This is a genomic window from Wolbachia endosymbiont (group A) of Campoletis raptor (assembly GCF_964026755.1).
In the GTDB taxonomy this organism is placed as follows: Bacteria; Pseudomonadota; Alphaproteobacteria; order Rickettsiales; family Anaplasmataceae; genus Wolbachia; species Wolbachia pipientis.
The window spans coordinates 576,427-634,097 of sequence record NZ_OZ034695.1 but is presented as its reverse complement, the minus strand read 5'-3'; the positions used below and the strand labels follow the sequence as shown (position 1 = coordinate 634,097).

44 protein-coding genes, 2 tRNA genes and 10 pseudogenes (1 of these 56 running past the window's edge) are annotated in these 57,671 nt (G+C 35.9%); 26 read left to right on the top strand and 30 right to left on the bottom strand.

The window, feature by feature from the left end; genetic code table 11:
* Positions 1-291, bottom strand: a pseudogene (locus tag AAGD74_RS03215) (IS481 family transposase); its annotated part reaches 654 nt to the left of the window's first position; the annotation flags it as partial.
* Between the two features lie 99 nt (positions 292-390).
* Here AAGD74_RS03215 and AAGD74_RS03210 point away from each other — a divergent pair.
* The 4 genes from AAGD74_RS03210 to AAGD74_RS03195 all read left to right on the top strand — a co-directional run bounded on the left by AAGD74_RS03210 (position 391) and on the right by AAGD74_RS03195 (position 11,967).
* The gene (locus AAGD74_RS03210) at positions 391-1,680 is read left to right on the top strand and encodes a hypothetical protein (protein WP_341810746.1); all 1,290 of its coding nucleotides are present in this window, start codon (positions 391-393) and stop codon (positions 1,678-1,680) included.
* 29 nt (positions 1,681-1,709) lie between these two features.
* Positions 1,710-2,411 carry a hypothetical protein gene (locus tag AAGD74_RS03205; RefSeq protein ID WP_341810745.1) on the top strand — a complete coding sequence of 234 codons (702 nt, stop codon included), beginning with the start codon at positions 1,710-1,712 and terminating at the stop codon, positions 2,409-2,411.
* Between the two features lie 135 nt (positions 2,412-2,546).
* On the top strand, positions 2,547-10,337 hold the full coding sequence (locus tag AAGD74_RS03200) for an ankyrin repeat domain-containing protein (RefSeq protein WP_341810744.1): 7,791 nt from the start codon (positions 2,547-2,549) through the stop codon (positions 10,335-10,337).
* A 247-nt stretch (positions 10,338-10,584) separates the two neighbouring features.
* Complete coding sequence (locus AAGD74_RS03195; protein WP_007548562.1) at positions 10,585-11,967, top strand: IS66-like element ISWen3 family transposase; 1,383 nt, start codon at positions 10,585-10,587, stop codon at positions 11,965-11,967.
* Between the two features lie 197 nt (positions 11,968-12,164).
* Here the strand turns inward: AAGD74_RS03195 and AAGD74_RS03190 are convergent, their stop codons facing one another.
* Positions 12,165-13,070 (bottom strand): Rpn family recombination-promoting nuclease/putative transposase, encoded by a 906-nt coding sequence (locus AAGD74_RS03190; protein ID WP_265023375.1) that lies wholly within the window; start codon positions 13,068-13,070, stop codon positions 12,165-12,167.
* A gap of 424 nt (positions 13,071-13,494) precedes the next feature.
* On the opposite strand from AAGD74_RS03190, the gene AAGD74_RS03185 reads away from it, so the two are divergent.
* The 3 genes and pseudogenes from AAGD74_RS03185 to AAGD74_RS03175 form a co-directional block, all read left to right on the top strand.
* Positions 13,495-14,163 carry a RadC family protein gene (locus AAGD74_RS03185; RefSeq protein ID WP_341810531.1) on the top strand — a complete coding sequence of 223 codons (669 nt, stop codon included), beginning with the start codon at positions 13,495-13,497 and terminating at the stop codon, positions 14,161-14,163.
* A gap of 201 nt (positions 14,164-14,364) precedes the next feature.
* Positions 14,365-15,309, top strand: a pseudogene (locus tag AAGD74_RS03180) (IS481 family transposase); the annotation flags it as partial.
* Positions 15,310-15,729 (top strand): annotated as a pseudogene (locus AAGD74_RS03175) (IS5-like element ISWpi1 family transposase); the annotation flags it as partial.
* Between the two features lie 541 nt (positions 15,730-16,270).
* Here AAGD74_RS03175 and AAGD74_RS03170 read toward each other — a convergent pair.
* The 7 genes from AAGD74_RS03170 to AAGD74_RS03140 all read right to left on the bottom strand — a co-directional run bounded on the left by AAGD74_RS03170 (position 16,271) and on the right by AAGD74_RS03140 (position 22,442).
* On the bottom strand, positions 16,271-16,570 hold the full coding sequence (locus tag AAGD74_RS03170) for a type II toxin-antitoxin system RelE family toxin (protein WP_077188096.1): 300 nt from the start codon (positions 16,568-16,570) through the stop codon (positions 16,271-16,273).
* Positions 16,551-16,775: a hypothetical protein gene (locus AAGD74_RS03165; protein ID WP_010962565.1), complete on the bottom strand. Its 225-nt coding sequence runs from the start codon at positions 16,773-16,775 to the stop codon at positions 16,551-16,553. The genes AAGD74_RS03170 and AAGD74_RS03165 overlap by 20 nt, the downstream gene beginning before the upstream one ends.
* 94 nt (positions 16,776-16,869) lie before the next feature.
* Complete coding sequence (gene argS / locus AAGD74_RS03160; RefSeq protein ID WP_338482344.1) at positions 16,870-18,576, bottom strand: arginine--tRNA ligase; 1,707 nt, start codon at positions 18,574-18,576, stop codon at positions 16,870-16,872.
* Positions 18,577-18,671: 95 nt separating this feature from the next.
* On the bottom strand, positions 18,672-18,890 hold the full coding sequence (locus AAGD74_RS03155) for a hypothetical protein (RefSeq protein ID WP_077188094.1): 219 nt from the start codon (positions 18,888-18,890) through the stop codon (positions 18,672-18,674).
* Positions 18,891-19,085: 195 nt separating this feature from the next.
* A complete protein-coding gene (locus AAGD74_RS03150) occupies positions 19,086-20,801 on the bottom strand; it encodes an ABC transporter ATP-binding protein (RefSeq protein WP_338482343.1) in 1,716 nt (571 codons plus the stop codon).
* 874 nt (positions 20,802-21,675) lie between these two features.
* Positions 21,676-22,056, bottom strand: a complete 381-nt coding sequence (locus tag AAGD74_RS03145; RefSeq protein WP_341810769.1) for a transposase — start codon at positions 22,054-22,056, stop codon at positions 21,676-21,678.
* Between the two features lie 20 nt (positions 22,057-22,076).
* Positions 22,077-22,442, bottom strand: coding sequence for a transposase (locus AAGD74_RS03140; protein ID WP_338482342.1), 366 nt, complete (start codon positions 22,440-22,442; stop codon positions 22,077-22,079).
* A gap of 62 nt (positions 22,443-22,504) precedes the next feature.
* Here AAGD74_RS03140 and AAGD74_RS03135 point away from each other — a divergent pair.
* From AAGD74_RS03135 to AAGD74_RS03120, 4 genes and pseudogenes are all read left to right on the top strand, one after another.
* Positions 22,505-22,687: pseudogene (locus AAGD74_RS03135) on the top strand (PD-(D/E)XK nuclease family transposase); the annotation flags it as partial.
* Between the two features lie 350 nt (positions 22,688-23,037).
* Positions 23,038-23,304 (top strand): hypothetical protein, encoded by a 267-nt coding sequence (locus AAGD74_RS03130; RefSeq protein WP_338482311.1) that lies wholly within the window; start codon positions 23,038-23,040, stop codon positions 23,302-23,304.
* Between the two features lie 8 nt (positions 23,305-23,312).
* Positions 23,313-24,860, top strand: a complete 1,548-nt coding sequence (gene ltrA / locus AAGD74_RS03125; protein WP_341810519.1) for a group II intron reverse transcriptase/maturase — start codon at positions 23,313-23,315, stop codon at positions 24,858-24,860.
* Positions 24,857-25,597 (top strand): Rpn family recombination-promoting nuclease/putative transposase, encoded by a 741-nt coding sequence (locus AAGD74_RS03120; RefSeq protein ID WP_341810743.1) that lies wholly within the window; start codon positions 24,857-24,859, stop codon positions 25,595-25,597. Before ltrA ends, AAGD74_RS03120 begins: the two co-directional genes overlap by 4 nt.
* A 194-nt stretch (positions 25,598-25,791) precedes the next feature.
* Here the strand turns inward: AAGD74_RS03120 and AAGD74_RS03115 are convergent, their stop codons facing one another.
* Genes AAGD74_RS03115 through AAGD74_RS03095 form a run of 5 tightly spaced genes read right to left on the bottom strand, consistent with a single transcriptional unit; the run spans position 25,792 to position 29,223 of the window.
* On the bottom strand, positions 25,792-26,907 hold the full coding sequence (locus tag AAGD74_RS03115) for an FtsW/RodA/SpoVE family cell cycle protein (RefSeq protein WP_338482340.1): 1,116 nt from the start codon (positions 26,905-26,907) through the stop codon (positions 25,792-25,794).
* On the bottom strand, positions 26,904-27,620 hold the full coding sequence (gene ubiE / locus AAGD74_RS03110; RefSeq protein WP_338482339.1) for a bifunctional demethylmenaquinone methyltransferase/2-methoxy-6-polyprenyl-1,4-benzoquinol methylase UbiE: 717 nt from the start codon (positions 27,618-27,620) through the stop codon (positions 26,904-26,906). The genes AAGD74_RS03115 and ubiE overlap by 4 nt, the downstream gene beginning before the upstream one ends.
* Positions 27,621-27,673: 53 nt before the next feature.
* Positions 27,674-28,537 (bottom strand): lipoyl synthase, encoded by an 864-nt coding sequence (gene lipA, locus AAGD74_RS03105; protein ID WP_077188099.1) that lies wholly within the window; start codon positions 28,535-28,537, stop codon positions 27,674-27,676.
* Positions 28,530-28,844, bottom strand: a complete 315-nt coding sequence (rpmB, locus tag AAGD74_RS03100) for a 50S ribosomal protein L28 (protein ID WP_006279619.1) — start codon at positions 28,842-28,844, stop codon at positions 28,530-28,532. The genes lipA and rpmB overlap by 8 nt, the downstream gene beginning before the upstream one ends.
* A gap of 37 nt (positions 28,845-28,881) precedes the next feature.
* A complete protein-coding gene (locus AAGD74_RS03095; RefSeq protein ID WP_064125521.1) occupies positions 28,882-29,223 on the bottom strand; it encodes a DUF721 domain-containing protein in 342 nt (113 codons plus the stop codon).
* A 382-nt stretch (positions 29,224-29,605) separates the two neighbouring features.
* Between AAGD74_RS03095 and AAGD74_RS03090 the strand changes: the two genes are divergently transcribed.
* Positions 29,606-29,758: a hypothetical protein gene (locus AAGD74_RS03090; RefSeq protein ID WP_341810742.1), complete on the top strand. Its 153-nt coding sequence runs from the start codon at positions 29,606-29,608 to the stop codon at positions 29,756-29,758.
* Positions 29,759-30,000: 242 nt separating this feature from the next.
* Here the strand turns inward: AAGD74_RS03090 and iscX are convergent, their stop codons facing one another.
* The 3 genes from iscX to rpsD form a co-directional block, all read right to left on the bottom strand.
* Positions 30,001-30,201: a Fe-S cluster assembly protein IscX gene (iscX, locus tag AAGD74_RS03085; RefSeq protein WP_077188100.1), complete on the bottom strand. Its 201-nt coding sequence runs from the start codon at positions 30,199-30,201 to the stop codon at positions 30,001-30,003.
* A gap of 30 nt (positions 30,202-30,231) precedes the next feature.
* Positions 30,232-30,318 (bottom strand) — tRNA-Leu (locus AAGD74_RS03080).
* Between the two features lie 9 nt (positions 30,319-30,327).
* A complete protein-coding gene (rpsD, locus tag AAGD74_RS03075) occupies positions 30,328-30,942 on the bottom strand; it encodes a 30S ribosomal protein S4 (RefSeq protein ID WP_010962555.1) in 615 nt (204 codons plus the stop codon).
* 113 nt (positions 30,943-31,055) lie between these two features.
* On the opposite strand from rpsD, the gene tkt reads away from it, so the two are divergent.
* Entirely contained in the window at positions 31,056-33,128 is a 2,073-nt protein-coding gene (gene tkt / locus AAGD74_RS03070) for a transketolase (protein ID WP_077188101.1), read from the top strand.
* Positions 33,129-33,143: 15 nt separating this feature from the next.
* On the opposite strand, the gene AAGD74_RS03065 is transcribed toward tkt, so the two are convergent.
* From AAGD74_RS03065 to metG, 3 genes and pseudogenes are all read right to left on the bottom strand, one after another.
* Positions 33,144-34,394, bottom strand: a complete 1,251-nt coding sequence (locus AAGD74_RS03065) for an ankyrin repeat domain-containing protein (protein ID WP_341810741.1) — start codon at positions 34,392-34,394, stop codon at positions 33,144-33,146.
* A 6-nt stretch (positions 34,395-34,400) separates the two neighbouring features.
* Positions 34,401-35,233 (bottom strand): annotated as a pseudogene (locus AAGD74_RS03060) (IS5 family transposase).
* A gap of 82 nt (positions 35,234-35,315) precedes the next feature.
* Positions 35,316-36,941, bottom strand: a complete 1,626-nt coding sequence (gene metG, locus AAGD74_RS03055; RefSeq protein ID WP_338482334.1) for a methionine--tRNA ligase — start codon at positions 36,939-36,941, stop codon at positions 35,316-35,318.
* Positions 36,942-37,360: 419 nt separating this feature from the next.
* Between metG and AAGD74_RS03050 the strand changes: the two genes are divergently transcribed.
* Complete coding sequence (locus AAGD74_RS03050) at positions 37,361-38,707, top strand: IS110 family transposase (RefSeq protein WP_338482333.1); 1,347 nt, start codon at positions 37,361-37,363, stop codon at positions 38,705-38,707.
* A 23-nt stretch (positions 38,708-38,730) separates the two neighbouring features.
* On the opposite strand, the pseudogene AAGD74_RS03045 reads toward AAGD74_RS03050, so the two are convergent.
* The 7 genes and pseudogenes from AAGD74_RS03045 to AAGD74_RS03015 all read right to left on the bottom strand — a co-directional run bounded on the left by AAGD74_RS03045 (position 38,731) and on the right by AAGD74_RS03015 (position 43,853).
* A pseudogene (locus tag AAGD74_RS03045) lies at positions 38,731-39,563 on the bottom strand (IS5 family transposase).
* Positions 39,564-39,634: 71 nt separating this feature from the next.
* Positions 39,635-40,162 (bottom strand): annotated as a pseudogene (locus AAGD74_RS03040) (IS630 family transposase); the annotation flags it as partial.
* The gene (locus AAGD74_RS03035; protein WP_341810740.1) at positions 40,158-41,108 is read right to left on the bottom strand and encodes an IS481 family transposase; all 951 of its coding nucleotides are present in this window, start codon (positions 41,106-41,108) and stop codon (positions 40,158-40,160) included. The gene AAGD74_RS03035 and the pseudogene AAGD74_RS03040, both read right to left, overlap by 5 nt.
* A 75-nt stretch (positions 41,109-41,183) precedes the next feature.
* Positions 41,184-41,651 (bottom strand): annotated as a pseudogene (locus tag AAGD74_RS03030) (helix-turn-helix domain-containing protein); the annotation flags it as partial.
* A 24-nt stretch (positions 41,652-41,675) separates the two neighbouring features.
* Positions 41,676-41,867 carry a hypothetical protein gene (locus tag AAGD74_RS03025; protein ID WP_341810738.1) on the bottom strand — a complete coding sequence of 64 codons (192 nt, stop codon included), beginning with the start codon at positions 41,865-41,867 and terminating at the stop codon, positions 41,676-41,678.
* A 37-nt stretch (positions 41,868-41,904) separates the two neighbouring features.
* The gene (locus tag AAGD74_RS03020; protein ID WP_341810737.1) at positions 41,905-42,315 is read right to left on the bottom strand and encodes a hypothetical protein; all 411 of its coding nucleotides are present in this window, start codon (positions 42,313-42,315) and stop codon (positions 41,905-41,907) included.
* An 86-nt stretch (positions 42,316-42,401) separates the two neighbouring features.
* Complete coding sequence (locus tag AAGD74_RS03015; protein ID WP_006279932.1) at positions 42,402-43,853, bottom strand: replicative DNA helicase; 1,452 nt, start codon at positions 43,851-43,853, stop codon at positions 42,402-42,404.
* 114 nt (positions 43,854-43,967) lie between these two features.
* Here AAGD74_RS03015 and AAGD74_RS03010 point away from each other — a divergent pair.
* The 3 genes from AAGD74_RS03010 (at position 43,968) to radC (ending at position 45,693) form a co-directional block, all read left to right on the top strand.
* A tRNA-Leu gene (locus tag AAGD74_RS03010) sits at positions 43,968-44,050 on the top strand.
* Positions 44,051-44,074: 24 nt separating this feature from the next.
* Complete coding sequence (locus AAGD74_RS03005; RefSeq protein ID WP_015589093.1) at positions 44,075-44,671, top strand: RDD family protein; 597 nt, start codon at positions 44,075-44,077, stop codon at positions 44,669-44,671.
* A 347-nt stretch (positions 44,672-45,018) separates the two neighbouring features.
* The gene (gene radC, locus AAGD74_RS03000; protein ID WP_010962534.1) at positions 45,019-45,693 is read left to right on the top strand and encodes a RadC family protein; all 675 of its coding nucleotides are present in this window, start codon (positions 45,019-45,021) and stop codon (positions 45,691-45,693) included.
* 22 nt (positions 45,694-45,715) lie between these two features.
* Here the strand turns inward: radC and AAGD74_RS02995 are convergent.
* Positions 45,716-46,243 (bottom strand): annotated as a pseudogene (locus tag AAGD74_RS02995) (integrase core domain-containing protein); the annotation flags it as partial.
* Positions 46,244-46,324: 81 nt separating this feature from the next.
* On the opposite strand from AAGD74_RS02995, the gene AAGD74_RS02990 reads away from it, so the two are divergent.
* From AAGD74_RS02990 to AAGD74_RS02980, 3 genes are all read left to right on the top strand, one after another.
* Positions 46,325-47,336, top strand: a protein-coding gene (locus AAGD74_RS02990; RefSeq protein WP_265029767.1) for an IS630 family transposase whose coding sequence is annotated in 2 segments (ribosomal slippage) — positions 46,325-46,786 and positions 46,788-47,336 — 1,011 coding nt in all. Because the reading frame shifts where the segments join, the coding sequence is not laid out codon by codon here.
* Between the two features lie 71 nt (positions 47,337-47,407).
* Positions 47,408-48,240 (top strand): IS5-like element ISWpi1 family transposase gene (locus AAGD74_RS02985; protein WP_236514306.1). Its coding sequence is split into 2 segments (ribosomal slippage): positions 47,408-47,777 and positions 47,777-48,240, totalling 834 coding nucleotides; the frame shifts between segments, so codons are not numbered across the junction.
* 86 nt (positions 48,241-48,326) lie between these two features.
* Positions 48,327-49,159 (top strand): IS5-like element ISWpi1 family transposase gene (locus AAGD74_RS02980; protein WP_236514306.1). Its coding sequence is split into 2 segments (ribosomal slippage): positions 48,327-48,696 and positions 48,696-49,159, totalling 834 coding nucleotides; the frame shifts between segments, so codons are not numbered across the junction.
* A 22-nt stretch (positions 49,160-49,181) separates the two neighbouring features.
* Here AAGD74_RS02980 and AAGD74_RS02975 read toward each other — a convergent pair.
* Positions 49,182-49,610 (bottom strand): annotated as a pseudogene (locus tag AAGD74_RS02975) (IS481 family transposase); the annotation flags it as partial.
* Positions 49,611-50,090: 480 nt separating this feature from the next.
* On the opposite strand from AAGD74_RS02975, the gene AAGD74_RS02970 reads away from it, so the two are divergent.
* A complete protein-coding gene (locus tag AAGD74_RS02970; RefSeq protein WP_236514888.1) occupies positions 50,091-50,246 on the top strand; it encodes a hypothetical protein in 156 nt (51 codons plus the stop codon).
* A gap of 137 nt (positions 50,247-50,383) precedes the next feature.
* Here AAGD74_RS02970 and AAGD74_RS02965 read toward each other — a convergent pair whose 3' ends face one another.
* Entirely contained in the window at positions 50,384-53,935 is a 3,552-nt protein-coding gene (locus tag AAGD74_RS02965) for a UvrD-helicase domain-containing protein (RefSeq protein ID WP_341810736.1), read from the bottom strand.
* Positions 53,936-54,016: 81 nt separating this feature from the next.
* Between AAGD74_RS02965 and AAGD74_RS02960 the strand changes: the two genes are divergently transcribed.
* The 5 genes from AAGD74_RS02960 to holA all read left to right on the top strand — a co-directional run bounded on the left by AAGD74_RS02960 (position 54,017) and on the right by holA (position 57,387).
* Positions 54,017-54,883: a 4-(cytidine 5'-diphospho)-2-C-methyl-D-erythritol kinase gene (locus AAGD74_RS02960; RefSeq protein ID WP_077188591.1), complete on the top strand. Its 867-nt coding sequence runs from the start codon at positions 54,017-54,019 to the stop codon at positions 54,881-54,883.
* A gap of 3 nt (positions 54,884-54,886) precedes the next feature.
* Positions 54,887-55,243, top strand: a complete 357-nt coding sequence (locus AAGD74_RS02955; RefSeq protein WP_006279996.1) for an Mth938-like domain-containing protein — start codon at positions 54,887-54,889, stop codon at positions 55,241-55,243.
* A 1-nt stretch (position 55,244) separates the two neighbouring features.
* Entirely contained in the window at positions 55,245-56,054 is an 810-nt protein-coding gene (locus AAGD74_RS02950) for a metal ABC transporter permease (RefSeq protein ID WP_049973644.1), read from the top strand.
* Positions 56,055-56,185: 131 nt separating this feature from the next.
* A complete protein-coding gene (locus tag AAGD74_RS02945; protein ID WP_007548716.1) occupies positions 56,186-56,365 on the top strand; it encodes a hypothetical protein in 180 nt (59 codons plus the stop codon).
* 5 nt (positions 56,366-56,370) lie between these two features.
* Positions 56,371-57,387 carry a DNA polymerase III subunit delta gene (gene holA, locus AAGD74_RS02940; protein ID WP_006279994.1) on the top strand — a complete coding sequence of 339 codons (1,017 nt, stop codon included), beginning with the start codon at positions 56,371-56,373 and terminating at the stop codon, positions 57,385-57,387.
* Positions 57,388-57,671: the final 284 nt, after the last annotated feature.

The following is a 57,671-nucleotide window of genomic DNA, read 5'->3' as shown; positions in this document are numbered from 1 at the left end:
CAAATGCGGAATTGTAGACTGCAGAGCGTAAAGGCAATCATCTAGTGGCAGTAGTGTATACTTGCGAAATGTAACTATTATAGCTTCCTCTTCTAGCGTTAAAACAGTTGATCTTGGATGCTTTGGACCCATATCAGCATCTTTCGTAAATGAACGTTTTCTCCACTTAATAATAGTTTTTGGATTAAGGTTATAATGCTTGGAGAGTTTTGCTATGCTCTCTTTTCTATTTTGTATTGCTCTACGAATCGTCTGTGTTGTTTTGGCGCACCCATGTAATATCTGTCCCATAATGACTCCTTAAATGATGATGATAGTATACCATCACTCTCTGGGACCATACATCTTAAGGGTCAAAGTATTTTTCCATTCATTGTAAGGGAGGTAATTATGGATCGTGGAGACATTGCAGAAGTTTTGTTTTTATCTATTAAGGAAGATGATCCCTACAGGGCATCTAAGCTTATTCAAATTGAACGTTGGTGCTATGCAAATTGGAAGATACATGCAGGGTATGGTGAAATAAGAAATAATTTTCTTGCACAAGTGTTATCTAGTGAAGATTGCTGGGAGAAAGTTAATAATTTACATGGAGTTAAGCTCAATGGACAAATGGTAGGTAAAAAATTAATTACGCCAAGTTCAGATAATAATCCAAATCCTTTTGGCACTGATAGATACAAAATTGCATGTGAGTGTTGTTTAGAAGAGGATATCGTCAAAATATTTGAGGATTATAGGAAGGAACGTAATGTAGAAAATGATGATTCGTTAAAGAGGTTAGTAAGTAATTTAAGCTATGGGAATCCCCTAAAAACTTTTTGGTCGCACCATATTGGTGGTTATATGTCTGAGTTAGATTTGAAAGGCCGTCATCCATATGAGTATGGGCTTGACTGTGCTATAGATTGGAAACGGGCAGAGGCAGTGGAATTCTTTTGGAATAAGATAAAATCATTGCCTGAAGGTGAATTAAGTGCTCAGAAGAAAGATGAGATCTTGATGAAAAATGCAATATATGCAGCAGGGCCTAACTTTCGCGTTTATCCTGATATATTTGAATTCTTCCTTAGCCAGATAAATCCTGATAGATATTCAGAGCTTTTAAAAAGAGACTTAGGGAAGAATGGTTATTATGGATCTTTAAATAGAATGAAGGATGTATTTAGTTTTGATAAATTTCAGGAATTATTTGATTGTTTAAAATCAAGTGAAATTTCAGAAGATGATTACTCTCTTTGGTTGAAATTCATGATAAAGGACTGTCCAGAGCATTATTTAGGTGCGGGTGTGGAAGTTTTTATGCATATGTGGAAAAAAGAAGGATTTGATAATCATCGTACTTTCACATTGGATGAGGAAATGATGGAAGATTCTTCTTTTCAAGGAAAATTTTCAGTGCATTTGGTTGAAAAAGGTTTTGTGAAGCCAGTGTGGGCAATATTAGATAAGGCTAATTCTAGGCAAATCAAAGAGTTTATGTCCTCTGAGAAAGCAAATTATATACGTTCTATATTAGAACAAAGAGATAATAAATCATTAAATAAGTTTTTAGGCTATGGTAAGTCTGCTGATGAAGAACTTAATCCAAAAAACATACCTAGCCCAAATGGTGATTTAGTTGAGGTAGAGATTAGTAAAGTACATGATCAATCTTATATGGGGTTAGGTGATCATTAAAGAGTATTATACATTATTTAGGGGGTTATATGTTAGGTCAAGAAAAACCACAAGATTTTGAGTTAGTAGAACTATTAATTCGAGAAGCAGGTTCAAATGTAGCAAGTACGTCAACTCAGCAAGGAAGTGATTTTGAATCTTTCAAAGCAAGGTTTCAATCGTATATTGACCAGGTTCCATCGTATTTACATTCAGTAGGTAAAGAAGGATTCTTTCCGCATTTCTTTTTAGGAAGCTTTTCTACTTTGATAGACACAGAAATTGCAATAAAGCTAAGTATTGAGAAAGTATATTTTAGTTTTGATAGTGCAAGGACTCTAAAAGTAGCTGTTATTAAAAAAGGAGAAATCAAAAATCCAGAAGATGCTGCTGATAAAGTAAGGTTCTTTGTTATTGCAGAATCTGGTAGCACAAGAAAAAAGTTTAGTTATGGTGAGCTAGATAAGATATTAGGCAATACTAAAGTTGCCAGGAATAATGTTGTGAGGCTAGCTAGAGATCAAGGTAAGCTAGGTGTAAGATTGGTAGAAATCACTAAAGAAAAAGATGCCAAAGGGAAAATGGCAGGAATATCTGTTAATGTAGAAAATAATAAATTGGACAATGATGCTTCTACAATACACGAGTTTAAGGAAATAAAAAAGGGATCATGGAATAATCCAGAAAGTGATATAGCAAAGCTGACTAATCCTGATGTGGAAAAAGTGAAAAAACCTGTTGAAAATATTTAAAAAAAAGTTAGTAAAATTCACTCTGAATATAAGAATTCACTTACCTATGCTCAAGGAACAAGAGAAGCAGCACATCATGGATTTGTAGCAGGAGCTTTAGTGAATTTCCGCTATAGGCATAATCTGAGGGTTTACTTGGAGCAATTTGCAGGAAGAGGTTATGCTGATATTGTTCTAGTGCCTCGTGGTGAAAAACGAGCATTAGATGCTATTCCTATTATCATAGAGATGAAAGCTGCTACTAAAGAAGAGTTAAAAGAGTTAGAGAAAGGAGGTAAAACAAAAGATGGAAGTCAAACTACGCCAGCTGTCGCTTTAAAGCAAGCTGAGGATTACACAAAAGGTTTTCAACCAAATGTAATGAGAGTTTTAACTACTGCAAATGATATTCTATGCGTTGGCGTAAGTCTTGATTATCCATCTGCTATTTCAGATATCGCTACTAAATCACGTGATCAAAAAATCACTCCTCTCTTTAATAATATACTGGAATCTATTGATAAGCAAAATAATGGTGAGATTACACAAGAACAATTAAAAACACAGATTCAAGAGAATATAGAACGTATCTATCATACATTTCCTGGTACAGGAGAGAAGGGAGATAGTCACTACTTTAGTAGATTTTTGTCAGGGCAGTCAATACTGTTAGATAAAGCTTTGGAGGTTCAATTTAAGAAATATATTTTTATTCCTAATGTTGTTACTTATGCTAAGTTTTGTAATCTGCTTCTTGATGCTTGTGATCAGATATCTAAGCCTGAAATAAGCAAAATAGTAAGAAATCTAGTGAAAGAAGTTGAAAGTGTAGATCTAGGCTTGGTAGATCCAGAGATTGTGGATATTGTAAGAAAAATTAAAGAAGAAAATGGAAAAAACGTAGAAACAATAAAAAATATTATAAAAAAAGATATTGTTGAAAAAGATGGAGTAAAAGAAAAAATAAAAGAAGTATTAAAAAATGAGAATATACCTACAGAAGCTCTTAGACCTAGCAAGCAACCTCCACGTACAGCAGCTCCTAAAAAAGAAATTGATCCAGATCCAAGTTATGCAGTTGTAACAATGGTATTCATTCCAGAAGAGGGCAGTAAAAAGTTAACTTATGTAATGAATATTGTTGAAGCTGATGGAAGAGCTGAGGTGGTAAGTAAAGGAATTCCTCTTGACAAACTTAAGCAAGAAATAGGAAACAGAAAAATAGTTGAACTAAATCTTAATTTTAATATTAAAAAACAAAAGTCAGATTTTAAAGAATATTTTAGTATGGAAGTTGGTGAGCCTATCTCTCTAGAACAGTACAGTAATAAAAAGACTGATAAATTTAAAGGTAATTTTGAGAATGTTCCTTATCCCGATGAGTTAAAAAGAACATTTGATGAAGCTCTAGGCTCTCAACGTTCTTCTACGTCAGATCAGCCTTTATCGATAGATAGGTACAATGAATTATTAAGGGCAGTTGGAAAAGGAGTGTTACCTTTAAAACCTCTGATTGAAAAGGAAGCACACTTTCAGGCAGTGCTACATGGAGCATTTAGCCACTATAGTGATATAAAGTTAGGAGAGTCACAAGAAAACAGAGCATTAGTATTAACAGAGTTTCAAACTGGCAGGGGAAAGCGTATTGATATGGTCGTGCATGGTATTAAGTTTGCAGATCAAGCTAGCAGTGCTACAGAATACGATCCAGTAGGGTTAGAACTTAAAGGACCAAGGGAAGGTAAGACAGCTGATGCGTTAAAAGATGAGGCAAATAAACAAATAGCTGATGAGTATACGAAGGGTGTAACTTATAAAACACTTACAGATGGAAAAGAAGTGGATTTTATAGGCGTTGTGTTTGATAAAAGTGTAAGTAATGCAGATTCTCTTATCTTAATGAGCAAAGATGAGTTTGCTTCTGTTAAAGTAGTGCATAGCTCTATCTTTAGTTTTAGTCAGCAACAACCTAGAAAAAAATTTGATCCAAATACTTGCGTGGGGCAAGGTGGTAGAAGTAGAAGAAGCATTAATAACTGCTTGTTTTCAAAGGGTGATGTAGAAAAATTCAGTAAAGGAAATATAGATGAAAATAATGTAGACAAAATTATAATTGATAGTGAAAAATTTCTAACTTATGTTAAAAGCAGTCAAGATGAAGGGAAAAATGCTCAGCTAATAGAGTTTATTGGAAACAAAAATATTGAGGGTGACTATAAATATTTAGTTGATAAGGTGATTGGAGACCAAGGGTATGAGCGCTATATTCAGAATGGGCGTATCAAGGATTTATATGGTGACGTTTTACAGCAAAACAGTGATTTAACAAAAAACCCGAAATTAAAAAGCGGATTAATGAATGCTGCAGGTGGAATACAATTAATAAGAGGAATTCATGGTGCTATTGTATCTTGCAAGGATGGAACAGCAACAGATTGTGGATTAAATTTAGGCGGAATAGGATGGTCTTTTGTATCTCAACCAATTGAGAATGTGATGGTTAAAACTGCTCCAAAAGTTGTAACATCAGCTGGAAGGGTTGTAGGAAGAATTATACCAGGTACTTTAGGTAGGCAGACAAAATTTGCTGTTCAAGTTGCAGGAGTAAAATTTGGAAGTACAGTAGCAAAAGGTGTGGCAGGGGCTGCAGCTGGTGTATTTGATATTATTGATATAGGCATATCAGCAAATAATCTTATTGATTGTAAAAAAAGGGAGAATAGTGATAATCCATGTGGAGAGAAAGAAATAAGGGATAATATAGCTTCTATAGCCTTTTCTGGTGTGTCATTTGTTTCTGGTGTTACTCTTACAGCAGCTATTCTGCCTGGAGTTGGTATTGGAGTTGGATTTGGACTCATGGTAACTCATGGAGTTTATAGTGGTATTAGCAATATTATAGAGTATGAAAAGAAGTATGATACAACTCATGGTGAGAATTTCGATATCTTTTTGCATACGCTTTTACTTTCATCTATGCCATATGATCTGGAACACCTTGCAGCCAGAAATAATATGGTTAATAGTCAAGCTAAAAGAGCCTGGAAAGCTTTAAGTGATAGCCCTAATGGTGGAGTTGGTTTTGGGGTGGATAGCGACACGCCATCTCTTCATGCAGGGTATGGAAAGATTCTAATGAATAGAACAGATGCTGATACAACAAACCTTTCACGTGTTATACCTGACCCAATTCAAAATGCTACGATGATTTGCTTACCACAAGTCACTAGCGAAATTTATGAAAAAGGTATTAAAAAATCAGTTCCAACAGCTGTGCATCACTGTGAAAATACAATGGTTATTGCTGATAGAAGAAGAATGCAAAATGGTACAATAATTCTTTATAATTTAGAAAGCATAGATGAAGGTACCATTGTTGGAAGTAATACATTAAATAACTACTTCTTGATTTTTAGAGGAAACACAGGAATAACTGGTGGTAATAATACTGTTAACAAATTTATTCTTGTGAAACCTGGAGGTTTTTCGGGTAAAATTATTGGTGGAAGTAATGCTACTAATATACTTGACCTAAGTCAATCAACAGAATACGACTTTGTACAAGCAAAAATTGACTATCGTTTTAGACCTAACGCTCCCGGTCTTTTAAGGTTAACAACAAATCTTCATCGATTGATCAATGATTATGTTGATAGCAATGTCGATGCTTTCAGGTATAGCTATATTGGAAGGCAAAATAAGACAGATAATGTTTTATGTACATATAATTCTAGGCGCCTTACTAGAAACGATAATCGTGACGTCTTTATAAATAGTGGTGGAGGTTTGAGCAAAAATGAGAAGGATACAGTTGATAATTGTAAAAAAGTAGCTATTGCGCCATACACTAAAGTTACAGGTGCAGAAAATGATTATACCTTTTATATAAAAACCACAGATTACGAGGCTAAAGATTTATATTCAGAAATTGATGTAAAAGGAACGGGAACTGTAATCTTTCCGGAAACTAATCTGCTAGATGATTGTGATGAAATATCTTATTTCTCGACTAATAATACTTTATCTTTAAAAATAGGGCTGGGTCAAGGTAATCAATATACCCTTGATATTAAAAATTATATTAAGCAAGGCAGTAATCAACCTAATTTTATGCTGATAGATAAAAATGGTAGTAATATTATTCCTAAAATTGAGAAACTAGAATCATCCATTACAAAAATTAACTCGTTCGAGTTACATACAGAACATTCTCTTGATAGCTTTGATGCTGCAGAAAATCATTACAAGGAAATACTCATTAATAATAAGGACTATAAAGTCTTTGGTGTTGTTAGAGCAAAACTACAAAGCAATAGCGCATTCCAACATATGGTATTTGGTTCTTCAGGAGAAGATATAATAAATTTTGACCAAAGGAGTATGTTTGCTGGAGGTGGAAATGGAAGTGATATGTATGTTATTGATAGCAACACAGAGAAAAGAGAGATTATTATTGATAATAACTCAGATGATAAAAAATTAGATATGTTGGTTATGCCAGAAGTTCCTGAGGAGTTTTCAATTCAACAGTGTAACTTGCATTTAAACTATAGTAATACTCATGTTCAAGTAAGAAATTATCTTAAGGGTAACAGCTATAGGCACCTTATGGTTATGAACAGTAAAGGAGAAACCTTTATTCCTTATGTACAATCAATGTCATGTGCTGGCTCTTCCGTAGAAAGTGGCAAATTATCTCCCTTTTTCCATGCCACACAGACTCAGAATATGTTTTTGTTGCCTAAGGATTTTGAAGGTGATCATGTAGTGATTGATTCTAATCTTGAAGATATCGAGAAATATAAAGATGAAGATGATCTCTTATTAACAAGAGAAGGTGAGATTCCTTTTATTATTAGAGTAGAAGATTTTTATAATGACCAAAGTAAATGGAGAGATGTTAATTTTCTTCTGTGGAACAATGGTAATTTTTTTTCATATTTAGGTTTACAGCAAGAGGTTGATGGAATAATGGACTATCAAGATAAACTTAAGAATGATTATGAAAAAATTATAAAAGAATATGTTATAGATTTCACTAAGTCTATCAGTATCACACATAATCAAGATGGCACTTTAACTTCGGTGGGGCAAGATGAAGAACGCATAGGAGTAGTGATATTAAAAGATATTACTCCAGATCAGATTAGGGTTTCCAGTAGTAATACAGATTTGGTGTTTTCCGACGAAGTATCTAACCATGTAATCAATGTAAAAAATTGGAATAATTCTGAGTCTTATAGGATTTCTACATTGGAATTCGATTTAGGGTTAGAACCAATAATAATCCGGAGATTAGACAGGTTTAGTTTGTCTGATATAGCAGAAATACAAGGTCTGATTAATAAAGCTTCAGAGATTTGCCAAAAGAAGGCTGGGTGCGAAGCTAACATTGAAGCTAAAAATAACGATGGCCAAACACTTTTTCATGTTGCTGCTCAAGAAGGCAAATTGCGTTCTATTAGGTTTCTTATAGGTAAAATTGAAAGTATGAATTTTGAAGATAATTTGTATTCAGAACCTGATGAACTAGTAAAAGCAGTTCGCCAAAGAGAAAGATTAAAGTCTCTCATAAATGAAAAAGATAAGTTCGGTTATACACCGCTGCAATATGCTGCTAAAAATGGCAAGTGGGATATAGTTAATCTTTTCCTTGATAAAACTGCTGAAAGAAATCAAGATGACGTTGCAGATAAAGATAAATTCTCAACAAGCTGGACTACCGTGCACTATGCCGTTTACAATGGTAATATGAGTCTATTTAATGATATATTTCAATTTCTTTCAGATAAAGAAACTATCGTTAATACTAAAGACAGTAGTGATTGGACACCTCTGCACTATGCTGTATATTACAATGCTTTAGATGTGGTAAAATTTCTTGTGAACAAAGGAGCTGATATCAGTGTTAAAGATAAGGATAGTAAAACACCTTTAGACTTAGCTGCTCAAGAGAATAACACAAGTGTAGCAGAGTTTCTAAAGCAAACGGAATTAGATAAAAAATTGTTAGCTGCAGTGCAAGATACAGGTCTTAATGAAGTTAAAGATCTTATTAATCAGAAGGCTAATATTAATGCTAAAGACATGTACGGTTGGACGCCTTTACACTTTGCTGCTTCTCGTAATAAACTTAGTGTAGTTGAGTTTCTCTTCAATAACAATGCTAATATTAATGCTAAAGATGTGTATGGTAATACACCATTACATGTAGCTGCCCAGTACAGTAGTAATCTTGAAATAGTTAAGTTTCTTTTAGACAAGGATATTAGCGGTATTAATAATATAACCAATAATGGTTGGACACCATTGCATGTAGCTATACAAGGAAACAAATTAAATACAGTCGAACTCCTTCTTGGCAGAGGTGCTGACATTGAAGTTAGAGATATTTATAACCAAACATCTTTAGATTTGGCTACTCGAAAAGGTTACCTAGATATAGCAGGAATTTTGAAGCAAGTACAATTAGATAGAAAATTGTTGACTATTGTGGAAAGCGGTGGTTTTAATGAAGCTAAAGGTCTTATTGCTCAGGGTGCTAACATTGATACCAATGACAAGAACGGTAATACACTACTGTATTCAGCTGCTGAAATCGGTGATTTAAACCTAGTTAAACTCCTTCTTGATAACGGTGCTAATATTGAAGCTAAAAACGGAGAATATCAAGCAACTCCATTGCATGGAGCGGTTGAAAACTACAGGATAGATGTAGTCAAATTACTTCTTAATCGTGGTGCAAATGTTAACGCTGAAGACAAAGACAATTGGACACCTTTACATTATGGTGCTGATACCAACAGTCCTGATATAGTAAAAGTTCTTGTCGATGCTCATGCTAATCTTGGTGCTAAAGGTAATTACGGTAAAACACCGCTAGATATTGCGAAAGACAAGGGGCACAATAATATTGTGGAATACTTAGAAAAAAAGCTCAGGGGAGGAAGAGGAGAACGCAAACGCCGTCATCACCATGGAGATCACAATTCTCATAACTTATCACGCAAACCCCTTGCTATAGACCAACCTCAGATAGCAACAAGCAGTGGCGCAAAACCATCTTCATGGATAAATGATTTATTTAGTCGGGTGAAAAGCTCTGTAGGTAGATTATTGAGTTCTAAATCTGAGGGGACTGCAAGTTCATTATCACAAGTTGATGGGCAATTTGCCAAAGCGTCGATAAGTAATAGTAGTTTCACAGGTACCACACTACCATCTGATGGTACAGATAAAAGACAAGAAAATGGAGGTTTCTTTCGAGACAACGTCGATTATGTAAATGCAAATCTAAAACGAATGTGTGAAAGGCAAGCACCTGTTAAATTTAAGCCTAAGGATAGAAATACAATATTAGAAATGGGAGATCACTATCTATCACAGGTTGACTTTAATGGTACAATAACTTTATTTGACTTATTGATTAGAAGGGTTACAGGTCAAAAGTATATTTCTACAATAGATCAGTCTATATCTCCACTAGAGGCACAGGAATATACACTCAATATTACAAAGGGATTTGAGAAAGTAGTAGAGCAAGCTGGATTAAAAAGTGGTGTGTCAATGCATCGATTAAATATTGATTTTGTGGAAATACAGAAAGAAGTTACAGGAAAAATCATGAGTGGTAAATTTGATGAGATTTCGGGGATTTTCAACTCATATGTAGAGAAAGCATGTTCTGGTAAAGAAGCTGGTAAATTAAGTCCGAAGAAATTTGAAAAGTTTATAGCTCAATTTAATAAGGGTCTGCTAAATCAATCAATAGAGCAGATATTACACAACAGAGATGGTAGATTAGAAGTTGATGGTACAAAAAAACAGCAGATAAGTTTAGAGCCTCAAAGTTATTTAAGTAATGCTTCAGTTCACAGCCATTCAGAAGTATCAACTTGTCTTTCTGAGATGGGAGTAACCAATCTTGGAGGTAATATCAATAGGTAGGTTATAATATAAGAGGTGCAGCTATAAAATGCCAAGTAGTGGAAAATTTAAAGTGAAGGTAGCCAAAATAATTAGGGATACCAGACCAAGTTTGATGGTCCTAATACTAAAATGGATGAAGTAGACATTAAATGCTAAGTGGTTAATGTGTTTTCCATATTGAACTTATGTATCCGTTCAGCGGAGTGGCAGAATAAGGTAGACAAGGTGATCTAAAAAGATAATCATAGAGCAAAAGTGAAATAATATGGTAAACCTTTTAGAACTTTGCAAAAATTTACAGCAAAAAATAGAAAGGTTAGAAGCAAAAATAGAAAGATTGGAAAAAGAGAATGAAAGTTTAAAAGCAGAAAATAAGGCTTTAAAGATAGAAAATGCTGAGTTAAGAGAAAGACTCGGTTTAAGCTCAAAAAATTCATCAATACCAAGTTCCAAAGAGTTGTATAAAATAAAAAAGAATAAGCCGAAAAGCGAAAGGAATATTGGCGGTCAGGTTGGTCATAAAGGAAGTTTTCGCGCCAACATGGATGCAGATAAAGTAGTAAAGATAGAGTTGCCTAATACTTGCGAATGCGGAGGAGAAATTGCAATATGTGAAAAACCATATATTCATCAGAAAGTTGATCTTCCAGAAATCAAGCCTTATGTAGTGGAATATCAGTTAGAACATGGCCGTTGTCGGAGATGCGGAAAGAGAAGAAGTAGCAAGTTACCGGAAGGTGTTACGCCAGATACATTTGGTCCAAGGGTTAAGTCAATAATTGCAGCGTTCAGCGGATTCTACAAAAATTCAAAACGCGAAATAGCGAGTGTCGTAAATGATATCTTCAATTTGAACATAAGCGTCGGTAGCATATCAAATAGTGAACATAGAGTTGCTTCAAAATGCAAAAAAATGTATGAGCAGATCGAACAAGAGATAAGTAGGAGTAAAGTTCTACATATTGATGAAACGAGCCATTATAACAAAGGTAAACTCGCTTGGTGTTGGATGTTTGCAAGCAATACGGCAAGTTTTGTAAAATTTACAGAGTCAAGAGGAATGAAAGTTTTACAAAATAGTAAATTCTGCAATCGCAATAGCTTGGTAATAACTGACAGGTATGCAGCATACAATTATTTTGCCGATAAAAACAGGCAAATCTGTTGGGCACATTTATCAAGAGATTTTGAAAGATTAGCACATAGTTGGAATATTGAAGTTAAAGTTCTGGGTTGTTACTTGAGAAACGTGGCCACTGAATTATTTGCACTAAAAAAAGCTTTACTAAAAAGTGAGATAGATGTTTTGAGGTTTGTCAGACGTGCCAGAAAATTAAGAAAACGTACAAAGTATTACTTGAAGGAGATATCTCGTTTACCTGAAGCAATTGGAGCCTCTCGAGTTGCAAAAAATGTTCTGAGATCTGAAAGAATGATGTGGAAATTTTTAGATGACCCAGAAAATATTCCGCTGACAAATAACCACGCTGAACGGCAAATTCGGCATTATGTCGTTTATCGCAAAAACTCATATTTTACACAATCAAAGCGGGGAAATACATTCCTTGAGCGGATAATTTCATTATACTTAACTTGGAAACAAAGGGGTCTCAATCCTTTCCAAAATCTCCTATCTATTGTTTCTTAAACCACTCTCCTGAACGGATACGAACTTATAGCACATAGCTTTGATATAGAAGTTTGGGTAATGTTATGATAGTAATTTATATAATTCTATGTGCAATCTTTATAGCCATTTTAGACAGTTCACTAGATTCTTAATTAGGGGATATGTCTAACTTAGAGAAGGTTTTCATAAATGTTGAAGTGAATAAGTTGTAGTATTTATGTTTTTTCCCTGAGTTGTAAAATTTCAGAATGAGAGAGACCGGTAATTTGAGCTATAACATCTATAGGGACACTGGCCTTGAGTGAGTTTTTGGCTACTTCAATATCCCTTTCTTTGCGACCTTCCACTCTGCCTTTTTCATGGCCGATTTGGATGCCTTCTTGTTTAGCATCATCAAGTTTTTGAGCAAGGACAGCCTGTTCATCAAGAATACGCTTTATTTCTTGTTCATAAGCAATAAATTCTTTTTCTGACCAGTTGAATCTATTTAGCTCTTCATAGGCCTTTTTAATTATTAGATCACTACCTATTATTTTTTCCAGCTCTTCTTCACTAGTCTCATCTGCATATTTGAAGAAGTAAACCCATTTCTCGACTATACTTGAAAGCTGATCCTCTTTGGTTTTTGGAAATTTTGGCAATTCAATAAATATAAAATAAAAATCTTTTAGATCATGCTCATTAGTCTCTTCATCCCGAATAGTATGCTTTGATTTATACTCAGCCTTATCCGGAAACAGTATACAATCTGCTATAGCAATAAAGATAATTTCCTTAAGGTCTTGGTATTGATCACCTTTATCAGCTTGTCTTGAGTAAGCTTTAGCAGCATAGTATTGGGCACGTTTTTCGAAGCCTTTGGTTTTAGCGACCTGCATTTCAACTATCACCTGCAGCCCATTTTCATCTCTACAAAGAACATCAACAATGCTCTGCTTTTTAGAAGCAATATCAGGGTCTTGAATAGTACTTAAGAACTCTATATCCTTTATTGTACTTTTGCCAGTGAAGCCAAGAATATCATTAATGAAGTGAATGAGGATGTCTTTATTCTTTTCAGTACCAAAGATGCGCTTGAACGATATATCATTTTTTGGATCGAGAAACTTAGAAAGAGCCATAATAAGTAAACCTATAGGACGTTAACAGTTATACACAATCCTGAAGAAATATTCAACTCTTTTGTTTTTCTAAGTTCTGAATATGTTGGTAAAAAAACAGCCTTCATAGATAACCATAGAATAGCATTTTGTACTTTAACGTTTTTTTTACCAACTCTTCTATAAAGCACCTTAAAAGCCTAGATGCTATAGAGATACGCTCTCTCGATACAATTCTATTTTTCAAAATAGTAAAAACTTTTTACATAAAAAATCAGTCTGATTAAAATATCTATTAATATCTTTACTTCTTGATGAAAAAACAAGTAAAAAAGATTGAAAAATTGATTTGACTTCACTCGAAAGCTATGGCTTTATGCCAATGCTGATAAAAAACAGCAGTAAATAATTAAAAACAATTTGTTATTAACGAGGAGTATATTTTATGAATAATAGTGAAAAACTTACAGAAGAAATAGAGAGAGTACTACAAAGCGGAGGAGGAAGTGCTCTATTTGATCGCGAAATAGTGGCAGTGCTTCTAGGAGCAGTTCATGACAGAAAGCAAGCACAAAATGTTACTAAAACTTTAATGGATAATTGCCCAGGAATAGGAGAAATTTTAGGGCGAGAAATCGATGACCTGAAAATGATAGACGGAATGACTGAACATGCAGCCGCAGCAATTGAATGTGTTAAAGAAGCCTACAAGAGGGCACTAAGAGAAGGGTTAAAGAGAGGCCCTGTAATGGATAGCCAAGAAAAGCTCATAGAATATGTAAGGGTAAGTATAGGCTTTTCAGCAAAAGAAGCTGTCCAGATAATATATTTGGATACACAGTACCGTTTGATAAGAGACGAAGTGTATTTTGGTACAATAGATGAGGTGCACCTATCTGAAAGGAAAGTGGTAAAAAAGGCATTATCAATGGAGGCAGCATCGATAATATTAGCTCACAACCATCCAGGAGGGAGTTTAGAACCATCAGAAGATGATAAAGTTATGACTAGAGAATTAGTGTCAGCATGTCAAGGGGTGGGAATTGAGCTAGAGGATCACATTATTGTGACGGACAAAGGATATTGCAGCTTTAAGGAAAGAGAGCTGTTATAAAGATGGATGCCAAATTTTTCAGGTTTGGGAAGTTTGGCTACCACTGCTAACCCGAATTCTGGATTAGAGATTAAAAAAAGCAAGAATATCAATAATTTTTAATTTGAGCATTTACGATAAAAAAGTTAATGAGCACCTGGATCTAAGATGTATGGTCCCAGAGAGTGATGGTATACTATCATCATCATTTAAGGAGTCATTATGGGACAGATATTACATGGGTGCGCCAAAACAACACAGACGATTCGTAGAGCAATACAAAATAGAAAAGAGAGCATAGCAAAACTCTCCAAGCATTATAACCTTAATCCAAAAACTATTATTAAGTGGAGAAAACGTTCATTTACGAAAGATGCTGATATGGGTCCAAAGCATCCAAGATCAACTGTTTTAACGCTAGAAGAGGAAGCTATAATAGTTACATTTCGCAAGTATACACTACTGCCACTAGATGATTGCCTTTACGCTCTGCAGTCTACAATTCCGCATTTGACTCGCTCTAGCTTGCATCGTTGTTTACAAAGACACAACATTAGCAGATTACCAACTGTTGATGGAGAAGTTAAGTCAAAAAAGAAATTCAAACAATATCCTATCGGTTACTTTCATATTGATATTGCTGAAGTTAGAACTGAGGAGGGCAAATTACATTTGTTTGTTGCTATTGATAGGACATCCAAATTTACCTATGTTGAGTTGTGTAACAGTGCTACAAAACCCATAGCTGCTGAGTTCTTACGTAATTTGATTAGAATTTTACCGTATAAAATCCATACTATTTTGACAGATAACGGTATACAATTTACAAACCAGAAGCGTCATAAGTATGCTTTCCAACATATATTTGATAGAGTTTGCGAAGAGAATGTTATTGAACATCGTTTGACAAAAGTTAGCCATCCTTGGACGAATGGGCAAGTCGAGCGTATGAATAAAACTTTAAAGGATGCTACAGTTAAGAAGTATTACTATCAATCGCACCAGCAACTTAAAGAACACCTTTATAACTTTGTTATGGCTTATAATTATGCAAAGAGACTCAAAACTCTTAAGGGTCTTACTCCTTATGAATTTATATGTTATCAGTGGACACAGTCTCCAGAATTATTTATACTAAATCCACACCATCACACTCTGGGACCATACAAGGGTTTTATACTAGGTTGTTACGTAGGCGCTGCTAACGAAAATGATAGAGATGGTATTAAAATAGCATTAAACAATATGAGAACAAAATATACTAAAGTTAAAAAAATGTGGGCTGACATGGGATACCAAGGAAGAAATTTAAAGAATCACATAAAGGAAGAATATGACATAGATATTGAAATTGTTACAAGGCCTCCATGTAGATTTTGGGTGCACAAAGATACGCCACCTGAGCTACTACCAACAAGAGAACAAGGGTTTAAAGTACAGCCAAGAAGATGGGTTGTAGAAAGGACTTTTGCTTGGGTTAATAGGAATAGAAGGCTATCGAAGGAGTATGATTTACTCACAACATCCACTGAGAATTTCATATACCTAGCTATGAGTAGGGTTATGTTAAAGAGGGAATATGCTTGAATTTACTTGTTTCCGGACAACCTCTTACAATTTAAGAGCCCGTAAAGGGTGTCATTCCAGTGCCCCTGTGATGTATTCCAGTGCTTGACACTGGAATACAGTTTTCCATATAATCTCATCGAAAATGTTGTAACCACTTTCCATGCTAGTTTGCTTGTGAACAAGCAAACTTTTCTGGATCCCAGTGTCTGGGCACTGGGATGACAAGAGAAGGTACTAGCCTGACACCCTGACAACCGTCATCCCGCTGCTTGTTAGCGGGATCTATGCTAATGCCCTTTTATTCTTTCAATTATGTTATTTCCATTTAAATCTGTCTGTTCCGCAACTTCAGTGAATACAGTTGAATACTCCCTAAAACTGATTGTCATAACTTTACCCTACTTTGAATAATATTTTGATCATTACATATTGTAACAAAAAAAAATCAACTCATTTCTTCTAACGGCTCTATATTAAAGATAGAAAGTCCAGAAGCAATGACGTGTGCTAAGGCTTGGACAAGTTGCAGCGGTAAGGTTTAAGTTGTCTTCTTATATTTTTAATTGTGTAATCTCCTGTGTTTGTAAATGTTTTTTCTATGCCCCACTGCAGTAATAAGTACTCTGCGCTCTGAATGATTTATGCTGTAAATTATACAGTAGTTGCTAACCCTTATCCTATATTGCCCTCTAAAGCTATGACATAAAGGCTTTCCTAGATTAAAAGGATCAACTGTAAGGCGTTTCTTTATGGCCTCCTGAACCATTAATTTAATCTTTGCCGGAAGAGCTGGAATTTCTTTTTCAATAACATTTTTTAAGAATTTTATAGTGTAAGTTTTATTTCCAGATGTTTTCATCATCCTCTACTTCTTCTTCACCTTCAGAGAGGCGATCGTCAGCTATTTTGGATAGCTCTACATCTTCTTCGAACTCTTCTTCCACTAAATCTACTAAAACTTCAGGAATAGTTTTATTTTGAGTCTCTGCCATTTCTGTAAGATACTGAGCCAATTTACTGTCAAAACTTACATTAACATTGAGCTTTTTTTGACTGTGAGCCATATATTAACCAGAAAATACTACTATAAACTATAACATTTTTACTTAATTTTGTCAACTTCTCTATTCGTTGAAAAAACAATCTTGCATAAAAAAATCAACTCATCTCTTCCAAAGGCTCTATATTGAAGATAGAAAGTCCAGAAGCGATGACGTGTGCTAAGGCCTGCACGAGAAACATTCTTGCAGCGGTGAGGTTTAAGTTGTCTTCCAGTATGAAACGCATGTTTAAATCACTCTTGCCATACCCCCATAAAACGTGAAACGCTTCTGCAACTTCAAGTAAGTAGAAAGTAATTCTGTGTGGCTCACAAAGCCTTGCTGCAATTTCTACCACATCTGGCCACTTTGCTAAGGTTTTTATGAGGAAGAGCTCTCCACCTGTCCTTAAAAGTGAAGGATCTGCTGTTGGGAGCTCTTTTGGAGCATTACGCATTAACGAATGAGCACGAGCATGCGCATATTGCACGTAAAAAATAGGGTTGTCTTTTGACTGTTCTTTAACTTTAGCAAAATCAAAGTCCAAGACCATATCATTCTTGCGTGTTAGCATTATAAAACGAGTTATGTCCCTGCCAACTTCTTCCACTACATCTCTTGCTGTTAGGAAGTTTCCTGATCTTTTGGACATCTTAACAGGTTTGCCGTTCTCGAAAAAATTCACAATATTATGCAGTTTTACCTCTATTTTTGCTTGATCATCACTGAGCGCAGAGACGACTGCTTTAAGTCTTTTGACATAACCGCCGTGGTCACTACCAAGCTCTACGATCATATTGTTAAAACCACGTGATATCTTATCAAAATGGTAAGCGATATCCGAGGCAAAATAAGTCCAACTGCCGTCCTCTTTCTTCAATGCACGGTCAACGTCATCACCAAATTTTGTAGAGCGAAATAGCATCTCTTTTCTGGAAGTCCAATTTTCGCTTTCTTTGCCTTTTGGTTTCTCCAGGTACCCTTCATACACTAGACCCTTGTCAGACAATATCTTTATACTCTCTTCGATTTTGCCACTTTTTTGTAGCTCATACTCTGAAGTAAAAACATCATGATTTACTCCAAGTAAGTTCATGTCTTCCTTTATGAGTTCTAAGATAGAACTTAAAGTATAGTCTCTAATTATCTGATTATCTTGCTTTTTTAGAAGCTCCTTGCCATATTTTTTAGCCAACTCCTCCCCTATCGGTTTCAAATATTCACCTGGGTATAAACCTTTTTCGATGCTAACCTTCTCTCCCAGAGCTTCTTTATATCGAAGATACACTGACTTTATTAGTGTATCTATCTGCGCTCCAGCATCGTTAATATAGTATTCCTTAGTAACTTTATAACCAACTTTTTTCAATAAATTTGCCAGAACGTCACCAAATACTGCCCCTCTTGCATGACCAATATGCAGTGGACCAGTTGGATTTGCAGATACAAATTCAACATTAATGGCCTGATTGTTCCCTATATCTAGGGTGCCAAACTCTGTTTTTAGCTCATTTATTTGTTTTAAAATCCCATGCCATACTTTTATTTTTAAGTGTATGTTGATGAAACCAGGGCCCGCTATTTCCACTTTTGCAACTTCATCAAAAAGTTCAAATTCTTTGGCTAAAACCTCTGCAATTTCAATGGGATTCTTCTTTTCATGCTTTGCGAGCACCATAGCAACGTTTGTGTAAATGTCTCCATGTGCTCTGTTACTTGGGGGTTCTACGATAAAGTTTGTTGTATCTGTATTTATAATACCCCTTTGCTTCAACTCGTTTAATTTACTCAAAATTAAGGAAGAAGCCCTTTTGAAAATGTTCATCAACTAGAAAAACTATGAAAACCTCCAACAATATAGCGAATAAGTGGGGCTAGTTGAAGGTTTATCTTAACTATTTTATCTTCCTGGATCAGAGTTTATATTAAGTCGTTGCCGTAACCATGGTAAGAGAAAGCCATACCTTCACTGTAACCATCATTACCAGCATCAGGTTCTTTAACATCATCAGTTACTACCTGATCTTCAGTTGTGATTTTATCCTTGATCGTCTCGTCTACACCCTCATCACTATAAGAAAATTTGTTAGTATATGAATAGCGATTATTGATTTTATCACTATAGTTATGTTTTAACATAGAGACCTCCTATACAGTCAAAATTGGAATTACATTAAGATAGAACAAGCTATGAATATAACGTGAATGAAAGAAACTACAGATCACGAAATTTCCGGATAACTATGGAACCATTATAAAATAATAAAATTAAAAATTTAATAATTTTAATTATAAATCTAGCATATCAACTAACGGTATGATTTAAATTTTCTTTCAATTCCACTGTATCTTCGCCAGTTTTGCATATAGCCCGTCTTTACTTATTAGAGAGTCATGAGTGCCTACTTCTTCTACTTTTCCATGATTAATTACTATAATCTTGTCAGTCTTGAGTGCGGTTGATAGCCTGTGTGTAATTACGATTGTTGTTCTGTTTTGCATTAACTTGCTCAATGCTTTTTGCACGAGGTTCTCACTTTTGTAATCAAGGGCAGAGGTTGCTTCATCCAGTATTAAAACCTGAGGGTTTTTGAGTATGGCTCTTGCTATTACAATACGTTGTTTTTGTCCTTCAGAAAGTTTTAATCCTCTTTTTCCTACAAATGTATCAAATTTATCAGGCAGCTTATCAATAAATTCCATCGCATAAGCGCTGATGGCTGCTTGCTTCACTTCCTCATATTCGGCACCTGGTTTGCCATATAGTATATTTTCCATTATTGAGCAAGAGAATATCATGTGATCTTGTGGCACTAAGCCAAACAACGATCTGAGGTCATTTAGCGCAATTGACTTAATGTTGTGCCCATCGATAGTAATGCTACCTTTGTTTGGATCATGAAAACGGAGCAGAAGCTTTAAAATGGTGCTTTTACCACTGCCAGATGGTCCAACAATTGATACTGCTTGACCTGCCTCTATAGAAAATGATACGTTATTTAACGCTGGCTTATCAGACTGAGATTCATAAAAAAATGTTACACCATTAAACGAAATTCCTTTTTGAACACTACAAATTTTTATAGGATCATCGGGATCTGCTATAGAGCTTTTCATATTTTTAAATTCAAATAAACGCTCTACTATTCCAAGACCTCGTTGTAAATCACTGATATTATCACTCAAATTATTTATAGCTCCTGCTGCGAGCGCTGAATAAAACACAAATGAGGAGAGTTCTCCAATAGTTATATTATTGCTTAAGACTTCTTTAATACCAAAAAAGAGCAAAACAACTAGTGAACCTATCACACACGTGATAACTAGAGTTACTAAAATAGCACGCAAGAGTACTAATTTTACGTATGATTTTGATACTGAGTTTAAATGTTCCTTAAAACGGATTTTTTCGTTTTCCTCGAGTACAAACGATTTGATAGTCACTATAGATCTAAAATTTTCCTCACTAAATGACGCAAGCTCACTTAATTTATCCTGAGCAAAGCGTGCATAGCTACGCACTTTTTTTCCAAGTGAGGTCATGATAATGAGTAGTATAGGTATTATTGCGGCTGCATACGCAGTTAGTTGTATATTTGTATATAATAACATAGCAACACTGCCAATCAGAATCACAAAATTTCGTAATATGGTTAGTAAGCTGCTGTTTATTATTGATTGCAGCACAGAGGTATCAGTAATTAACGCTGAGATAACATCTTGTACGCCTGTGTTCTCAAAGAAACTTGGTTGCAAGTTAGTGATACTGCTATATAAGTCATATCTGATTCTTGCGATAACTTTCTCGCTGCCAATGCCAATGAAATATAACCGAGTAAATGCAGTGAGAGAAATGGCTAAAACTATAAGTATTGCAACTAATAGTTTGGTAGTAAAATCGTGCTCTGTGCCAGAATCAATTATATTGCTTAAGCCTCTGCCAAAGAGGAGGATCGTTAAGGCTGAAAATAAAACTGCAATAAAAGCTATGACAAAATAGGATAGATTAGGCTTTATATAGTAAAATAACTGCCTAATATTAGATCGCATCTTATTTTAAAGTTTCTAAAGTTAAGTATATAGATTTTAGTTTCAGGGGAAAGGTGTAGTATGAAGCAATTTAGGTTCTGCAGCTGTTATAGTCCACCAAGAAAGGGTAGTAGCCCGCAGAAACGAAAAACTTGCTTGACAAACTCCGCCAGTCCTCTTATCATGGTATTGAAGGTATTCAGTTATCTTCATCTGTGCGGATTAAACAGCAAGAAAACAACGTAGTTGGCGTCTTATTTTTAATTTTTTGCACTATGTGCACCTTATGTCTTCACAACATTTCTAGGTTTTTACCTATATAAGCTGAAACGCGCTTATAAGTCGTTTAAGACAGTATAGTACGCCAATTTCCAGGATTAGAGAGTGACAACTAGCTAACACGGGGTTTCTTTTGCCTTTTTTTCTGCTTAGTAAATTTCTTAAACATTTAAACTAAGGTGAGTTGCATTTAAAAGCAGCTAAATCGCTCTTAATCAAGCGTTTTAGAATAAAAAAAACGCCGATATTTTAGTACATAGTAAATAGCCAACCACCATGGGGCTTCTTTTGCCTTTTTTTTCGTTTGGTAAATTTCTTAATGTTTATGGCTAAACGACAACCGTCATCCCGCTACGTGTTAGCGGGATCTCTTGTTAGCGCCGCGGCGGTATGACGGTTTGCGGTGGTATGACGATAACCTCGTCATCCCGCTACGTGTTAGCGCCACGGCGGTATAGCTATACTTAAAAATATGGTTGAATAGTTGTTAATAATAGTGTATAATTATTAATCTTTTCTCAGTATTTTTACTATGGCTCTTTCTAAATTTCTCGATCCAAAATTGGACCTAACATTTAAAAAAATATTTGGTACTGAGAGCCTGTCTTGAAAACATTTAAGTAGCTAATTTATTAAGCATAAGAGTAACCATATCAAAGAGAATATTAATCTTGGAGGTGAGAGGAGAGTGTTCATAATCCTTACTCATACGCCTAAAATTGGAGAGCCAAGCAAACGTCCGTTCAACAATCCATCGCTTAGGAATGACCTGAAACCCTACAGCATCACTAGCTTTTTTGGCAATTGTGAGTAGACATCCCGTTTTCAGAAAACAGTGATTTTGCAGAGCACCCGTATATCCTTGATCAGCAAAAAACTTCTGTAATGTTGGTATTTTCTTTTTCGCTTGAACAAAAAGACCCAAAGCTCCGTCACGATCTTGAACGCTTGCACTATGTACATCAGCGGTAATGATAAGACCCTGTGTATCTACAATAATATGACGTTTACGGCCTTTTATTTTCTTGCCAGCATCGTAACCTCTGGATCCCCTTTTTGAGTCGTTTTTACTGACTGACTGTCTATTATTCCAACCGATGGTGTATTATTTTTACCAACCATTTCTCTTACCTTTTTCACCAAAGTGTCATGTATTTCCTGCAATTTTCCGTTTTTACTCCACCTAAAATAATGATCATAAACTGTTTTCCACGGCGGAAAGTCTTTTGGCAGCATTCTCCATTGACAGCCACCTCTCATTATATACCTTATTGCATTAATAATTGCTCTGATGTTATGCTTCCTTGGCCTCCCTATTGCTCCTTGTGCAACATGTGGCTCCAAAATTTCCCATCCCTTATCACTTATATCGCTTGGATACAATTTTACCTCCTATTTTTTAACTTACCTTATCATACCCTTTTCTTTCTTTCAAGACAGCCTCTGAGAGAAATAAGAATATTCTTATTCATTTTTTGAACGATATTTTAGGATGTACTGAAGTCAACACTATACAAGAAGTAGAATTCTTAAGCACCATTATGGACCCTGAAATTGCTTCTGATAAACAAAGCATTGTTGATGTTCTTTGCAGGGATTCTAGTGGGAACAGGTATATAATTGAGATGGTGCGACCTGAAAGTCTTCGGTCATATTGTTTAAAAGGAGAGGAATTCATTCAGAAAGAAACTGAAAGGATTCTAAAACTTATTAAACCAGATGTTTTGCCGTCTGAGTCTACGCATCAGTGCGAATCGGGCAACCGGTTGGTGCCAAGCGATGCGGACAATGAACCTCCTCTTGAAAAAGAAGATGCTCAATCGTGAGAGGGGCATAAACTGCAAGCATCATGTGGTTGGAGGGCTAGGCTAGTGGTATGGTGAACGTAAGTGAAGCTTTATAAGTACCGATACGATGAAAGAGCTAAAGATGCTGATAAGCTCTGACCAAAAGGTAATGTGACATTTTTCATTTCTAGATGTACGCAAATAATAACTCCACCGGTATAGAGAAGCCACCTAACCCACTATTGTATGACTGGAGAAACAGGGTAAGCCTGTATTTTCGCCTACATGGCAAGCAAACCGCAAGGAATGCTGATGGAAGTGCAGGTAAAGGAGAATGGAGAAAGCGAATGCCATTTTGTAACGAAATGGATAGAATTTGTAACATTAATTCGCGTGAAAACGAGCAGACTTCCGTTTGGTCCCTCGTGACAAGAAACTTTGTTAACCACTTAAGGTAGGAAAGCAGATGATTACAAGTAAACCTGTAAGTGCATCTACCAAAAGCTTTGAAGCATGGAAGCAGTTGCCATGGAAGAAATGCCAGAAAGTTATTGTGAGGCTACAAAGACGTATTGTTAAGGCTGTCCAAGAAGGAAGATGGGGTAAGGTAAAAACTTTACAACATCTTCTCACACGCTCTTTTAGCGGAAAAGCTTTGGCTGTTAAGAGAGTAACTGAAAACCAAGGAAAAAACACAGCGGGTGTAGATCGTCAACTATGGTCAACTTGCAATGCTAAATTTCAAGGAATAAAGCAGTTAAAGCAAAGAGGATATAAACCTTCTCCGCTAAAACGGATTTATATCAGTAAATCTAATGGCAAAAGAAGACCTCTTGGAATACCCACGATAAAAGATAGAGCCATGCAAGCATTATATCTGTTTGCTCTGGAACCGATAGCTGAAACGATCAGTGATCGTCACTCCTATGGCTTTAGACCTAAAAGATCCTGTGCAGATGCTACAGTAGCTTGTCATTTGTTACTGGCAAGTCGTAATCAACTACAATGGATACTTGAAGGTGATATCAAAGGATGCTTTGACAACATTAATCATGAATGGCTTATGAAGCATATTCCTATGGAGAAAAAAATTCTGCATAGTTGGTTCAAAGCTGGCTTCCTAGAATCAAAAACTCTGTATCCCACAACTGCAGGTACCCCGCAAGGTGGTATAATTTCTCCAATACTAGCCAATTTAGCCTTAAACGGACTTGAAAAGTTATTGGAAAGTCGATTTGGTAAACTCGGCAGTAGAAAAAGAAACAAAATCAGAAGTGGAGTGAATGTAATCAGATACGCAGACGACTTTATTATTTCAGGTTTCACACATGAAGTACTGGAAAAGGAAGTTAAGCCTTTAGTATCATCTTTTCTTCATGAGCGAGGTTTAATTCTGTCAGAAGAGAAGACAAAGATTACATCTATCACAACAGGGTTTGACTTTCTTGGTTGTAATGTACGTAGATATAATAAGAAGTTAATTATTAAACCTTCGAAAGAAAGTATTAAAAGACTTCTTAATAAAGCACGTACATTGATAAAAGCAAATATAGCGAACACTCAGGCTATAGTAATTAAGTCACTCGACTCTCTACTGAGAGGATGGGGAAATTACTATCACCATGTGTGTGCTAAAAAAGCGTTTAGAAAGATCGACAATGAAATTTGGCATAGTTTATGGAAATGGGCAAAGAAAAGACATCCTCGTAAAGGATTACGTTGGATAAAGAATCGTTACTTCAAAGTAATGGGTCAACGCCAATGGGTTTTTGCTGCACCCCTATGCAAGAACAAACCAAAAGAGATACGGTATTTAAGACTGCTTAAGCTGATTGATATACCTATCAGACGACATGTTAAAATCAGAGCGGATGCAAATCCCCTTGACTTAAAATGGAAAAAGTATTTTGATGAGAGAGTGAAACGAACAAGAATGTTAGCAAGCTCTTTCTCAAGAGAAGGTTCTCTACTGTTGGTGTCACCATTAAGAATGATGTTTCCTGAGGAATCATGAAGGACAAGCCGGTTCTAGAAAAGAAGAACTTAGATAAGGGGCTCAAGCGTAGTGTTGGGAAACCTGCATGCTGCGTTTCTAAGGGAGGGGGTAGTAGTAATACTGCTTCCTTACCTGACCAGCTCACTCGTGATAAAGGCTTCGAAAAACGCGCACAACTTTATGCTGCTAAGGCTTACTCAAGACAAGCTGATAAATCTGGTAAATACGTTGATTTAAAGAAGATTTTCTTTATCGCGATTTCAAATTGTACCTTATTCCCTGATAAGCTTGACTATATATCTAGCCATACCATAAGAGATGAGAAAACCAATGAACATGACTTAAAAGATTTTCAATTTATCTTCATAGAGCTGCCAAAATTTCCTAAGAGTAGAGCAGAACAACTAGAAAGTGTAGTAGACCGTTGGCTATTTTTTTTCAAATATGCAGATGAAACAACGGACGAAGATCTCAGAAAAATTGCGGAAAAATCACCAATAATAAAGCTAGCATATGATGAATTAGATAAGTTTCACTGGAATGAAAAAGATCTAATAGCTTATGAAGAAAGAATAATGGATCTGCGCAAAGAAGAAGCCATTCTTGAATACAGACTTGATCTTGCTAAAGAGGAAGGTAGAAAAGAGAGGGAAATTGAAGTCGCAAAGAATCTACTTAAAGCAGGTGTTTCTTTTAATATTATAGCTCAAACTACTGGTCTTTCTATGAGTGAGATCAAAGAATTGCAGAATTAAGTGTGAATGGTTACGAAAAATATAAGTTTTTGCGATAAACGACATAGTGATGTATTTGTTGTTCAGCATGTCAGTGGAATATTTTCTGAAAAATTTCCACATAACTCTTTCAGATTTCATAATATCTCTTGCCACTCATCTGAACAGATACCCATTTTGGAGGGATACCAATAATAGTTGTGAGCGGTACAAGTTTAGTCCATATACCTTCCAAGCATAACACGCTCACGAAACTTTAATGCGATAGCTTGGTTTCTACTGAAAGACAGCATTATGCCAAGTGCGATGCTCGAAGATAAAAGAGAAGAACCACCATAGCTAAGTAATGGCAGGGTTATGCCGGTGGTTGGAAAAACACTCAATGTTACCCCTATGTTTATTATGAATTGTGTGATGAATTGAATTGAGATACCGAGAATCACCAACAGATTAAATAATTCATTTTCCCTATATGCAATGTAAAGCAAGCGGGCGGAAATGATGCCAAATAACATCAATGTGGCTAAGCACGTAATCAAACCAAATTCTTCTGCTAAAACAGAAAACACAAAATCTGTATGGCAATCAGGAAGAGAGGCTTTTACGCTACCTTCACCAGGTCCAACTCCAGTTAATTGACCTCTTTTGAATGCTTCTAATGATTTTGTGACTTGAAAGTTATCGCGTTGCGTAAAAAAGACAAAATTGTAAATCCTTTGCTTTATATGTGGGAGGCATAAGTAAGCTATTGTAGTTCCAGTTGTGGCCATTCCTATTATGCATAGAAAGTATAAAAGTGGTATACATGCAATAAACATTTGACCAATAAAAGAATATGTTAAAAGCATAGACATACTGAAATCAGGTTGCAAAAGTAACAACACAAAAACTAACAGAAATATTATGATTGATATGTGTATTTTAAACTTCATTTCGCTGGCCAAGATACTAGCTATAACAACAGAAAAAAATGGCCTTACGAACTCAGATGGTTGAACTGAAATTTTGACAATATGTAACCATCGTTTCGCACCTTTTACCTCTATACCAAGTATTATCGCAGTTGCTACTAGAATAGTAAATAAAGCGAAACCTGCGAATGAGAGGTTAAGTATAGTTCTTGTGTTGAGAAAAGAAAATGTCACCAAGGTAATTAGTGACAGGACTATATAAATTGTATGGCGCCGTATAAAATAATCTTGTGGTAAAGAAAGACGCTGCGCAATTACAGGGCTTGCTGAATAAACAAGAATGAAGCTTATAGTGAGCAAAAAAAACACTGGAAGGATGAAATAATAATCCAGCGTTCTATACCAGAGTTTAATATTCATTTTGTTCCAATGTGTAATGCCACTATTCCATAGCTCATATTATGAAACTCAACATTCTTAAAACCTACCTCTTCAATTTCCATTTTAAAATCAGCCTGAGTTGGAAACTCTCTAATGCTCTTCACTAAATATTCATAAGAACTCTTGTCTTTAGCAACTATGCTGCCAATTTTAGGAATTACTTTAAATGAATATAAGTCATAAAGTTTGGTAAATATCTCATTTTGATAGTGCATAGGGGCAAATTCTAAGCAGATAAATTTCCCATGTGGTTTTAATACCCTGTGCGCCTCATTTAAAGCCTTCTTGCGGTCAGAAACATTTCGAATACCAAAAGCTATTGTGCAATAATCAAATTCGGAGCCTTCAAATGGTAAACTTTCTGCACTTGCACATACCCAATCAAAATTAATTTGGTTTGAATTTATAGCTTTATCACGTCCTCTGTTTAGCATGTTTTGATTTATATCGCATACTGTAACCTTAGCACTTGGCTCTTTTCTTACTACTCTTATTGCTATATCTCCAGTTCCTCCAGCAACATCTAAAACCTGAGAGTTTTTTGTAAAATGCACACTATTTACCATCTTATCTTTCCATAATCTGTGCATTCCGAGGCTCATTATATCATTCATGGTGTCGTAGCGACTTGCCACGGAATCGAATACCTCTTTAACTAATTGTGATTTCTTCTCGATTTTTATAGTAGACATTACGTAAAAACTCCTTTATAATTAGCAAAAATTAATTTGAATTAACACAAATGTCAACGACAGGCCTTGAGCCTGTTAAAATCTTCTTCAGCGTGGTATGATGACCGAGTTAGTGGGCTTGATGCAACCACTAGGAACCCTTTGGAGTAAGCGATATATTTATAATGCTCAAATTCCTCTGGGGTAACATACCTATCAAGTTTTGCATGTTTTGGAGTTGGTTGTAGATATTGACCAATTGTAATAAAATCAACCTCAGCACTGCGCAAATCGTCCATAACCTGCAGTATTTCCTCTTTTGTTTCTCCAAGACCGACCATAAGCCCTGACTTTGTGAAAACTTTGGGATTAATCTGCTTTACCATCTTCAGTAAATATAGTGAATGAAAATAGCGAGCTCGTGGTCTTATTTTTGCATACAATCTCGGCACTGTTTCAATATTGTGGTTATAGACATCAGGTGATGCAACAGCGATTGCTTCAAATGCTCCTTTCTTATTTAAAAAATCAGGAGTTAAAATCTCTATTGTTGTTTCTGAAGTTATCTTTCTAATTTCTTCTATGCACTGTATAAACTGATTTGCGCCACCATCTGGCAAATCATCACGATCAACGGAAGTAATAACAACATGCTTTAAGTTTAACTTTTTTATTGCTTTTGCTAAATTTTCTGGTTCATGAGGATCTAGTTTATCAGGAATGCCAGTTGCAACGTTGCAAAATGCACAAGCACGAGTGCAAACAGAACCGAGAATCATTACAGTAGCATGACGTTTATTCCAACATTCACCAATGTTTGGACATGCAGCCTCTTCGCACACTGTATGCAAGTTATGCAGTTTAACGATGTTTAAGGTCTCATTGAATACTTCACCGGTCGGAGCTTTTGCTCTGAGCCATTGAGGTTTGTTATGCATCTGAAACGGCTAACTCTACCTCTTGCTTTACTAAAACTTTTTTCAACCTTCTTTTTATCTTCTGCGCTTTCTCACTTAGTTTAATCGTTCTTGTGTTGAGCAAAAAAGCATCTAAATCACCTTTGTAATCTATAGTTCTCAAAGTTCTTGTTGCCACACGAAATCTAAACTTTTTATTTAATATATCACTTGTCAACGTAACCTTATGTAAATTTAAAAGAAAGGTACGCTTTGTTTTACGATTCGAATGTGATACCTTATTACCAAAAGATTTTTTTCTATTTGTTAATTCACAAACTCTACTCACTTCAATATACCAAATTATTCTATGTACTTAGATTACCTTATATAGTCAAATAGTCAATACTCTCTTGCTTAATTTTTATACCATATACTGCTTTATAGCCAAAAAATATCGTAATTTTTTCTATTATAAGAGAAATCATATGCTGAATTTCCAATGCTTTGCTGCCATTTGTTACTACCAGATGCAACACACCCGAATTTATATTCTGTGCATATGAGATCTTTTTCGGTTTTGTACACTCTGCTATTTCTTTCCCTACTATATTTCGCCAGTTTAAAATCAGACGTATTTCATTTTTACTAATCTTATTTTTCATGCATTTTAATGCATAGTTTTCAATTATAGACTTTAATTTTTTTGGACCGCTGTGTTTGAGCATTTTTCTGTTTTGTTTCTAGTATAACTAAATAAGTAAGGTTTACCACTACATTGGATTTCTTAAAGCCCTGTCATTCCAGTGCGTACTGCACAAACATTGTAATTTGAGTCCACCAGGGAGGATGTCATCCCAGTGCTCAGACACATAGCTGTACGAACATTCATTTTTGAAGGTAAATTGCACAGCAAATGGTGTCATTCGAGTCTGGAATCCAGAAATTTTGCTTATAACTGAGCTGATGAGCTAAAGGTAGTTGTCTTACGCTAAAATAAACGTTTTTAATTAAGTTGCATAGAACCAGTGTCTGGGCACTGGGATGACACCCCACTGGTGGGAATTGCTCCCAAACTACAACGTTCGTACAGTTGTGTGCTCAGACTACTTGGATCCAGAAAAATTGATTGTGCACTATACAACATTTTCGATCAAAAGCTGGATGCCAGTGTCAAGCACTGGCATGACACCATTTGCTGTGTTTAACAAAAATAAATGTTCGTACAGTTGTGTAGCTGACACTGGGATGACAACCTTCTAACTGCTTTACAAACCTCTAGCCTCACACCATAAAAGCAGTATTTTTATGTAAAATTTATCTCAACGTAGCACTTGTCAAGTAAGTCGTTCCATTCAAAAATTTTTGTTTTGCCTCATAATTAACCTTATAGCTGTTTTAATTGTAATTGGTTAAATTATTATTAATTTGCCAGGCTAGATCCAAAAAATAGCATAATCAATATGCAAATTGTAATAGAAATCACGTTTGCGTATGGTTTATTGCTATGCGGTTAATCTTTCCTCAATCCAAGCTGCTTGAATAGCTTCGAGTATTTTTTCGTTACAGCGTTTTTCATCATCATCAAATTCCTCTAAACTCAAGACCTTTTTTTTAAGCTCAGTGAATCTGATACTAATTATATTCTCATCTGGAAATTTTTCCTCCAGAGCTTCTACAATATCTTCTATATCAAACCATTTCATACTTTTTTGTATTTATCTGCTAAGTTAAATTGGTGCCCATGGGGAGACTTGAACTCCCAAGGTCGCAAAACCCACGGATTTTAAGTCCGCTGCGTCTACCGATTCCGCCACACAGGCTTTTTTTATCTATCTAGAGTAAAACTCTACTACTAAATTGACTTCCATGTCTGCTGAATAAGGAACCTCAGAATATTGAGGTGACCTCAAATACTTCACTGAATGCTCTTTACTATCTGCTTCTAAATAATCCGGAGCCTTGCGCTCTTGTTTTTGTTCAGCCTCTACTACTACAGGGATTTTTGCTGCCCTTTCTCTTATTTTTATTATATCACCTGGCTTCACTCGATAACTCGATATGTTAACCACCTTATCATTAACTGTAACGTGCTTATGAGATATGAGCTGCTTTGCTGAGTAAATTGTTGGAACAAGACCAGAGTGGTATAAAACAGAACTTAATCTCGATTCTAAGATACCGATAAAATTATCAGCCGTATAACCCTTTCTGTTATAAGCATCTAAAAATGTACGTCTAAGCTGCTTACTTGAAATCGCATAGTAAAACTTAAATTTCTTATGCGCAGCAAACTGCTTACCAAAGTCGGATAACTTCTTGAATCCAAGAATACCATGTTGACCTGGAGGGTATTTCCTTTTGTTTACTGGGTCTTTAGCTCTACCCCATAAATTTACACCAAGTCTACGGCTAATCCTATACTTTCTAGTGATAACAGTTGTCATATAAAAACTCCCACGATTTAACTTTAGATTATTAAGGATTTTAGCACTCAGTGTCAACTTGTTTTTGCTGATATAATCTTTTATACTTCATTTTTAAGTTTTTCTATTAACACATGAATCATTCACATTTAAAATCTATGGCAAACGCCATCCGTTTTTTATCAATTGATGCAGTACAAAAAGCAAACTCTGGACACCCAGGTATGCCACTTGGCATGGCAGATGTTGCAACTGTTTTGTTTGCTAAATATCTGAATCATAATCCTGATGATTCTAAATGGTTCAATAGAGATCGCTTTGTTTTATCAAACGGTCATGGGTCAATGTTACTATACTCAATATTATATTTGACAGGTTATATTAGCATAGATGAGCTAAAAAACTTCAGGCAAATGGGATCCAAGACCCCAGGTCATCCAGAGTTCGGCTTGACTTCCGGGGTAGAGGCAACAACAGGCCCGCTCGGTCAGGGGTTTGCCGCTGCTGTTGGCATGGCACTTGCTGAATCAATCCTTAAAAAGCAATTCAGAATCAATCACCACACTTACGTGATGCTAGGGGATGGCTGTCTTATGGAAGGAATAAGCCATGAAGCAGCATCACTTGCTGGGCATCTTAAATTGAATAAGCTCATAGCTCTTTTTGATGATAATGATATCTCTATAGATGGCGCTACTTGCCTTTCCTGCTCTGATGATGTAGAGAAACGCTTCTTAGCGTATGGATGGAATGTTGACAAAATTGATGGCCACGATTTTGATGCCATATCCTTTGCAATAGAGCAAGCAAAAAAGTCTGGTAAACCTACAATGATCTGCTGCAAAACCATTATCGGAAAATTTTCAAGCCGTGCTGGCACATCCTCTGCTCACAGTGGTGCTTTTTCGGAGGAAGACATAAAACAGATGAGAGAGAAATTAAACTGGAATTATGAACCATTCCATGTACCAGAAGATGTGAAAAATGCCTGGAAGAAAACTGTTGAGAGAGCAAAACAAAACTACACGATGTCATTCCAGCGCGTAACGCTGGAATCCAGGAAAGAAGAAAAAGAATGGATCCCAGTGTCAAGCACTGGGATGACAAGAGAGAGTACTGGGATGACAGAAGAGAATGCTGGGATGACAGGGTATCATGCAGAACTTCAAAGACGGTTAGATAAACATCTACCAGATAATATCGCTGGTGTTTTAGCTGACCTGAAGAAACAAATATGTGAGCTAATGCCAAACGAAGCTACTCGATCTTCTTTCGGCAGAGTAATGGAACTTTTAACTGAGTCTATGCCGGAATTAATCGGCGGTTCTGCTGATCTTACTGGGTCAAATTGCACTAAATATAAGCACATGCAGGTAATAAATAGCAATAATTATAGTGGCTCTTATGTCCACTATGGAGTGAGAGAGCACGCTATGGCAGCATGTATGAATGGTATGGCACTTCACGGCGCGATTCTTCCTTATGGCGGCACTTTTTTGGTATTTTCCGACTATTGTCGTCCTGCTATACGTCTTTCAGCTCTGATGAAGCAGCAGGTTATGTATGTCATGACTCACGACTCAATTGGAGTGGGAGAAGATGGCCCAACTCATCAGCCAATAGAGCATTTAGCCTCTTTGCGTGCTATACCAAATCTATATGTTTTTAGGCCAGCCGATGCAGTTGAAACTCTGGAGTGTGTTAGCATTGCACTCGAAAAGAAAGAATCTCCAGCACTGTTTGCGCTCTCAAGGCAAAACGTAAGTTACATGCGCAAGTTCTACTCTGATATCGATCAATCTGCTAATTTATCGAAGTTTGGTGCATATATTTTGTGTGAATGTTCAAAAGAATTAAAAGTGACGATATTTGCTACGGGGTCCGAGGTTGAAATTGCAGTTGAAGCAAGGGAGAAATTGCAGGAAAAGGGTATAGGTACAAGGATTGTTTCTATGCCATGCTGGAGGCTTTTTGACGAGCAAAGCGATGAATATAAAGCGGCAATATTAAATAATGACAGCATTAAAGTTGCAATTGAAGCCGGAAGTGAAATGGGTTGGCATAAATACATAGGTTCAAACGGTATATTTATTGGCATGAAAAGCTTCGGAGAATCAGCACCTTATAAAACACTTTATGAGCATTTTAATATCAGTGCTGATCACGTAGTAAAATGTGTGTGTGAGAAACTGGTTTACATTGAGTAGACTTCTTGCATTACTCTACACATCTGTGTTCATTGCACTATAATGACCACCACTACTATCTTCTTCGTCTAATGAATCGGATCTAAGTAAAGAAACACTAGCATCGGTTTGCGATGTAGATTCATCAGTGTTAGACCCAAATAACCATGAAAAAAAATCACTAAAAAATGATCCTATTAATGAAAAAGGCTTCATAAGTATACTAAACAAACTACCAAAAAAAGAGCTCGGCTGTTCTTCTGTTTGTGCAGGTTCTGTGGAAGCAACAGGACCTACATCGTTGTCTTGTACATCAGCTCCTTTTTCTCCATTGATGTCTTGCTCTCCCTGTGATTGATTTGAATCTTCCTCCTCTTCCTCTTCCTCTTGACCCCCTTCACTATCTGTCGCTGGCTCACCCACTGAACCATCATCAGATTCTTCTGCGGGTTGCAATAGAGTTTTTATTTCTTCGTTAGTAGTTAAATCTAAGGGAGTCTTTCCATCTTCATCTTTTATATTAACATCTGCTCCTGCTTTTATTAGGGCGTCTACTATTTCTTTGTTGTTATTTTGAGCAGCAAAATGTAAGGGAGTCCTGTTATCTTTATCTTGTGCATTAACATCTGCTCCTTTTATTATTAGAACATTAACCACTTCCACATTATCCCTACCGGTAGCCCAATGTAAAGGAGTCCTGTTATCTTTATCTTGTGCATTAACATTGATTCCTTCTGCTCTCAGTAGAGCGTTCAATACATTTATATCTATGTTGTCCTTTTTAAGAACAGAATGTAAAGGAGTATCTTTATTCTTATCTGCTAAATTAACATCGATTCCATGTTTTCCCAATAGGGCTTCTACTACCTCTTCATGGCCCTTTACAGCAGCCCAATGTAAAGGAGTCTTTCCATCTTGATCTGTTGCATTAACATTTGCTCCTTTGTCCAATAGGGCTTGCACCACTTGCTTATGACCTTCTCTAGCAGCCCAATGTAAAGGAGTCTTTCCTGTGTCATTTTGTGCATTAACATTTGCCCCTTTCCCTAATAGATCTTGTACTGCTTCCAAGTTGCCAAGCTTAGCAGCCAGATGTAAAGAATTCTTGCTATGTTCAGTTTCTATTTCTTGGTATCTACTCAACACGTCGCGTTTTCGACTAGGGTCGAAAGTATGCAAATCTGCTCCATTATCTAATAGAACTTCTGCTGTAGTAGAGTGATTATTTTTAACAGCCCAATATAAAGAATTATTTAGATTTGTATCTAAGAGGTTGTCCGGAAACAAGTAAATTCAAGCATATTCCCTCTTTAACATAACCCTACTCATAGCTAGGTATATGAAATTCTCAGTGGATGTTGTGAGTAAATCATACTCCTTCGATAGCCTTCTATTCCTATTAACCCAAGCAAAAGTCCTTTCTACAACCCATCTTCTTGGCTGTACTTTAAACCCTTGTTCTCTTGTTGGTAGTAGCTCAGGTGGCGTATCTTTGTGCACCCAAAATCTACATGGAGGCCTTGTAACAATTTCAATATCTATGTCATATTCTTCCTTTATGTGATTCTTTAAATTTCTTCCTTGGTATCCCATGTCAGCCCACATTTTTTTAACTTTAGTATATTTTGTTCTCATATTGTTTAATGCTATTTTAATACCATCTCTATCATTTTCGTTAGCAGCGCCTACGTAACAACCTAGTATAAAACCCTGAGTGTCTGTAATTATATGCCTTTTTCTACCCTTTACTTTTTTACTTCCATCATAGCCTTTGATCCCCCCTTTTCTGTAGTCTTTACAGATTGACTATCTACTATACAGGCACTCGGCTGCTCATTCCTTCCTATTTTTCTTCTACTATATTTTGTAATTTCATAATTCATTTTCTCAAAAATTCCCTGCTTCTTCCATTGCCTGAACTGCTCATACACAGTCTTCCATAGCGGAAAATCATTTGGTAAATACCGCCATTGACACCCTGTACGCAATACATAGAAAATTGCTTCTAATATTTCTCTTTTGCTATACTTTGGCGGCCTTCCTCCTTTCTTGTATGATACTCTGAAGTGTTTTTCTATTCTTGCCCATTCCCTTTCGCTTAGATCTGTTGGATACTTTTTTCTCATCTTTACCCCGTACTAAAATTTCAGATATTATAGCCTTTTACTTGTTTCCGGACAACCTCTTACTACCTGAATGCTTCCTTGGTTAAACATCAACCCTCAAAAAAACCGGCGTAGGTTTAGGCAGCGTAATGCCTGAACTTACGCACGTGTCGTACAAAGATTTTAAATCTCGTTGTTCTTTCGCAATTTGCAGTTGATTTAGTATCATCTCTGCTGACTTTGGAACAATCGGTTGCAATAAAGTGCCAATTATCCTGATATATTCCAGTAACTTGTAAATTACTAAATTCATGCGTTCTCTATCAGTTTTGCTTAATGTCCAGGGTGCACTTTTGTCTATGTAGGCATTTGCTTCAGAAGAGATGTTGATAATTAGAAGCATAATCTGGTTAAATTCATACTTTGATAAATGGTCCATCACTTGACCTAGTATAGCTTTGCAATTTGGCAGACTTTCTTCACCTCTAAGTAAATCTCGATCAATTGTTGGTACAATTCCAGAGCATTGCTTGTGTAAAAATGAAATTGTTCTTTGTACTAAATTGCCTATGTTGTTTGCCAGTTCTGAATTTATCCGGCTGATCATATTTTTCTTACTAAAGTTACCATCCTGGCCAAAACTTGCTTCTCGAAGGAGAAAATAGCGTAGTTGATCAACACCAAACTCTTGAGCGAGGCCAATTGGATCTATGACATTACCAAGGGACTTGGATATTTTTTCTCCCTCGTTTAGCCACCAACCATGAACTGCAATTTGTTTTGGTAGTGGCAAATCTGCTGCAAGGAGAATTGCCGGCCAATATACGGCGTGAAAGCGCAATATGTCTTTACCAATTACATGAACGTTGAAAGAGCTGTCAGCTAGGTTTGCGGCGCGTAACACTGGAATCTGCGTTTTCCCTTGGTTTGGTGTCATTCCAGCGCGTGACGCTGGAATCTGCGTTTTAGATTCTGCCCAAAACCTCTTATATTCCTCACCTTCAGTACTAGGGAAACCTATTGATGTAAGATAATTGGTTAATGCATCTATCCAGACATAGATTACGTGTTTGTCATTACCTGGTACTTTTATTCCCCAGTTAAAACTAGTGCGAGAGATTGAGAGGTCAATGAGCCCTGATCTTACAAACGATATCACTTCATTTCTTCTGCTCTCAGGAAAGATAAAACTTGGCTGATTTTTATAGAGTTCCAGTAATTTGTCTTGCCAGTTTGACAAGCGAAAAAAGTAGCTCTCTTCTTTTATCCACTGAACTTCTGCGCCTGTTGGTGCTTTGCCATCTATCAGCTCTGATTCCTGATAAAATGCTTCATCACGAACTGAATACCAACCCGAATAGGAATCCAAATATATTTGCCCTCTCTCTTCAAGTCTATTCCATAAAGCTATAACTGCTTTTTTGTGACGTTCCTCCGTAGTGCGAATAAAATCGTCATACTCAAAATTCATGAACTTAGCCAATTCTTTAAATGAAACGCTCACTTCATCTGTAAATTCTTTTGGCTGCATTTCCTTTGCTTTAGCTGCTTTTTCTATTTTTTGTCCATGTTCATCTGTACCGGTGGTAAATTTGACATTTTTCCCAGCTAGTTTCATGAACCTTGCCACCACGTCACACAAGAGAGAAGTGTATGCATGACCAATATGTGGCTTATCGTTTACGTAATATACTGGCGTGGTGATGTAAAAGTTCTCGAATTGTTCCATGGTTTAGCATTTTGATAAAAATCAACTGAGTTAATTATAGTATTAAAAAGGCAGTAATAAATAAATATTGATTAGGTTAAGCATAATTTTTGAAAAAAGCGATTTACTGAAATTTTATAAAAATAAGAAACAATCAGGCATGATTATTGAAAGCCCAGAACAGATAAAATCTGTAAAACCAAAAAGAAACTCCCTCTTTACTTTATGTTCTTTGGGTATAGTGTTATGAAGAAGCGCTTCTGCAGCTATAACCGAAACAATCAATGGTGCTATAAATGCCCGTTTGAAAGCATGGTTTTGGGGGAAATGGTAAAACCATTGATGGAGTTCTTTTTGGGCTACCTCGTTTAGAAGATTGTATAACCTAACCGTCCCAAGCTGAAGTGCTTCTTATCATAATAATATAGGAGGGATTTTATATGGCAGAAGCAAAAAGTAAATTAAGAACAATAAACCTTGATGCAGCAGGGATTGATATTGGCTCGACTGTACATTATGTATGTGTACCTGAAGGAAGAGATGAACAACGTATCCAAAAATTTGGGTGCTTTACAGTAGATCTACACAACTTAGCAAAGTGGTTAAAAAAGTGTCAGGTTAGAACTGTAGCCATGGAGTCAACTGGAGTATATTGGATTCCCTTATTTCAAATATTAGAATCACATAAATTTGAAGTAAAATTAGTAAATGCGCGACATGTCAAAAATGTGCCTGGTAGAAAGTCTGATGTTCAAGATTGTCAATGGCTGCAACAATTGCACAGCTATGGACTGCTTCAAGGATCATTTAGACCGGATAATCAAATGTGTGTACTGCGTAGTTACGTTAGACAACGTGCTAATCTAATTGAAAATGCAGCTAAACATACTCAACGTATGCAAAAAGCGCTAATTCAAATGAATATTCAATTACACAAGGTTATTAGTCATATTACTGGGATAACTGGTATGAAAATCATTGAAGCTATAATTGAAGGCGAAAGAGATCCTGAGAAATTGGCTAAATTCAGGGATGCACGAATAAAAAATGATCAGTCTACTATAGCAAAAGCGTTAGCTGGTGATTATAGAGAGGAACACTTGTTTGTGCTAAAACAAGAATATGCAGCATATACTTTTTTTCAAGAGCAAATAACGGGATGTGATAAAAGTATAGAAAATTACTATAAAACATTTGAAACAAAGTCGAATGAGAACAGGGCATTGAATAAGACACGAAAGAGAAAACAGAAGAATAGTCCAGATTTTGCCGTAGATGAAGATTTATATCGAATAACGGGGATGGATTTTACTAGAGTTCCAGGACTTGATGTATTAAGTATACAGGCTGTCATTTCAGAAACAGGTATAAATCACAATAAATGGAGGACAGAAAAGCATTTTTCTTCCTGGCTCGGATTAAGTCCTGCTAATAAAATTACAGGAGGGAAAATTATTGGAACAAGAACTCGTAAAGTTGTTAATCGTGCTGCAACTGCCTTGCGACTTGCTGCTCATTGTGTATCAAGAAGCAACACTGCACTTGGTGCATACTGCAGGAGGTTAAAGAAGCGACTAGGGATACCAAAAGCGATCACTGCTACAGCAAGGAAATTAGCATGTATTTTTTATAATATGCTAAAATATGGACAAGAATATGTAGAAAAAGGAATGAACTATTATGAAACACTCTACAAAGAGAGAGTAGTCAAAAATTTGACTAAAAAAGCAAAGGAATTTGGTTATATACTAATGAAAGAGGAGCCGATAGATGAAGAAGGTTCTTAGAGGTTGTCCGGAAACAAGTAAATTCAAGCATATTCCCTCTTTAACATAACCCTACTCATAGCTAGGTATATGAAATTCTCAGTGGATGTTGTGAGTAAATCATACTCCTTCGATAGCCTTCTATTCCTATTAACCCAAGCAAAAGTCCTTTCTACAACCCATCTTCTTGGCTGTACTTTAAACCCTTGTTCTCTTGTTGGTAGTAGCTCAGGTGGCGTATCTTTGTGCACCCAAAATCTACATGGAGGCCTTGTAACAATTTCAATATCTATGTCATATTCTTCCTTTATGTGATTCTTTAAATTTCTTCCTTGGTATCCCATGTCAGCCCACATTTTTTTAACTTTAGTATATTTTGTTCTCATATTGTTTAATGCTATTTTAATACCATCTCTATCATTTTCGTTAGCAGCGCCTACGTAACAACCTAGTATAAAACCCTGAGTGTCTGTAATTATATGCCTTTTTCTACCCTTTACTTTTTTACTTCCATCATAGCCTTTGATCCCCCCTTTTCTGTAGTCTTTACAGATTGACTATCTACTATACAGGCACTCGGCTGCTCATTCCTTCCTATTTTTCTTCTACTATATTTTGTAATTTCATAATTCATTTTCTCAAAAATTCCCTGCTTCTTCCATTGCCTGAACTGCTCATACACAGTCTTCCATAGCGGAAAATCATTTGGTAAATACCGCCATTGACACCCTGTACGCAATACATAGAAAATTGCTTCTAATATTTCTCTTTTGCTATACTTTGGCGGCCTTCCTCCTTTCTTGTATGATACTCTGAAGTGTTTTTCTATTCTTGCCCATTCCCTTTCGCTTAGATCTGTTGGATACTTTTTTCTCATCTTTACCCCGTACTAAAATTTCAGATATTATAGCCTTTTACTTGTTTCCGGACAACCTCTCATACCAATTCTCATTGTTGTCCAGTCAAATAGGAAACATTGCAGAGTTGTTTAATTGTGGAGCTGGCAAGAGAAGTAATAAATTTGCACAAAGCACCCTCAAGTAGAGCAATTGTATCGTATATTTTATTGCGCAAAATGTTCTGTTTTATATATAACCAAAGCCTCTCAACAGGATTTAGCTCAGGTGAGTATGGAGGTAGGTATATAATGTCGATATTTTTAGGTACCTTTAAATTTTTTGACCTATGCCAACTAGCACAGTCCATAACGAGAAAAGCCTCTCGTGTTTCTAGATATTGCGAAATTTGCTCAAGAAATATGTTCATGCAATCAGTGTTGACATTTGGTGCAAATAAGCTAGAACTCTCTCCATTTCTAGGATTAACTGCACTATAGAGATAGAAATTTTGCCTACCTAATTTTGTTTTAACCTGTGTTCTAATCCCCTTTTTAAACCACCCATGTCCGACTTTTGAATGTGTGCCAAACCGTGATTCATCAAAGAAAAATAGCTCTTTTTCTGGATACTTGCTAATTGTATGGTCCCAGAGTGTGATGGTGTGGATTTAGTATAAATAATTCTGGAGACTGTGTCCACTGATAACATATAAATTCATAAGGAGTAAGACCCTTAAGAGTTTTGAGTCTCTTTGCATAATTATAAGCCATAACAAAGTTATAAAGGTGTTCTTTAAGTTGCTGGTGCGATTGATAGTAATACTTCTTAACTGTAGCATCCTTTAAAGTTTTATTCATACGCTCGACTTGCCCATTCGTCCAAGGATGGCTAACTTTTGTCAAACGATGTTCAATAACATTCTCTTCGCAAACTCTATCAAATATATGTTGGAAAGCATACTTATGACGCTTCTGGTTTGTAAATTGTATACCGTTATCTGTCAAAATAGTATGGATTTTATACGGTAAAATTCTAATCAAATTACGTAAGAACTCAGCAGCTATGGGTTTTGTAGCACTGTTACACAACTCAACATAGGTAAATTTGGATGTCCTATCAATAGCAACAAACAAATGTAATTTGCCCTCCTCAGTTCTAACTTCAGCAATATCAATATGAAAGTAACCGATAGGATATTGTTTGAATTTCTTTTTTGACTTAACTTCTCCATCAACAGTTGGTAATCTGCTAATGTTGTGTCTTTGTAAACAACGATGCAAGCTAGAGCGAGTCAAATGCGGAATTGTAGACTGCAGAGCGTAAAGGCAATCATCTAGTGGCAGTAGTGTATACTTGCGAAATGTAACTATTATAGCTTCCTCTTCTAGCGTTAAAACAGTTGATCTTGGATGCTTTGGACCCATATCAGCATCTTTCGTAAATGAACGTTTTCTCCACTTAATAATAGTTTTTGGATTAAGGTTATAATGCTTGGAGAGTTTTGCTATGCTCTCTTTTCTATTTTGTATTGCTCTACGAATCGTCTGTGTTGTTTTGGCGCACCCATGTAATATCTGTCCCATAATGACTCCTTAAATGATGATGATAGTATACCATCACTCTCTGGGACCATACAGCTAATAGCTCCATTGAGATTTTTTTTTGAATTCCTCTTGTTTGCTTTTATCTTGTCCATTATGAACTGGTCTTGGTGTAATATATGAGAATTTCATCTTTTGCATATGGCGGTGTACTGTAGATTTGCTGATATTTAATCCGAACTTTTCCTGGATTCTTATTCTCATTTCTTTAATGGTGATATTAGGATTTTCTTCTATCCACTCTTCAATTTGCTGTAGTTGAGCCTGATTTAATTTAGTTTTTCTACGACGTTGTGAAGGAGCAAACAGTTTTTCTTCTCTGCCAATTTTCAAGAGTTTTACCCACGAAGTTAGTGCGCTTCTTGAAATGCAATATATTTTTGCTACAGCCGTTATACTGTACTTTTTTGCTGCAATTACAGCATTTAGTTTTTTTGAAACATATGCATTATTCCTTACTTTCTTCAGCATTTCTTTTGCTGATTCTACTACTTTTTCATCCAATAATTTTGATCTTAATGCCATTTAAACCTCGCTATTTTACTTACTTCAGTATGGCTTTTCTTCCATCATTGTCCATCTGTTTGCCCTGTAATGGGAATTGGTATCAGTTGATGGCACATAATTATCGTAAGCATATTTGCCAGAATACAAGACACCATTAACTGCTTCTTTTGCAAACCAAACAGCGCTATTAACTGTTCCTTTTGCAAGCTGAACAGTGCCATCAGCAATTGCCACTTTTAATTTGTCTTCTTCTATCTTTTTATTTTTTCAGCTAGTTGAGTTTTTGCTCAGAATTTTTCTGCTTTTGAGTGCGTACTTGATCTTTTAACTTAGAATTTTCTTCCTCTTGAGCTTTTACTTCCGCTTCTTTTTTAGCTAGTTGAGTTTTTTGCCCAGAAATTGTTTGCTCTTGAGCTTTCATTTTATTTTTTAACTCAGAATTTGTTTTGTTCTCACTAATTGCTTTATACGAAAGTGCAATAGTTACAACAGAAAACACAGCATAACCAATAATAAATGGCAAGCCAACACTTAATGCTGCAACTGGAGCTAAGAAACCAATATAAGGAGCTGCAGCAAACACTTCAGATGCTAATAAAGTTGCAGTAGCCAGAGCACCAGCTATAAGATAGGGTACATTGTTTTTATTCATCATCTCACGTATTATAAAATATAATACCATTATAAAAGGATTTTTAAGAAATTGTCAAGCTATCTTTACATAAAAAAATAATCAATGAACTTGGGAACAAGAAGATTGCTGCCAAGCTATGAACTATGCCTTTCTGTGTAATCTTTAAACGAACCTCTGTTAGAGTCAAAATATAGCTTCACACTGCCAATTGGTCCATTTCTCTGCTTTGCAATAATGAGCTCTGCAATGTTTCTAATTTTTTCCATTTTCTCTTGCCATTCCCGATGTTTATTGTTTCCTTCATTTGGCTGTTTTCTTAGTTCATAATACTCTTCTCTATAGAGAAACATTACTATATCTGCGTCTTGCTCTATGCTCCCTGAATCACGTAAATCAGAAAGTTGTGGTTTTTTATCATCCCTCTGCTCAACAGAACGAGAGAGCTGAGATAGTGCAACAATGGGAATATTTAGCTCCTTTGCAATTGCTTTCAAACCCTGCGTCACTTCCGAGATTTCTTGCACTCTATTTTCATTACTCCTTTTTGTTGTTCCTCTGATTAGCTGCAAATAATCAATGAATACCACTTCTACATTATATAATTGATACAGCAAGCGTATTCTGGTGCGAAGGGCACTAATTGATAGCGCAGGGGTGTCATCTATGATGAAAGGCAGTTCAGATAATTCTGTACTAGTATTGATAAATTCATGCAATTCAAAATCACTAATTCTCCCGGTTAATGCCTTATAATAACTAATCCCTGAATCTATAGTGATCAGCCTTGCAGTTAATTGCTCTGCTGACATTTCAAGCGAGAAAAACGCTACATAGTGTTGCTTATCTGCTCTTTTTTGCAACATCTTACAAGCATTGAGTGCGATGTTTAGCGCCAATGCTGTTTTTCCCATAGAAGGCCTTGCAGCTAAAATTAATAAATCAGATTTTTGTAGACCACCAAGAAGCTGATTTAGATCTTGAAGTCCGGTTGTAACGCCTAGCGCTTCTGGATTATTTTTCAGTGTGCTGATCTTCTCAACTACATCTTTAATTGAACTTGCAAGTTTTATATATGTTTTCTCACCTTGTTTTTTTACTGCCAAATTGAACAATTTTGTCATTGCTTGTTCAATTTGCGCCTGTGCAGGATTTTCAATATCGTAGTTGTAGCTATCACCAACTATTTCTTGCCCGAGCTTAATTAAACATCTCCTTAAGTAAGTATCACGGATTATTCTAGTCAAACTATAGATATCAAGCGCAATACTTGCCTTCGCTGCAAGCTTTGCTAAGTACTCTACCCCACCACATTCGGTAAACGCTTGGTCGTTCTCAAAAAACATTTTGAGGCTCAGTTCATTGGCAATTATGCCATGTTTCCTGGTTTTGGATATTTGCGTAAAAATACTTTGATGTAATGGATCATAGAAATTCTCCGCTGTGATTGTGTCTTCAACCGCATCACAGATTCTATTATCACGAATCATTGCACCAATAAGCATCTGTTCAGCTTCTAGGTTATGCGGTAATTTACATATTTCCTTGTCTACACTTCTTGAACCCAAGAGACTAGCTAATTCATTCATTTTAAGTTTTGAGAGTAACTGTTGATTATTGTAGAATATTTAGTCCTCATTTGAAAGATGTAAAGGCAAAAAAATTTGACTAATTCCGTGTTGCCTATAGCATTAAAACTTAATGCCCCTGTGGTGGAATGGTAGACACGGCAGACTCAAAATCTGTTGCTTGCAAAAGCATGCTGGTTCAAGTCCGGCCAGGGGCACGTTAAATATTGGAAAGTATATATATGTTACATAAATTTTTTAATCGTTTATTTTCTATTTTTTCTTCTATAAATGTTATTCAAAAGGTAAAGAAAGATGAAAATGGGATATGTTATGTAACGGGCCTCAGGCGCTATATATCAGTATTGCTTGATTTGATTATTATCGTTTTGTTCTTGCAGTTTTGCAGCCAAGCCTTAAATCAGCTCTTTATGAACTCAGAGGATAGCAAAATATTAAGTCAAATTGCTGCAAAATCCCCAATGCAAGCACCACTGTCTGCGGAAGAAAAGACAACGCAGAGTAGACTTATAAAATTACTAATCCTAAATCAAATAGTCCAGTTTATTATGCTCTTTTGCTATGTAATATATATGTGGGTAAAGTTTGCTACTACACCTGGAAAACTATTATTTGGGCTTAGAGTTGTGGATGCACAAACTTTCGAAAAGATGACCCTAAAACAAGCAACAAAGAGATTTTTTTCCTTTATATTGTCAGTTGCACCATTGTTCTTGGGCTTTTTATGGTCAAATTTCAACAAACGCTGTCAAACTTGGCACGATAAGATCGCAGGCACAGTGGTTGTCACGAGTAAAAGCCTTAGAAGGCAGAGCTAAAAACTACTTGACACCCTTCGCCAGCCCCTTTATCATGATACTGAAGGTATTCATTTATCTTCAATCTGTGCAGATTAAACGACAACAGTATTACGTATTGGCGTCTTATTTTTAATTTTTTGCACTATGTGCATGCACTGGGATGACACCTCTGGGCACTGCCGTCGTAAAGGAACCAGTGTCAGCTACTCGGATGACAAAGGAGGACAGTGTCTCAGCTACTTTCATGACACCATTTGCTGTCTTTAAAAATGAATGTTCTTACAATTGTGCGTCATGCGCTTTATTAAATATTTTACTTAAAAATCTAATTTCTTATTATACAAGAGATAAGCAATTCATTGATGATGAAAAATTACAAAAAGGGGCATAGAAAGCGCCTAAGAGAGAAAATTATTTTAGATAATGGACAATCATTACTTGATTATGAAGTTTTAGAGCACATTTTATATTCAGCATATAGTAGAATTGATGTAAAACCGGTGGCAAAGAGTTTGATAGAAAGTTTTGGCAGCTTAAATAAAGTTTTTAATGCTGACCTGGAAGCGCTGCAAAACGTTGATGATGTCAGCAATGCAGCGATATCTGCCATCTTTTGTGTAAAACAAGCCTTTGTTCGTTCTGCAAGAGAAGAAATAAAAAACCTGCCTGTAATCGATAACTGGGAAAAATTGCTTGATTATTTAAGAATAAGTATAGGAAGCCTCAATAAGGAAAATTTTCGTGTCATCTATATGAATAAAAAGTATCGTCTAATAGCGGAAGACCTGCAAAATATTGGTACAGTAGATCAAACTCCTCTTTATGTCAGAGAGATCATCAAGCGCGCACTTTTGATTGGTTCAACATCCATTGTAATATCTCACAATCATCCAAGCGGAGATACACAACCTTCAAATAGCGATATATCTCTCACTAGACAACTAGCAGAAGCTTGCCAAAGTATAGGAATAGAATTAATAGACCACATTATTATTACATTCAGTAGCTATTTTAGTTTCAAGGAAAATAGGTTGTTGTGAAAGCCTTTATAGCTACAGTAACTTAGATGTATGGTCCCAGAGTGTGATGGTGTGGATTTAGTATAAATAATTCTGGAGACTGTGTCCACTGATAACATATAAATTCATAAGGAGTAAGACCCTTAAGAGTTTTGAGTCTCTTTGCATAATTATAAGCCATAACAAAGTTATAAAGGTGTTCTTTAAGTTGCTGGTGCGATTGATAGTAATACTTCTTAACTGTAGCATCCTTTAAAGTTTTATTCATACGCTCGACTTGCCCATTCGTCCAAGGATGGCTAACTTTTGTCAAACGATGTTCAATAACATTCTCTTCGCAAACTCTATCAAATATATGTTGGAAAGCATACTTATGACGCTTCTGGTTTGTAAATTGTATACCGTTATCTGTCAAAATAGTATGGATTTTATACGGTAAAATTCTAATCAAATTACGTAAGAACTCAGCAGCTATGGGTTTTGTAGCACTGTTACACAACTCAACATAGGTAAATTTGGATGTCCTATCAATAGCAACAAACAAATGTAATTTGCCCTCCTCAGTTCTAATACCAATTCCCATTACAGGGCAAACAGATGGACAATGATGGAAGAAAAGCCATACTGAAGTAAGTAAAATAGCGAGGTTTAAATGGCATTAAGATCAAAATTATTGGATGAAAAAGTAGTAGAATCAGCAAAAGAAATGCTGAAGAAAGTAAGGAATAATGCATATGTTTCAAAAAAACTAAATGCTGTAATTGCAGCAAAAAAGTACAGTATAACGGCTGTAGCAAAAATATATTGCATTTCAAGAAGCGCACTAACTTCGTGGGTAAAACTCTTGAAAATTGGCAGAGAAGAAAAACTGTTTGCTCCTTCACAACGTCGTAGAAAAACTAAATTAAATCAGGCTCAACTACAGCAAATTGAAGAGTGGATAGAAGAAAATCCTAATATCACCATTAAAGAAATGAGAATAAGAATCCAGGAAAAGTTCGGATTAAATATCAGCAAATCTACAGTACACCGCCATATGCAAAAGATGAAATTCTCATATATTACACCAAGACCAGTTCATAATGGACAAGATAAAAGCAAACAAGAGGAATTCAAAAAAAAATCTCAATGGAGCTATTAGCAAGTATCCAGAAAAAGAGCTATTTTTCTTTGATGAATCACGGTTTGGCACACATTCAAAAGTCGGACATGGGTGGTTTAAAAAGGGGATTAGAACACAGGTTAAAACAAAATTAGGTAGGCAAAATTTCTATCTCTATAGTGCAGTTAATCCTAGAAATGGAGAGAGTTCTAGCTTATTTGCACCAAATGTCAACACTGATTGCATGAACATATTTCTTGAGCAAATTTCGCAATATCTAGAAACACGAGAGGCTTTTCTCGTTATGGACTGTGCTAGTTGGCATAGGTCAAAAAATTTAAAGGTACCTAAAAATATCGACATTATATACCTACCTCCATACTCACCTGAGCTAAATCCTGTTGAGAGGCTTTGGTTATATATAAAACAGAACATTTTGCGCAATAAAATATACGATACAATTGCTCTACTTGAGGGTGCTTTGTGCAAATTTATTACTTCTCTTGCCAGCTCCACAATTAAACAACTCTGCAATGTTTCCTATTTGACTGGACAACAATGAGAATTGGTATAAGAGGTTGTCCGGAAACAAGTAAAAGGCTATAATATCTGAAATTTTAGTACGGGGTAAAGATGAGAAAAAAGTATCCAACAGATCTAAGCGAAAGGGAATGGGCAAGAATAGAAAAACACTTCAGAGTATCATACAAGAAAGGAGGAAGGCCGCCAAAGTATAGCAAAAGAGAAATATTAGAAGCAATTTTCTATGTATTGCGTACAGGGTGTCAATGGCGGTATTTACCAAATGATTTTCCGCTATGGAAGACTGTGTATGAGCAGTTCAGGCAATGGAAGAAGCAGGGAATTTTTGAGAAAATGAATTATGAAATTACAAAATATAGTAGAAGAAAAATAGGAAGGAATGAGCAGCCGAGTGCCTGTATAGTAGATAGTCAATCTGTAAAGACTACAGAAAAGGGGGGATCAAAGGCTATGATGGAAGTAAAAAAGTAAAGGGTAGAAAAAGGCATATAATTACAGACACTCAGGGTTTTATACTAGGTTGTTACGTAGGCGCTGCTAACGAAAATGATAGAGATGGTATTAAAATAGCATTAAACAATATGAGAACAAAATATACTAAAGTTAAAAAAATGTGGGCTGACATGGGATACCAAGGAAGAAATTTAAAGAATCACATAAAGGAAGAATATGACATAGATATTGAAATTGTTACAAGGCCTCCATGTAGATTTTGGGTGCACAAAGATACGCCACCTGAGCTACTACCAACAAGAGAACAAGGGTTTAAAGTACAGCCAAGAAGATGGGTTGTAGAAAGGACTTTTGCTTGGGTTAATAGGAATAGAAGGCTATCGAAGGAGTATGATTTACTCACAACATCCACTGAGAATTTCATATACCTAGCTATGAGTAGGGTTATGTTAAAGAGGGAATATGCTTGAATTTACTTGTTTCCGGACAACCTCTAAGAGGTTGTCCGGAAACAAGTAAAAGGCTATAATATCTGAAATTTTAGTACGGGGTAAAGATGAGAAAAAAGTATCCAACAGATCTAAGCGAAAGGGAATGGGCAAGAATAGAAAAACACTTCAGAGTATCATACAAGAAAGGAGGAAGGCCGCCAAAGTATAGCAAAAGAGAAATATTAGAAGCAATTTTCTATGTATTGCGTACAGGGTGTCAATGGCGGTATTTACCAAATGATTTTCCGCTATGGAAGACTGTGTATGAGCAGTTCAGGCAATGGAAGAAGCAGGGAATTTTTGAGAAAATGAATTATGAAATTACAAAATATAGTAGAAGAAAAATAGGAAGGAATGAGCAGCCGAGTGCCTGTATAGTAGATAGTCAATCTGTAAAGACTACAGAAAAGGGGGGATCAAAGGCTATGATGGAAGTAAAAAAGTAAAGGGTAGAAAAAGGCATATAATTACAGACACTCAGGGTTTTATACTAGGTTGTTACGTAGGCGCTGCTAACGAAAATGATAGAGATGGTATTAAAATAGCATTAAACAATATGAGAACAAAATATACTAAAGTTAAAAAAATGTGGGCTGACATGGGATACCAAGGAAGAAATTTAAAGAATCACATAAAGGAAGAATATGACATAGATATTGAAATTGTTACAAGGCCTCCATGTAGATTTTGGGTGCACAAAGATACGCCACCTGAGCTACTACCAACAAGAGAACAAGGGTTTAAAGTACAGCCAAGAAGATGGGTTGTAGAAAGGACTTTTGCTTGGGTTAATAGGAATAGAAGGCTATCGAAGGAGTATGATTTACTCACAACATCCACTGAGAATTTCATATACCTAGCTATGAGTAGGGTTATGTTAAAGAGGGAATATGCTTGAATTTACTTGTTTCCGGACAACCTCTAACTTCAGCAATATCAATATGAAAGTAACCGATAGGATATTGTTTGAATTTCTTTTTTGACTTAACTTCTCCATCAACAGTTGGTAATCTGCTAATGTTGTGTCTTTGTAAACAACGATGCAAGCTAGAGCGAGTCAAATGCGGAATTGTAGACTGCAGAGCGTAAAGGCAATCATCTAGTGGCAGTAGTGTATACTTGCGAAATGTAACTATTATAGCTTCCTCTTCTAGCGTTAAAACAGTTGATCTTGGATGCTTTGGACCCATATCAGCATCTTTCGTAAATGAACGTTTTCTCCACTTAATAATAGTTTTTGGATTAAGGTTATAATGCTTGGAGAGTTTTGCTATGCTCTCTTTTCTATTTTGTATTGCTCTACGAATCGTCTGTGTTGTTTTGGCGCACCCATGTAATATCTGTCCCATAATGACTCCTTAAATGATGATGATAGTATACCATCACTCTCTGGGACCATACATCTTAGATTTACCGACAATCGTCATTCCGCTACGTGTTAGCGGCTAAGAGATACCGTGACGGGATGACGTAGGGGTTGCCGAGAACTTGTCATTCCAGTGCTTGACACTGGAATGGCTTTGTTGCATCGCTACTTATGAAAGGCTAACTATAGTTAGGATTATAAGCAACCTATTGAAAATCTTGTTTTTTTGCAATCAATCTGATCAAATTTAAGAATAGTAATTTGTTATTTATATTAATAAATTTAATTCTATTGAAAATAGCTAAAGCATTGAAATTCTCGAATTTTAGCCGGATTGGTAAATGGTAGTGAAATTTCTTTTACTCAAATTTAGGTATTCATTGACCGTTCTTGTTATAAATACCAGAATAATAAGCTACTGATATTCCCTATCTTTTTTATCTTTAATCCATCATAGCTAGCGATGCAACAAAGCCCACTGGAATCCAGTTTTCTTTACAAATTCACCAAAAGTGCTTCATTCTATAACGCAAAACCCATACTCACCAAACCCAATGCATTACTTGCAATTAAGTTTCCTGGATCCCAGTGTCTGGGCACTGGGATGACACCGTCATAAAGGAACCAGTGTCAGCTACTTTCATGACACCCTTCTGGTAGGCCCAAATCGCAATGTTCGTACAGTTGTGGAATGAATCGCGGGATGACGGTTCGCGGTGGTATGACGTAGTAGCTATTTCTTGCAATCAAGTTTCGTTAAAAGTCAGATTGAATGGTTAAATCTTCCACCCAAATAACCACGCACTCTACTTGCTTGTTTGGATATATTTCTTGTACTAAGGTTTTATAGGTCAACATTTGCTTTTTTATTTCATTTAATGAGGAAACAGAAACGTTACGGTGTGACTTGTAGTCAATTATGATTGATTTATCTTGCGTTATGCATAGCCTATCTAGTCGTACTAATACTGACTTGCCATCAATTGTTCCACTCAGTGTAATCTCTGATTTGCCTTCCAAGTCAAACAAATAGCCATATTTTTCATTAAAGGCTAATATTTTACTGTAAATTTCATCCTTATCTTCGCTGATGTTATCAAGGTATTTTCTGACCCAATTTTTTCTCCTTTCTTTTTCTATCTTGGGCATATACTGCAATATGCTGTGAATAATCAGGCCTCTTGCATAACCATCTGTCATCCCAATGCTCCTTGTTGTCATTCCAGCACTCTCATCTGTCATTCCAATACCCCTATTTGTCATCCCAGTGCTTGACACTGGGATCCAGGCCTTTTTTTCTCCAGGTTCCAGCGTCACGCGCTGGAATGACGAAAGGGAGTGCTGAAATGATACCGAAGAGTGAGCTGACACTTGTTCTCCTTCTTTTTTACTGGATCCCAGTGTCAAGCACTGGGATGACAGGGGAGAGCGAGTAGCTGATGCTGGTTCTCCTTCTTTTTTACTGGATTCCAGTGTCAAGCACTGGAATGACATTGATAGGTTTGGTGGAAGGGAAATGACCGGAACGTCAAAGTAATCACGTTTTTTATAAATGTAAGGGTAGTTTGCATTCACGCATAATACTTCAACTTTTTCTTTAAATATTGGCCGTAAATCCCTTTGTTTCTTTTTATATGGTTCTCCGTACTTAGTGATTAGATCATACCAAGAGCCCTTTTGCACTGGCTCTTTACTTAAGATGTATAACTCATCTTCAGCACGTGTGAGTGCTACGTATAATAAACGCAAATATTCATTATAATCCTCTAGTTTTTTCTCTCTTTTTACTTGATCGCAATAAGCGTTGTTGTTTTTTCCACACCAAAATGGCACTTCTGTTCCATCAAAGATAATGCTTTCACTGTTTCTTGGCACTGTGTTTGTATCAACCAAAAATACTATGGGAGCTTGCAGACCTTTTGATTTATGAATTGTCATTATTCGCACAGCATTGCGTTCTGATTGCATATCATTCTTAATCTCCGGGTTATTCTCCTTGATCCACTGAACAAACGCTTGAAGAGATGGGTTTTCAAATTGCAACACGAGGTTCATAAATTCGTCTAGAACCTCAAAGCACTCAAGACCTAGCCTTGCAGCAAATTTCTTCTTACCTGTACGCAATATATGTGTAAATAGTGCAAGAGGAGACTCTGTGCGAGATAAGTTAATGAGATAGTTTAATTCACTGTAGATAACCACAGAATAATCGTGAATTCTTTCCCATAGTGAATGCTCTTTACGATCATATGCAATGTTAAATAAATCATCCTCGGTAAAATTGAATAACGGTGATTTTAAAGCATTTGCAAGAGCTAGATCATTTGCCTGGAGGAGTAAAAATTCGGCCAAAGCTATTAAGTCCTGCACGGCTATATAGTCCATAATTCTAAAATAATCTCGGCCTACAACTGGCACGTTTGCTTTTTTAAGTTCGCTTATTATGTAATCAACCAATACGTTTCGTTGTCGTACCAGAACCATAATGTCTCTTGGTTCTATATGGCGATCTTTAGCAACTAAAATCCGCCCTTCGTTTAACCAATTGTGAATTTTGTGGGCTATTGCCTGAGCAAGTAATCGATCTGCTATTGTATAACCTTCCTTACATATCAGAGGAATTTGTAAAGCTTGCTGTTCTTCCTCTTTACACTTTGGTAACGCTGGCCAAATTTCAATATATCCTTGATCATTTTCTCTATGTGGAACATGTTTTATTTCATTATCAACAAAAGATATTTCTGCGCGGAAGTTGTTAAATATTCTATCTACAAGCATCAAAACTTCTGGAGTTGAACGAAATGACTTTTCAAGTTGGCATGATATCCAATCTCTACCACCAGTTTTCGTATGAAAGTATTGTTGCATATAGTTGAATAGATGGGGATTTGCTCCTTGAAATCTGTATATGGATTGTTTTACGTCACCAACTACAAATAAGGTTCGCTTTTCATCATTACCGGCAAAAAATTCATCGCAGAGATTTGTTATAATTTTCCACTGGCTGATGCTATTGTCTTGTGCCTCGTCAACAAGGATGTGATCTATTTTTTGATCCAAGTTAAACAATATCCAATCTTTATAGTTTGGATTGCTAAGAAGATTTGTTGCTAAGTTGATTATATCATTGTAGTCAAGCAGTGCATTTTTTGATTTTTCACTATTATACAAATCAACATATACTTTAAATACACCAAGTAAGCTACTGGTTCTCTTGAATATTTGATAAGAGTTCATGTCTCTTATATGGGTAAATACTACATTCTGAACGCTCTCTATTATTTGCTCTGCATCTTTGAATTTCTCCAAAATACTTTTTGTTGCAATGGATGATATGCTCTTTTTTTCGTGCGATTCTGATTTGAGAAATACCTTGGCTAGGTTTTCTATTTTGGTGTCATTCCACTTTATTCCGGTGTCATCCGAGTAGCTGACACTGGTTCTTTTTTTCTGGATCCCAGCTGGGATGACAGTAGAATAAAGTATTTCACTATAACTCTGATCTCTTTTACTGCCTTCACTTAATATCTCGGCTAGTCTTCCCACGTGCTCAGTCGTTTCACTCTGTAAATCATGAATTCCATCTGGAGCATTGAGTTTTTCTTTGATGTATTCTGAATCATTTGCTGACATCGATCTTTTTACACATAAAGTATAAAGCAAATCGCGTAGTTTATTTTCATCAATTTCAGTTGCAATAAGGTTGATATCATCCTGCACAGTTTCGTTATGAAGCACTTTATTGAATATGATGGAATGTAATTCTTTACATTCACTCAGCGTGCAATTTGGAGCAATGCCAGCTTCTATAGGAAAGCTGGAGATTAATTTGTAACAGAAAGCGTGTATGGTTTGTATAGTTAGACCAAGATTTTCCAGTTCAGAGAAAAGCCTTCTTGCTCTTGTTAAGTGACGATCAAGTGCTTCATTTTTTCTGGATCCCTCCGTTATCCCAGCACTCTCCTTTGTCATCCCAGTGCTTGACACTGGGATCCATTCTTCCTTTTTTCTGGATTCCATCGTCAAGCACTGGAATGACACCGATTCCTCACTTAAATGCAAGAGGTCTAGTTGTTCCAGATCCATTATTAATTCACTCTCTGAGCATATTGCCCACTTACTGAGTATGCTGTGAATGCGATTCTCCATTTCGTTTGCTGCAGCATTGGTGAATGTTAAGCAAAGAATATTTCTTTTGTTTTCTAATAAAAGTCTCAATACTCTGTCTATTAAGATTTTTGTTTTGCCTGTACCAGCGGACGCATTTACCCACACAGAGAAATTAGGATTTATGGCATTTGATCTCATCAGAAGTGCGAGAACCTTATAGAAGTTGACTAAAATAGCATTATACATATAATGTAAAAATAGTGTTAGTGAAGATATATAATGAAAAGTTTTTGTGTAAAGGCGCCTGCAAAAATCAATCTTTTTTTGCATGTTGTAAATAAGAAGGAAACAGGATATCACTTGATTGAGGGTTTGTTTGTCTTTGCTAATCTCTCTAATTTTTTGGAAATAAAAGTAGGTGAGAAGGATTCTAGATACGATAACTCTACAGTTGAATTTATAAACTCCGAGTCTAGAATAAATAACCAGTATAACACTGTAATGAAAGCGGTTAATCTGCTGCTTAGGCATGCTCCTGTACGCACTAAAGTCACTGTAAAGGTTGTAAAAAACATACCAATTGCTGCAGGACTTGGTAGCGGATCCTCAGATGCTGGAGCTGTGGTACGTACGCTAGGGAAGCTGTGGGAGATTGATAGGACGATTTTAAATGAAATAGCCTTAAACGTTGGTGCTGATGTTCCCGCAAGCGTAGATAGCAAGCCAGTTTTTGTTAGAGGTATTGGCGAAGAATTATGCCACATTAAAAAATTCTCTTTATCTACAAATGTGGTGCTTGTGAAACCGAAAAAAAGGTTTTTGAGTACACCAGAGGTATTTTCCAAACATGAAGGAAAATTTTCTGAGCCAATTAAATGGAGCGATGACGCTGAAAAGGATTTGTTGAAGCTTCTTAAAGAGACGAGAAACGATCTTCAAGAAATAGCAATAAGCTTTGTACCTGAAATTAAGGATGTGATATCAACACTTGAGTCACAAGAAGGCTCTATACTTTCTCGCATGTCAGGCAGTGGTGTATCATGCTTTGGAATATTCGATAGTGAGGAAAATGCAAAAGCTGCTGCAGTTAATATCGGAAAAAAGCAACCAGAATGGTGGGTATGTGACACTCAATTAATAGTTTGACTTATGCCCTTAATTTCCGAGAATAAAAATCTTATAAATGGTTACAGGGAAGGAAAATTTTTGGTGAATAATAGAGAATATTGCGGCTCAATTATAATTTTTCCTGAAAAGGTGATTAAATTGAAAGAAAGTGATATAAATAGCAAGGAACATTTTAAATCTTTTTTAACAGAGGAAATAGAAATTTTGATAATAGGTACTGGTAAAACACGCAATATACTAAGTTCTTCAGTGAAGTCCTATCTTATGGAACAAAAAGGTTTAAATTTTGAATTTATGACAACAGGTTCTGCATGCAGAACCCATAATATTCTGATATCCGAAGATAGATTTGTTGTCAGTTATCTAATAGCCATATAGCATGTTTGAAATGTTTACCCAGGATTTTTTCATCAATAGTCTAGTTGCAGTAGTTGTAATTAGCCTAGTAACAGGCGCTTTAGGATCGTTTATGATATGGCAAAGGTTATCTTATCTTGGTGATAGTTTGTCCCATTCTTCGTTGCTTGGTGTTGCACTTGCTTTAATCTTTAAGATTAGCCCATCGCTTAGCATAATGCTCATTGCAATTACATTTGCTATACTACTTTCTCTTAATTTTAACAGATTATATTCTGCTGATACGATATTGAACATTGTTACCAATGTAGTTTTATCATCGAGTTTAATACTTATGTCTTTTCTTCCATCTGGCAATAATAGTATTATTAGCTCACTGTTTGGTGATATATTAACGCTCGATCAAAGTGATATAGTATTGATTTTTTTAACCTCTGCAGTAGTTACTTTGATATTAATATTTAGATGGCGTTATTGGTTAATGATTTCAATTAATCAAGATTTAGCAGTAGTTGAAAAAATTAATGTTACCTTTGTTAGACTAGAATTTTTAATCACTCTTGCTATATTTATAGCAATTGCTGCCCAATTAATAGGAATATTACTTATTGCTGCATTTTTGCTAATACCAGCAGCATCTGCAAGGCTCATTTCGAAAACTCCGATGCAGATGATTATTGTTGCAACAGTTTTTTCTGTGATCTCTGGGATATCAGGTCTCATGTTATCTGCAAGTTTTGATTTGTTAACTGGACCTGCAATTATACTTGTTGCAGCCGTATATTTAATTATCGCTTATTTTATAAGGCTAGTATTAAGCAGGTTGGCTTAATTTTAATCTCGAATGTTAATAATTTTGTAATATACTCATTATAAAACATCACTATCTTAGCACAAAATAGTTTTTGCTATACTATTATTTATATACTAATGATAAGTTGTTAATTTTATGGAGTAAGTAATATGAGCGAAGAAGGATTTTTTTCCAAATATATATCTCAACCTGTGAAAAAATTTTATAATTATATTACAGGAAAAACAGAAGAGTCGGATAATGTGCAGAGTACGGCAGATGATATTGTACAAGAAAGCTCAGAGTCTTTGGACACTCATGTACAATCAAATGAGAATGATATCATATAGGTGGCATGAGGGTTACACCATCCAAAGTTAAAAGATTCCTAGAGAAACCTGATGCTTTACGTGGTGTGTTAATTCATGGAAGTGATAACAGTAGGGTTGATTTTTATGTACAAGAAATAATTGCCAGTTTGGATGAGTATTCAGTTCAGGTGATGGATTTTGCAATAGTGAATAAGTCACCCGGTTTACTATTTTCTGAATTGGCAAACATTTCGATGTTTACCAGCAAAAAATTAATTAAACTGATAAATGTGAGTGGAGGTATATCCAAAGAGTTAAAAAACGTATTGGATTATAATGCAAGTGGTCATTATGTAATGATGACAGCAACTGATCTTCCACACAATTCTGCAACCAAAAGTTATATGGAGAGTTCAAAAATTTTTGGTGTGATTGCTTGCTATAAAGACAGCAACAGCAATCTTTATGATATTATATCAAGTTACTTAAAACAAAATGATATAAAATGCACAAATGAGATAATCTACCATTTGCAATCTTACTTTAATCATAGCAAGCTGCCTATATGTTCAGAACTTGAGAAGTTAGTTTTATACTTAGGGGAGAGAAAAGACCTAAAACTTACTGATATAGAATTATGCTTTTCAACTTCCGGCAACGACTATGCTACACTTGATGATCTATGCTCTGCCATAGCAAGTAAAGATATGTCGCGTTTCATTAGAATTTCTGATGCATTGATATCGCAAGAAAATTTTTCACCGATAGCACTAATTCGCATTATATCAAATTATTTCCTACGCCTTGAAACCGTTTTGCTGTCAGTGCAAGGTGGAATGAGTGAGCAGGCTGCGATTGATCAGCTAAGCCCTCCATTGTTTTTTAAACAATTGCAGAGTTTTAAATCTCATTTGAAAAGTTTGCAACTTTCAGAACTTAAGAAGATCTTGGAAAAATTGATAAGCTTAGAAGTTACCTGTAAAAAAACTGACTTGGATCATAAAATGATTTTTCAACAGGTGATTTGTCATATTACAAATACAGTTACTTGCTATAGCTAACAAAGATAAGGTGTAACCAGACTGCATTCTGTGATTTTAGCAAAACACGATCTTTCATTTGAGCTTTCTTCAATTTAAAATAAATACAGAAAATTGCTGCCTATAGCTAAAGTAACTTAGGTTCACCGACAATCGTCATCCCGCTACTTGTTAGCGGAATCTATGCCGAGATACCGCGAATGAATCGCGGTATGACGGTTCGTGGCGGTTATGACGTGTTAGCTATAGCTATCTTCAAAAATATGGTTGAATAATTGTTAATAATAGTGTATAATTATTAATAT

Coding starts and splice junctions, on each gene's coding strand:
- AAGD74_RS03210 (WP_341810746.1), top strand. CDS start 391: ATGGATCGTGGAGACATTGCAGAAGTTTTGTTTTTATCTATTAAGGAA.
- AAGD74_RS03205 (WP_341810745.1), top strand. CDS start 1,710: ATGTTAGGTCAAGAAAAACCACAAGATTTTGAGTTAGTAGAACTATTA.
- AAGD74_RS03195 (WP_007548562.1), top strand. CDS start 10,585: ATGGTAAACCTTTTAGAACTTTGCAAAAATTTACAGCAAAAAATAGAA.
- AAGD74_RS03190 (WP_265023375.1), bottom strand. CDS start 13,070: ATGGCTCTTTCTAAGTTTCTCGATCCAAAAAATGATATATCGTTCAAG.
- AAGD74_RS03185 (WP_341810531.1), top strand. CDS start 13,495: ATGAATAATAGTGAAAAACTTACAGAAGAAATAGAGAGAGTACTACAA.
- AAGD74_RS03170 (WP_077188096.1), bottom strand. CDS start 16,570: ATGAAAACATCTGGAAATAAAACTTACACTATAAAATTCTTAAAAAAT.
- AAGD74_RS03165 (WP_010962565.1), bottom strand. CDS start 16,775: ATGGCTCACAGTCAAAAAAAGCTCAATGTTAATGTAAGTTTTGACAGT.
- argS (WP_338482344.1), bottom strand. CDS start 18,576: ATGAACATTTTCAAAAGGGCTTCTTCCTTAATTTTGAGTAAATTAAAC.
- AAGD74_RS03155 (WP_077188094.1), bottom strand. CDS start 18,890: ATGTTAAAACATAACTATAGTGATAAAATCAATAATCGCTATTCATAT.
- AAGD74_RS03150 (WP_338482343.1), bottom strand. CDS start 20,801: ATGCGATCTAATATTAGGCAGTTATTTTACTATATAAAGCCTAATCTA.
- AAGD74_RS03130 (WP_338482311.1), top strand. CDS start 23,038: ATGTACGCAAATAATAACTCCACCGGTATAGAGAAGCCACCTAACCCA.
- ltrA (WP_341810519.1), top strand. CDS start 23,313: ATGATTACAAGTAAACCTGTAAGTGCATCTACCAAAAGCTTTGAAGCA.
- AAGD74_RS03120 (WP_341810743.1), top strand. CDS start 24,857: ATGAAGGACAAGCCGGTTCTAGAAAAGAAGAACTTAGATAAGGGGCTC.
- AAGD74_RS03115 (WP_338482340.1), bottom strand. CDS start 26,907: ATGAATATTAAACTCTGGTATAGAACGCTGGATTATTATTTCATCCTT.
- ubiE (WP_338482339.1), bottom strand. CDS start 27,620: ATGTCTACTATAAAAATCGAGAAGAAATCACAATTAGTTAAAGAGGTA.
- lipA (WP_077188099.1), bottom strand. CDS start 28,537: ATGCATAACAAACCTCAATGGCTCAGAGCAAAAGCTCCGACCGGTGAA.
- AAGD74_RS03095 (WP_064125521.1), bottom strand. CDS start 29,223: ATGCTCAAACACAGCGGTCCAAAAAAATTAAAGTCTATAATTGAAAAC.
- iscX (WP_077188100.1), bottom strand. CDS start 30,201: ATGAAATGGTTTGATATAGAAGATATTGTAGAAGCTCTGGAGGAAAAA.
- rpsD (WP_010962555.1), bottom strand. CDS start 30,942: ATGACAACTGTTATCACTAGAAAGTATAGGATTAGCCGTAGACTTGGT.
- tkt (WP_077188101.1), top strand. CDS start 31,056: ATGAATCATTCACATTTAAAATCTATGGCAAACGCCATCCGTTTTTTA.
- metG (WP_338482334.1), bottom strand. CDS start 36,941: ATGGAACAATTCGAGAACTTTTACATCACCACGCCAGTATATTACGTA.
- AAGD74_RS03050 (WP_338482333.1), top strand. CDS start 37,361: ATGGCAGAAGCAAAAAGTAAATTAAGAACAATAAACCTTGATGCAGCA.
- AAGD74_RS03035 (WP_341810740.1), bottom strand. CDS start 41,108: ATGGGACAGATATTACATGGGTGCGCCAAAACAACACAGACGATTCGT.
- AAGD74_RS03020 (WP_341810737.1), bottom strand. CDS start 42,315: ATGGTATTATATTTTATAATACGTGAGATGATGAATAAAAACAATGTA.
- AAGD74_RS03015 (WP_006279932.1), bottom strand. CDS start 43,853: ATGAATGAATTAGCTAGTCTCTTGGGTTCAAGAAGTGTAGACAAGGAA.
- AAGD74_RS03005 (WP_015589093.1), top strand. CDS start 44,075: ATGTTACATAAATTTTTTAATCGTTTATTTTCTATTTTTTCTTCTATA.
- radC (WP_010962534.1), top strand. CDS start 45,019: ATGAAAAATTACAAAAAGGGGCATAGAAAGCGCCTAAGAGAGAAAATT.
- AAGD74_RS02970 (WP_236514888.1), top strand. CDS start 50,091: ATGCAACAAAGCCCACTGGAATCCAGTTTTCTTTACAAATTCACCAAA.
- AAGD74_RS02965 (WP_341810736.1), bottom strand. CDS start 53,935: ATGAGATCAAATGCCATAAATCCTAATTTCTCTGTGTGGGTAAATGCG.
- AAGD74_RS02960 (WP_077188591.1), top strand. CDS start 54,017: ATGAAAAGTTTTTGTGTAAAGGCGCCTGCAAAAATCAATCTTTTTTTG.
- AAGD74_RS02955 (WP_006279996.1), top strand. CDS start 54,887: ATGCCCTTAATTTCCGAGAATAAAAATCTTATAAATGGTTACAGGGAA.
- AAGD74_RS02950 (WP_049973644.1), top strand. CDS start 55,245: ATGTTTGAAATGTTTACCCAGGATTTTTTCATCAATAGTCTAGTTGCA.
- AAGD74_RS02945 (WP_007548716.1), top strand. CDS start 56,186: ATGAGCGAAGAAGGATTTTTTTCCAAATATATATCTCAACCTGTGAAA.
- holA (WP_006279994.1), top strand. CDS start 56,371: ATGAGGGTTACACCATCCAAAGTTAAAAGATTCCTAGAGAAACCTGAT.